This window comes from Catellatospora sp. NPDC049133, assembly GCF_040648455.1.
In the GTDB taxonomy this organism is placed as follows: domain Bacteria; phylum Actinomycetota; class Actinomycetes; order Mycobacteriales; family Micromonosporaceae; genus Catellatospora; species Catellatospora aurea.
The window spans coordinates 56,266-111,409 of record NZ_JBEZDT010000025.1 but is presented as its reverse complement, the minus strand read 5'-3'; the positions used below and the strand labels follow the sequence as shown (position 1 = coordinate 111,409).

Below are 55,144 nucleotides of genomic sequence, written 5' to 3'. Positions count from 1 at the left end.
CACGGTGATCGGCGACTGCGCGGTGGTCTTGCCCGCCGCCCAGGCCGGGATGGCGTTGTTGAACGAGACCACCCGCGCGGCGCACTCGGCGCAGCTCGACGGGTTCATCGGAATGATCTTCGCCACCAGGATCTTCATCGCCGGATTGCTGGCCCGCATCTGGTCGACCAGCTTGCCGAAGGCGGTGAGGATCTGCGTGCTGGGCAGGTTGGACCACACGTCGTTGGTGCCGAGGTGCATCAGCACGACGTCCGGCAGGGTGGCCGACAGCCAGCCGACCAGCTGGTTCTGGTTGGCGATGTTGGTGGCCAGGAAGCCGCCGTGGCCCTCGTTGTCGCCGTCGTGGGCGACCCCGCAGCCCTGCGCCGGCAGCGTGCCGACCATGTCGATGTTGGTGTAGCCGGTGCTCTGCAGCCGGTTCCACAGCGTCGCCCGCCAGCAGCCGGGCGAGCCGGTGATCGAGTCGCCGAGCGCCATGATGCGGGTCGGGGCGGCGGCGGCGCTGCCGGTGGGAGCGGCCACGACGACGGCCGTCGCGGCCACGAGTGTGCCCAGCAGCGCCGTCAGCGCTGCCCTCACGGTGGGCCTGGACATGAGCGAATCCCCTCACTGGGACGCGCGAAGCCGCCCGCTGCCCACGCGGAGGACCCCACGCTGGTACGAGACAGGACGCCGACGCGGCACGGCGCGGTCGGCGAGATCAGGGTGCGGCCCGGCTCCCGGGGGCCGTCAGAGCCCGCCGTCGATATTAGAGGGTGCGCGGCTACGGCGAAACCGAGCTGACCAGCAGCATGAACAGCAGCGCCACCGCGACGATGCCGACACATGCCGCCACCAGCACCAACGTGTGCTGAGGCAGCCGCCGCGCGACCGGCTCGGCCCCTCGGCGGCCGGCGGCCCGCTCCGGCTCGGCCGGCTGCGCGGGCGGTTCCGTGAGGTACGGCGGCAGGTACACGGTCGCGCTGAACGCCGGTGCGGCCAGCACCGACGGAGGCTCGTACCCGGCCGGGGTCAGATGGTCCCACACCGCGGCCCGCTCCTCCTGCGGCGGCGCCCATCGGGCGGTCTCGTCCGGCGCGACGGGCGGCACGTCGCCCGCCCATGCCGCGGGCTGCTCGACGTCGCGCAGCCGGTGCGCCCAGGAGTCCTCCGGAGCCGGGTCGGGCTGTGGCGCGGCAGCCGGCGGCGGGTCCGCGGGCCGGGCCGGGCGCTGCTGCCCGGCGAGTTCCACCGGGGAGATCGGGGTGTCCGGGATCAGACCGACCCCGCACCGGTGGCGCGGGTCGGCGACGGCCCGGGCGGCCGCGGTGATCATCGTGTGCACCGGGTCGGCGGGGCCGAGCCCCGCGGCGTGCTCGCGGGCCTCGGTCAGCAGCTCGTGCGCGTCGTTGAAGCCGCCGCAGTCGCGCCACATGGCAGCCAGCCGCAGCTGCATCCGGATGCCGACCGGATGCGCCGCGCCGTGCCGCCGCCGGTGCTCGTCGATCACCGTGGCCAGACGCAGCCGCGCCGTCACGCAGTGGCCCTGGGCGTGCTCGACGGTGGCCAGGTCGCCGCGCGCGGCCAGCACCCGGTCCGAGTCCGGCCCGTCGAGGTCGGCGTACGCGGCGATGAGGTCGAGGTAGCGCTGCACCGCGCGGGCGTGCACCCCCACCCTGGCCAGCACCGCGGCCAGCAACCCGAGCGCGTGCAGGGTGCGCCGGTCGCGCTCGCCGTACAGCGCCCGCGACGCCGCGAAACCGTACGCGGCCCAGCCCCGGGCGGCGTACGGCTCCCCCAGCCCGAGCAGCACTCCGGTCTGCAGCACCACCGCCTCGGCGACGACCGGGGTGGCCTGGGCCGGGTCGGTGGGCACCGTGCCCAGTGCCGCGGACAGCAGATCGTGTGCGGCCGACAGCGTCCCGGCCGCGACGTGCTCGCGTGCCCGTGCCACCACGTGCTCTCCGACCGGCATCGCCGCCCGCACCCCCTCGTCACCCGATCGCGGACCGCCACCATGCCGCGTGGAGGCCCTCGGGCGCCAGCCCCGGGAGGGTTACGTCACCAACCTGACCCGCCACCGCCGACCGGCGAACGGTCGGCGGTGGCGGCGGGGCGCCTCGCTCAGACCACCGGCAGCGGTGAGCTGACATCCAGGATGATCTTCCATTTGCCGCGCTCGCGGACGAAGGTGAGCGCGTTGTAGAAGTGCTGCTTGAAGCCCACCGACGGGATGGCCAGCGTGAAGTCGACCACCAGCGTCGCGCCACGGCAGCCGTCGATGTGCTTGCTCACCTCGGGAAACGTGGCCGTGAAGTCATAGGCGAACAGCCCGGTGAAGTTGGCCTGGATGGCGGCCTTGTCCTTGCGGTACGCCCCGTTGGAGCCGATCTGCACGGCGTCGTCGTGGTAGTACGCCATGACCTTGGGCAGGTCCTTGGCCAGGAAGACCGCGTCGAAGTCCGCCACCGCGGCGTCGAAGTGCCGCTCGCAGCCGCGCGCCGTGTCACCCGCACCCGCGCCCGCGGCGCCGGGCACCGCCAGCAGCACCGCCAGGCCCAGCGCCGCCATTGCCGCCGCATACCACTTGCGCACGTTTCCTCCAGCAGTCCAGGTGAGACAGTCGCTCACATCGACCACGATCATAAGAAGTTGATCGATACGAACACCTTGGACGATCAGCCCGACAACGCGGCCCGGTCGGCGGTCACGTCCGCGCGAAATCCGGACCCGGGACGGCCCGCTGCCGGTGTAGGTCCGACCGCGTGGGCCGCCGCCCGCGCTCGAACCGACCTAGGATCGGGCCATGACCCGCCCGGAGACGGCGCACCCCTGGCCGAGATTCCCCGACCGCCACCAGGCCGACCCCGACCGGCTGGCGATCATCCTGCCCGGCGGCGGCTACACGCCTGCCCGGCCGCTGCTGCACCTGGCCCGCAACGTGCTCGCCCATCACGGCTGGAGCGTGCGGGAGCTGTGGTGGACCCCGCCCGCCACCATCGACATGGACGAGCGCGCCGCCTGGGTCGTCGCACAGGCCGTCGCCGCCGTCGAGGCCGAGTCCGCGAAGCGGATCATGCTGGTCGGCAAGTCGCTGGGCACGTTCGCCGCGCCCGTCGCCGCCGAGCGCCGCCTGCCCGCGATCTGGCTGACGCCGCTGCTGTTCCACCCCTCGGTGGTCGACGCACTCGGGGCGACCGAGGCGCCCACCCAGCTCATCGGCGGCACCGGCGACCACTCCTGGGACCCTCGGATGGCCGACGACCTCGGCCTGGCCTGCCTGGAACTGCCCGGCGCGGACCACGCGCTGGAGCACCCGGACGACCCGGTCCGCAGCGCGGAGAACCTGGTCCGCGTCACCCGCTGCGTGCACGGGTTCGTGGCCCGGCTGTGAACGACACCCTCGGTCCGCCACCGGCTCGCGGCAGCGGGGCGCGACGCCGCGCGCCGGGTCCGGCACGCGGGGGCGCACACCTGCCGAGCCCGCGCGGATGAAGGCGTCGCGGCTGGTGTCGCTGCTGCTCACGGTGCAGCAGCGGCATTCGGTGCGGGCCGCCGAGCTGGCGTCGCTGTTCGAGGTGTCGGTGCGCACCGTGTACCGCGACGTCGCCGCGCTGCAGGCCGCCGGGGTGCCGCTGTGGACCGAGCCCGGCCGTGCCGGGGGCATCCGGCTGCTGGAGGGCTGGCGCACCCGCCTGGACGGGCTCACCGGCGCCGAGGCGGCCGCGCTGTTCGCCGGTGCGGCCCCGGAGGCGCTCGCCGAGCTGGGCCTCGGTTCGGTGCTGCTGGCCGCGCAAGCCAAGGTGCTCGCCACGCTGCCCGAACCACTGCGCGACCGGGCCCGCACCATCGCCCAGCGATTCCACCTGGACGCGCCCGGCTGGTTCCACCGCGGCGAGGAGCTGCCGCACCTGATGACCGTCGCCGAGGCGGTGTGGGAGCAGCGCCGCATCACCGTGCGCTACCGGCGCGCCGACAGCTCGGTACGCCGCGAGCTGGAGCCGTACGGCCTGGTCCTCAAGGCCGGTGTCTGGTACCTCGTGGCCCGGGTGCCGGCCGACGACGCCGTGCGCACCTACCGGCTGGCCCGGGTCATCGCCGTCGAGGCGGCAGGCGAGGTGTTCGAGCGGCCCGAGCAGTTCCGGCTCGCGCAGTGGTGGGCGGAGTCGGCCGCCTCGTTCGACCGTTCGCTGCTGCGCGACCTGGTCCGGCTCCGGGTGAGCCCGCGCGGCCTGCGCCTGCTGCCGCTGGTCACCGACCCCGCGGCCCGCGGCGAGGCCGTCCGGCACACCGGCCCGCCCGATGCGCAGGGCTGGTGCGAGGTGGAACTGGCCGTCGAGTCACCGGCCGTCGCCCTCGGCCAGCTGCTTCCGCTGGGCGCCGAGGTCGAGATCCTGGCCCCCGCACGGCTGCGGGCCGAGTTCGCAGCCGTGGGCGCGGCGATCGCCGCCCGCCACGCCTGAGCCGCGCAGGTATTCCTCCGCGCGCGGCCACATCATTTTCGCTGTATGTACATCAAAGAAGATGTGGCCGCGTCACGTCATGTCCGCCGCCACCCGCTCACGGAGGGTGCTCGACCACCGGCTAGCGGTAGCCGGCAGGGTCGATCGGGCCGTTCTCGGCCGTGCCGTGCTCGGCGAAGTAGCTCCAGATGTCGGGGACCGAGCCGTCCACGTCGGTGAGCCCGTACGCCCGCGCGAGCGACGTGCTGGACAGCGAGCTGCCCGTCCACCGGGCGCGGTCGGGATCGGCGGCCAGCGCCGCCACGCCCCGGCCCAGGTAGGCGGGGGTCTCCGACAGAATGAAGTGCGGCTCCTTGGCCGCCCCGTCGCGCCAGTTCTGCTCGGTGACGCCGAAGTGGTCGAGCATCGCCTCCGAGCGCAGGAAACCCGGCGTGACCACGACCGCGGTCCCGCCGTACGGCTTGAGCTCGGCGGACTGGGCCAGGGCGATCCGCGACACCGAGGTCTTGGTCAGGTCGTAGAAGAAGGAGTCGCGGTACTTGCGGTTGAACTCGTCGGTGCCGTCGGTGACCTCGACGACCAGCCCGCCCGGGTTACGGACCAGCAGCGGCAGCGCGGCGTGGCTGGTGATGATGTGGGTGTGCAGGCCGAGTTCGAGCATGCGCAGGCCGCCGTCGAGCGACTGCTCCCACAGCGGCTTGCCCCACTCGGCGTAGGCGTCGCCGCCCCATACGTCGTTGACCAGGATGTCGAGCCGCCCGTGCGCGGCGTCGACCCGCGCCACCAGCGCCCTGACCTCGTCGGGCACGAGGTGGTCGACACGCACCGCGATACCCTCGCCGCCGGCCGCGGTGACCAGGTCTGCGGTGTCCTCGATGGTCTCCGGCCGGTCCATCTCGGACCGCTGCGCGCGGGTGCTGCGACCGGTGACGTAGACGGTCGCGCCCGCCCGGCCGAGTTCGACCGCGATCGCCCGCCCGCACCCCCGGGTCGCGCCCGCCACCAGGGCGATCTTTCCGTGAAGGTTCTCCTGCATGGGTCCATCGTCGCGGCATATCCTGACACTTCCCGTCAGGTTTGCCCCGGCGTTTCAGCACCCCGGCTCGGCGTGCCGGGTCGCGCGAACTCGCCGTGCGGCACGGCGCCGTGATGCACGCCATCGAAGTGGTGTGCGGCGATGAGGCCGAGCACCGCCGCCGGGTGCGGGCCCGGGTTCCCGAGCACGACCAGGCGTTCCAGCCCAGCTGGGACGAGGCGCGGGCGCGGGAGTTCGTCCCGTGGCGGCAGCCGCGCCTGCTCGTGGACACGTGCGTGGGCGACACGCCCACACACGTGCGTCTCATATTGGGGGCCATTCGCGGGCACGCCGCGCCCGCGTGAGCTAGCGTCGGGCCCATGCCTATTCGCACCGCAACAGCCCGCTGGCAGGGAACGCTCACCGAGGGGTCCGGCACCATCGCGACCGGCAAGGGTGGCCTGCAGGGCAACTATTCGTTCAAGTCCCGTTTCGAGGAAGGTGAGGGCACCAACCCCGAGGAGCTCATCGCCGCCGCGCACTCCGGCTGCTTCTCCATGGCGTTCTCCAAGCAGCTGTCGGACGCGGGTTTCCCGCCCAACGCCGTGGTGACCAACGCCAACGTCCACCTGGACAAGACCGACGCAGGCATGACGGTGACCCGGATCGACCTGGTCACCACCGGCGACGTGCCCGGCATCGACGAGGCGCAGTTCCAGAAGCTCGCCGAGGCCGCCAAGGCCGGCTGCCCGATCTCCCGCCTGCTGTCGCCCGGCGCCGAGATCACGCTCAGCGCCACGCTCCAGGCGTGACCGGAGCCCGGCGCGGCCGCTGAACAGCGCTCGCGCCGGGACTTCACCGCAGACCTGCCACCGGGTCGGGACCAGCGGCCAGCCCGCCGGCCCCGACCCGGACGTGTGTCCACCCCCGTCAGGCCGGGCGGCGGGCGACCGTGAGCAGGTGCGAGCCCGCGCCCCACAGCTCGCGTACGCCTTCGAGCTCGCGCATCACCGCCAGCGCCTGCGCGGTCCGCTGCTCGTCGGCGAGGATCTCCGGCAGCCGCGCCATCATCCACAGCGGACCCTCGATCGCGGCGATCCGCTCCAGTTCCAGCCCGGCCTCGGCCACCTCGACCGGCAGTTCGTCCGGCCGGTGAAAGTACGCGGTGGTGAACCAGTTCGGCACCGCGTCAGGGTTGCGGTGCACACCGGTGGCGAGGGCGCCTTCCACCATCCCGGCGAACACCGGGTCGTCGAGGTGGCCCTTGGCGAAACCGTCGAGCAGCGAGGCGTACCGGCTGATCGTCGCCGCGAGCACCAGCCCGCCGGGGCGCACCACGCGGCCGGCCTCGCGCCAGGCCGCGATCCGGTCGGCCCGGTCGATCAGGTGGTACAGCGGACCGAACAGCAGCACCACGTCCCGGCTCGCGTCGGGCTCGTCGAGCCGGCGGGCGTCGCCCACGGCCGCGGTCACCCCGGGCAGCGCCGACGCCGCCGCCACGTGCTCGGGCAACGGATCGACGACGTGCACGGCGTGTCCGGCCGCGGCCAGCGGGCCCGCGTACACGCCGGTGGCCCCGCCGACGTCGAGCACGGCCAGCGGGCCGGGCGGCAGCAGCCTTGCGAGCAGGTCCCAGGTGCGCAGGAACTCCCAGCGCCCGGACCCCGCGTCGAGGCGGCGGGTCTCGCCGCCGCGCTGGTAGTACCGGGTTACCTCAGTCAGCATGCCAGTGATCCTGCGCGGTCGCGCCGGACCCGGCAAACGGGTTTCGGCCGGTGAGCGCCGCGGTCAGCAGCTCGATGTCGGCGCGGTCCTTGTCGCGGCGGGGCAGGCCGGGCACCCATACCGGCATCATCTTCTTGATCTCGATCTGTGCCTGCGGGGTAACGATGGGGCAGGTCAGGCCGTCGAGGTGACCGGGCGGGCCGTCGAGCATGCCCGACGGCCAGCGCGCGCCCGCGTGCGGACCCGCCGGCACCACCGCCTGCCCCTCGGCGTCCCGGCCGAGCAGGGCCACGCCGAGGTCGACATCGCCGCGCAGGAAGTCGCGCTGCAGCCGCCGGTCGTGCTCGCCGTATTCCTCGAAACCCAGCTCCACCAGCACAACCGTCAGCCGGTCGGCGTCGGCGGCCCAGCAGAACCAGTCGACGTCGGCATGCGGGCGGGTGATCCGGCCGAGCTGGAAGTCCATCGCCCAGCCGCCGCGCAGCCATACCGCGATGCCTTGCCGGTCGAGGCGGGCAGTGATCTCCGCGATCGCCGCGAGCTGCAACTCTGTCCGAACGTCCACCTCGCGATGGTAGGCGGCGCCGGTAGTCTCACCGCGTGACGGAGCCGGAACTGCTGGTGCCCCCGACCCTGGGCGTCGTCGCGTCGATCGGCGACCTGGCCGAGGGCCGGGCCTGGTTGGACGCGCTGCCGGAACTCATCGGCGAGCTGCGCGACGGCTGGGCGCTGCGGCTGGGCGCGCCGTGGACCGGCGGCTCGTGCTCGTGGGTCGCGCCCGTGGAGCTGCCCGACGGCCGCGCGGCCGTGTTGAAAATCAGCTGGCCGCATCCGGAGATGATGGGCGAGGCCGCCGCGCTGCGGGTGTGGCAGGGGCACGGCGTGGTCACCCTGCACGCGCACGACGCCGTACGGCACGCGATGCTGCTGGAACGGGTGGACCCCGGCACGACGCTCGGTGACCGCGACTGGCTGCCCGCCGAGGAGCGGCTGCTCGTCGCGGCGCGGCTGCTGGCCCGGCTGTGGTCGGCGCCGGTCGGCGACGCGAGCGGGTTCGACCTGCTGAGCCACGTGACCGCGCGCTGGGCCGGGCTGGTCGAGCAGCGCATGGAGCGGCTGCGGCCCGGCTTCGATCCCGGGCTGGTGGCGCACGGCATCCGGCTGCTGCGCGAGCTGCCCACCACGGCGCTGCGGCGGGTGCTGGTGCACGGCGACATCAATCCCGGCAACATCCTGGCCGGGCAGCGCGAGCCGTGGCTGGTCATCGACCCCAAGCCGATGTACGGCGACCCGGGCTACGACCCATGGAAGCTCGTCGAGCAGATCGACGACCCGTTCCGGCACCCGGACCCCGCCGCCGTGCTGCGGCGACGGTTCGCGATCTTCGGCGAGGTCACCGGCGAAGACCCGGCGCGGCTGGCGGCCTGGGCCACGGCCCGGCGGGTCGAGGACTCGCTGTGGTGGGTGTCCCGCGGCAACCAGCCCAGCCACCGCGCCATGGCCGAAGCAGCCGTCCTGGCCTCCGTCGCCGGCCTGTAATTCTCACTGGTCGAGCTTCGACAACCGCTCGAAGTCGAATCCGCCCTCCTCGGCGATCGTCTGCAAATCGGCCAGCGCTCGTCCGCGGCGCGCACGGCTCTGCCCGACGACAAGCAAGCTATGCGGCCTCGAGGAAGGCGCCGGCGGCGCGGGCGGCGCGGTCGGGGTCGGCGGCGCGGATGGCCTCGACGAGGTCGTCGTGGGCGACGTACTTGTCGGGGGTGAGGGTCTCGCCGATCTGCTGGCTGAGGCTGGCCCGCAGCGCGCCGCCGAAGGAGGCGTAGAGCTCGGCGAGCATGGCGTTGTGAGCGGCCGCGACGATCGCGACGTGCAGGTCGGCGTCGGTGGCCACGAACGCCGCCGCGTCGCCGTCGCGCCACAGCTGCTCGCGCCGGGCCAGCAGCGTGTCCATCTTCTCCAGGTCGGCGGGCGTACGCCGGACCGCGGCGAGCCGCGCCGCCTCCACCTCGAAGGCACGGCGGACCTCGACGGCCTCGGCGACCTCGGCGGCGGCCAGCCTGCGGGCGACCACGCCGGTGAGCTCGTGGGCGGCGGTGACGTAGGTGCCGGAGCCCTGACGGCACTCCAGGACCCCGGCGTGCACCAGGGCGCGCACCGCCTCGCGGACCGTGTTGCGGCCCACGCCCAGCGCCGCGACCAGGTCGGGTTCGGTGGGGATGCGGCTGCCGACGGGCCACTCGCCGGTCGCGACCTGCGTACGCAGCTGCTCGATCACCTGGGGCACCAGGGTCTGGCGGGAGGGGGTGCGCAGTGTCATTGCTTACATCTCCGGTCCGAAATTCATCCCATGATTCTACGATCGGAGGTATGCCACCGCCAGTCACCGCCGTCGAAACGCCGCCGATCGTGTCGCCGATGATCGCACCTGCTGTGACCCGGCCGACACCGGCCGTACCGGCACCGCGCTCCGCGGCGCTGATCCTGGTCGGCATCCTGCTCGTCGCGCTCAACCTGCGCGCCGCCATCACCAGCCTCGGCGCACTGCTCGACGAGGTGACCACGGGCCTGCACCTGTCCGGCACGGTCGCCGGTGTCATCACCACGCTGCCCGCCCTGGCCTTCGCGGCCTTCGGCGCGTTCACGCCGTGGCTGGCCCGGCGGATGTCCCCGGCCCGCATCCTGGTCGGCGCGATGGGCCTGCTGGCCGTGGGCCAGCTGCTGCGGGCGGTCAGCGGCTCGCCGTGGACGTTCGTGCTCACCAGCGCGATCGCGCTGGCCGGCATCGCCATCGCCAACGTGCTGCTGCCCGTGCTGGTCAAGGAGCACTTCCCGCACCGGGCGGGGCTGATGACCGGCGTCTACTCGATGACGCTGATCCTCGGCACCACCACCGCGTCGGCGGCCTCCGTGCCGATCGCGCACGCCGCCGGCGACTGGCGCGCCGGGCTCGGCGTCTGGGCGCTGCTGGCCGCCGTGGCGGTCCTGCCCTGGCTGGGCCCCGCCCTGCGGCGTACGCCCGGGTCGGCTGGCACGGCACAGGCGACCCGGACCCGGGTCCGGCCCGCACAGACCCGGTTGGGCTGGGCGATGGCGATCTACTTCGGCGCGCAGTCGCTGTCCGGGTACGCCACCATGGGCTGGCTGGCGAAGATGTTCCGCGACGCGGCGTTCACGCCCACCGACGCAGGGCTGCTGCTGGCCGGCGTGACCGCGATCGGGGTGCCGTTCGCGCTGCTCATGCCGACGCTGGCCGGCCGGCTGCGGGACCTGCGGCCGCTGGTGCTGCTGATGTCCGCCGCGATGATCGCCTCCTACCTCGGCCTGGCACTGGCCCCGCACGCGGGCGCGATCGCCTGGGTGGCCCTGCTCGCGCTCGGCCAGGCCGCGTTCCCCCTCGCTCTGGCGATGATCGGGATGCGGGCGCGCACCGGCGAGGGCGTGGTGGCGCTGTCGGCGTTCGCGCAGAGCACCGGTTACCTGATCGCCGCACTCGGCCCACTGCTGGTCGGTGTGCTGCACGAGCTGACCGGCGGCTGGCAGCTGCCGCTCGGCTTCCTCGTCGCCGCCGCGGTCGTACAGGCGTTCGCGGGCCTGGCCGCGGCCCGACCCCGTTACCTGGAGGACGAAGCCGGGCTGGTGAACGGCGAGCGGGCCGTCGCGGCAACCGCGTCATGATCGCGGTCACAAAGCTCCCGGCACTGCGGCCCGGGATGGTTGGGTAAGGACCGTGACCCCCGCACCGGCCCGGCGACGCACCCTGATCCTGGTCCTCGGCAGCATGTCCGCCTTCGGCGCGCTGTCGTTCGACATGTACCTGCCCGCCTTCCCCACCATCGCCGCCGACCTGCGCGTGTCCCCCGCCGCCGTGCAGCTCACGCTCACCGTGGCGCTGATCGGCATCGCGCTGGGCCAGTTCGTCATGGGGCCGCTGTCGGACCGCTGGGGCCGGCGCAGGCCGATCATCGCGGGCACCGTGCTGTTCTTCGTGTCCTCCCTGCTGATCACCCTCGCCCCGACCATCGAGGTGATGACCGCGCTGCGGCTGGTCCAGGGCTTCGCGGGCGGCATCGGCATCGCGATCTCCCGCGCGGTCGTGCGCGACCTGTACTCCGGCGCCGAGGCGTCGCGCTTCTTCTCCCGGCTCACCCTGGTCTTCGGCGTCGCACCGGTGATCGCGCCCACCATCGGCGCGGCCGTGCTGGAGTTCACCAGCTGGCGCGGCGTGTTCGCGCTGCTCGCCCTGTACGGGCTGGTGATGGTGGTGGTCGGGTGGCGGTTCCTGCCCGAGACGCTGCCCGCCGAGCGCCGCCGGACCGGTGGACTGGCCGAGGTCGGCAGCGGCTTCAAGGTGCTGGCCGCCGACCGCCGGTTCTGGGGGTACACCGCCGCGCAGGGGCTGACCTTCGCCGGGATGTTCGCCTACCTGTCCAGCGGCTCGTTCGTGCTGCAGGAGGTGTACGGCGTCTCCGCGCAGGCGTACGGGCTGATCTTCGGGCTGAACGCGCTCGGCCTGGTCGCGGTCGGGCAGCTCAACGCCCGCCTCGTCGGCCGGCGCACGCCGCGGGCGCTGCTGTTCGCGGCGCTGGCCGGGGCGGTCGCCGCCGGGATCCTCATGATCGGCGGCGCGGGCCTGCACAGCCTGACCATCGTGGTCGCCATGCTGTTCGTCTACATCGCCAGCCTGGGCATGGTCGCCCCGAACAGCACCGCGCTCGCGCTGGACGGCCACGCGCAGATGGCGGGCACCGCCGCCGCGCTGATGGGCGCGGTGCAGTCGGTGATCGGTGCGATCGCGGGCCCGATCGTGGCCGCGCTCGGCGCGTCCAGCGGCATGCCGATGGCGGCGGCCATGTTCGGCTTCGCGGCCCTGTCCGTGCTCACCGCCACCGTGCTGACCCGCCCCGGCCAGCCGAAACTCGCCTGATCACCACGGCCGCGAGCCGATCCGGGCCTTGACGGCTCCGTGTGCGTACGCCATGATGGGAGCGCTTCCATCTTTTGATGTCTATGCGATAGGCATCACCCCTCCGGTGTGGACCGGGGCCCGGCGCCGCAATCCGCCGGGCCCCGAGGGCTTCGCCCGTCCCGCCCACACCGGATGATCCACCGGCGGTAGCCTGCGAGCATGGCCGACGCGACCCGCAGCCCGCTGTACCGACCGCTGACCTCGCGCTCGCCCGACGAGCCGCACCGGGCCGCCACCCCGCTGGAGTTGTTCTTCGACCTGTGTTTCGTGGTCGCCGTCGCCCAGGCCGCCAACGAGCTGCACCACGCGGTCGCCGAGAACCACCTCGGGCAGGGCGTGCTCGGCTTCCTGCTGGTGTTCTTCGCGATCTGGTGGGCCTGGGTCAACTTCAGCTGGTTCGCCTCCGCGTACGACAACGACGACGTCGCCTACCGGCTGACCACCCTGGTGCAGATCGCGGGCGCGCTGATCCTGGCCGCGGGTGTGCCCCGCGCCTTCGAGCACGGCGACTGGAAGCTGATCACCCTCGGCTACGTGGTGATGCGCCTGGCCATGGTCACCCAGTGGCTGCGGGTGCGGCGCGACGACCCGCCCCGCCGCGCGACCGCGACGCGGTTCGCCGTCGGCATCCTGCTCGTCCAGGCCGGCTGGGTGCTGCGGCTGCTGCTGCCGCCCGAGTGGGGCCTGATCTCGTTCTTCGTGCTGGTGGTGTGCGAGCTGCTGGTGCCGCTGTGGGCCGAGCGCGGCAGACCGACCCGGTGGCACCCGCACCACATCGCCGAGCGCTACAGCCTGTTCACGCTGATCGTGCTCGGCGAGTCCGTGCTGGCCGCGACGGTGGCCATCGAGTCCGCGTCCGGCACCGGCTACACCACCGCGCTGATCTGGCTGGCCGCGGCCGGGCTGGTCATCGTGTTCGCGATGTGGTGGCTCTACTTCGACCGCCCGGCGCACGACCTGCTGACCTCGTTCAAGCGGGCCTTCCAGTGGGGATACGGCCACTACTTCATCCTGGCCTCGGCCGCCGCTGTCGGCGCGGGGCTGGCCGTCGCGGCCGACTACGACACCCACACCGCGCACGTGTCGGGAGTGGTCGCGGCCTATGCCGTCGCCGTTCCGGTCGCGGTGTATCTGGTCAGCCTGTGGCTGCTGCAGATCTGCCCGCACCACCGCGGCCTGGTGGTGTACGCATTTCCCGGCACCGTCGTGCTCGTGCTCCTGGCCCCGTTCACTCCCGCGCCGATCCAGGTGATCGCCGTACTGATGGCCGCGCTGGTCGCCATCGTGGTGCTCGCCGGGCGCGGCCGCACGCACTCCCCGGCCACCGCCGGGCGCTGAGGCCTCAAGATCCGTCGACTTGCCAGGCACCTGGGCGTATTCGGACTCAAGATACGCACAGGTGCCTGGCAAGTCGGACGACCATGGGCGGGGTCAGTGCGGGGACCAGCGGAAGTCGGGGCGGCGGCGCTCCACGAACGCGGTGATGCCCTCGGCGGCCTCGCCCGACTCGGCCATCTGGCGGTGCCAGTAGGACACCCGGGTGTCGTCATGGTGGCCGTCACCGGCCATCGTCACGATCTCCTTCGCCGCGACCTGGGTCAGCAACGACCGGGACGCCAGCGTCGCGGCGAACGCCGCGACCCGCTCGGCGAGCCGGTCGGCGGGGTGCAGCTCGTCCACCAGGCCCACCCGCAGCGCACGCTCGGCGTCGATCAGCTCGGCGGAGTAGAGCAGGTGCTTGGCCGCCGACGGGCCGATCAGCGCCACCAGCCGCCGGGTCGTCGGCGCGGGATACACGATGCCCAGCCGGGCCGGGGTGACCCCGAAGCGGCTGCCCTCGGCGGCGAAGCGCAGGTCGCAGGCCACCGCGAGCTGGCAGCCGCCGCCCACGCAGTCACCCACGATCGCGGCCAGCGTCGGTTTCGGAAACCGGGCCAGCCGCTCCTCGGCCAGCACCGCCAGGCTGCGGTCCCCGTCGGCGATCAGCCGGTCCACCTCGGTGATGTCGGCCCCGGCGCAGAACGTGCCGCCCGCGCCGGTCAGCACGAGCACGCGGACGTCAGGGTCGCCGGCGAGTTCGTCGAGCAGCTCGGGCAGCCGGGCCCACATGTCGTTGGTCATGGCGTTGCGCCGCGCCGGGTTGACGAACCGGATCGTCGCGACGTGCCCGGACAGCTCCAGGTCCAGGTGGGGAGGCGCGGCGGCGGTCTGCTCGGTCACCTGGCGGCCTTTCTGCGGGTACGGCGGGCGGGTGCATCGTGCCACAATGCCGGTCGTGGACGAGCGGAGATCGCCGAAGGTGCTGTCGCTGGCGTGGGGCGAGATCGAGATCGAGGGCGTGGGCGAGGTCAAGGACGCCATGCTGTACCCGGGCGGCGGCGGCGAGTGGGACTGGCGGGTCACCGGCACCCGGCACTCGCCCGGCATCCAGCCCGCCGACGTCGAGCCGCTGCTCGCTGCGGGCGCGACCTCGGTGGTGCTGTCGCAGGGCCAGCAGCTGATGCTGGAGGTGATGCCGGAGACCGAGGACTACCTGGCCGAACACGGCGTCGACGTGCACATCGCCGAGACCCGGGAGGCGGTGCGCGTCTACAACCTGCTGGCCGACGCGGGCGTACGGGTGGGCGCGCTGCTGCACTCCACCTGCTGACCTCGGTCAGCCCATGGAGACGCGGTCCAGCCAGCCTTCGAGCAGCGCGCGGTCGCCGTGCACGTGGACCTGCGCGAAGTCGAGCGGCAGCCGCCGGTAGAGGATCAGCAGCAGCTCGGTCAGCGGCGCCTGCAGCGCCACGTCGGCCTTGGCGTGGCCGTGCCGCCAGGTCACACCGTCGGGGCCGAGCTCGATCAGCCACTCCGCGTCGAGTCCCTCGACGGTGTCGGTGGCGTGCAGGTGGATCGAGCGTGCCGGACCGAACAGCTCGGGCAGCTTCTTGAACACCCTCGTGCCCAGTTGCGGGTCGACGGCCAGCTCCAGCAGCTCGTCGAGAGCGTCGGCGGCCAGGTCCGGCGCGATGGTGTAGCCCGCGCCCGTGGTCAGCGCCGCGTCCGCGCGGTGCACGAGAATGTCGCAGGCCGCCCGGCGGGCCCAGAACGTCAGCGTCCGCGGCATGCCGAAGATCTCGGCCACCTCCTGCGCGTCGCGTTCGCGAAGCGTCCGGGCGTACGCGTCCGCCCCGTCCTGCATCCAGGCGGTCAGCGTGTCCGGGTCGTCGGTGGCGGGCACCCCCGCCCGGGTGGGGTCGCCGATCGCGGGTCGCGGACCCGGCTCGCCGCGCACCGCGGCGTCGGTCATGTGCACGTTGCCGCCGACGTGGCGGACCAGGTCGGCCAGCGACCACTGCGGGCAGGTCGGCACCTTCGCGCTCAGGTCGTCGCCCGGCAGCACCTCGCGCAGCAGCGCGGTCTGGGCGGACACCTCGTCGCAGTACCGGTCATAGGTCAGCCGTGCCATGCCACCAACCTAACCGCAGGCCGGCGACGACAGTCGCGGGTACGCGGTGCGCGTGTTCCGCTCACCGCGTACCCGCCGTTATCTCAGAGCTTGCGGATGTTGGCCGCCTGCGGGCCCTTCTGGCCCTGGGTGATCTCGAACTCGACCCGCTGGTTCTCGTCGAGGCTCCGGTAGCCGTTGGACTGGATCGCGGAGAAGTGCGCGAACACGTCCGCTCCGCCGCCGTCCGGGGTGATGAAGCCGAAGCCCTTTTCCGCGTTGAACCACTTCACGGTGCCGACAGCCATGTCAGATACTCCTTGGTGAGACTGCGAGTCCACTTCGTGTGGACTCTTCGCCTCCCGCACCGCACCAATGCGGACAGCGCCCGGGTCGTTTCTCGGGCGCTTCGGATATACGGGAGGACGAGGTTATAACTCGGGGAATGTAACACGCATGCGCACCCGAACTGCGCCGATGAACATCGTGTCGCCGCGTGTCCGATCAGGGGGTCAGGCCGGGCGCAGCGCGCGTTTCTCGCGGTACAGCTCCTCGTCGGCGGCCCGTACCACGGCGTCGAGGTCGCCGCCCGCGGGTAGCGCCGCCCAGCCCATGCTCATGCCCACCGGGGTCCCGGGCACCAGCGCCTCCCAGTCCTCGCCCACCACCGCGGCGATGATGCGCCCGCCGACCTCGCGAGCCTCGGCGAGCCCCGTCTCCGGCAGGATGACCATGAACTCGTCCCCGCCGAACCGGGCGGGCAGATCCTGGCCGCGTACGCTCTGCGCGAGCAGCCCGGCGATGCGCTGCAGCACCAGGTCGCCCGAGTTGTGCCCGTGCGTGTCGTTGACGGCCTTGAACCCGTCCAGGTCGATCAGGCCCACCGCCGCGTCCGCGCCGCGCCCGGCCAGTTCGGCGGCGAACGCCTTGATGCGCCGCCGGTTGGGCAGGCCGGTCAGCGGGTCGCTCATCGCCGCGTCGGCGTGCTCCTGGGCGATCTGCCGCAACCGGTCCTGGTCGAGGCGGGCGTTGACGCTGTCGATGTACCGGTCGCGCAGCGTGCCGTCGTCGCGGGTGATGATCCGCACCATGGCCCGTTCGGCCTCCACCGCGCCCGCGTGGTCGCCGATGCGCGACAGCGCGATCGAGCGCAGCCGGTGCGGCTCGGCCTCGCCGAGCCAGGTGCCGCTCGCCGCGGGCTCCCCGAGCAGGCGCAGCGCCTCGTCGGGCCGGTCGGCCGCGATCGCCTCGCACACCGCGGTCAGGTACACGACCTGCGAGAACGACCGGTCGGGGCTGTCCGGCGTGGTCCCGCCGGGCACGGGCTCACCGGCGGGGCGGTGGCCGAACACGGCGAGCCGGGCCGCGGCGTACCGCAGATAGGTCCGGTCGGACACGGTCAGGTCCGGCTCGGCCGCCCGGCCGAAGGTCACCACTTCCCACAGCTCGCGTACGCAGTCGTCGGACATGCCCTGGTGGTCGCGCGCCACCGCCGAGCGCACCAGCGTCTCCAGGCAGGCGCAGTCGGCCTCGGCGATGCCCGCGGCCACGCACACGCGCCGCCCTGCCCGCATCGCCTCGACCGCCTTGGCGTGGAAGCCCATCGCCGAGTACGTCACCGACATGTCGTGCCAGGTGCTCACCGCGGCCTGGTTGGCCTCGGTCATGCCGCGCAGCATCCGCTCGGCCTGCACCAGGTTGCTGACCGCGGTGCTCATCGACCCGTCGGCGAACGCCGCGTACGCGGCGAGCACGTGGTATTCGCCGCTGAGCCGCGGATGGTGGCCCGCCTGCCGCAGCAGCTCGCCGATCCGGTCCAGCAGCGGTGCGGGACGCGCGGCGCCGCCCTGGTTGAGCAGGCCCGCGACCTTCTCGATGAGGGCCTGGGCGACCCGCAGCGGATCGCCCGACTCGGCGGCGATGCGGTCGGCGAGCGCGATGGCCTCAGCCGACCGGCCCGCCACGAGCAGGTCGCGGAACGTCACCCACTCCGCGGCCAGCTCCTCGCCGTACGCGCGGGTGGGCGGGTCGTCTCGCCTAGCCACGCCTCATTCCACCTTCTTCAGCCACCGCCCGACGGTGATTCCCCGTGCGGCGTCCGGCCAGGTCCGGGCCGCGCGGCAACCCTCCGGCCACCGCGCGGCCCGGCGCTCAGTCCAGCACCGCTACCGGGGCGTCGGCGGTCGCGACCCCGGCGGGGAGATCCACAGTACGCCGGGGTCCGGTGAACCACTTCCGTGCGGACACGATCCACCACACCCCGATCAGCAGCATCACCGTACCGACTGCGATCGGCGCGTAGTTCACCGCGGACCAGTCGAACTCGTCGCTGAACGGCACCCCGGCCGGAACGGTCGGCAGAATGAAGTACACCGAGATCACGATGATCTCGATGGACGCGATCCAGCCCAGCACCTTGTAACGCTTGCCGAGGGTCCACGGGCCCGGCTCGAAGTTGTCGCCGGCCTTCAGCCGGAGCATGATCGGGATGAGGAAGGCCAGGTAGAGGCCGATCACGGCGACGGAGACGACCGCGTAGAAGGCGATCGGCGCGCCGTTCTTCTGGTACAGCGCGGGCAGGGTGAGCAGCCCGCCCGCGACGCAGCCGGCGACGACGGCCCAGATCGGGGTGCCGTTGCGGTCCAGCCGGGTCCACAGCCGCCAGCCGGGCACCGCGCCGTCCCGGCTGAACGCGTACATCATCCGGGACATGCTCGTCACGCAGCTCATGCCGCAGAAGAACTGGCCGACCACGGAGATGATGATCACGACCTTGAAGAAGCCCGACGACAGCGCGCCCTGCAGCAGCACCCCGACGAAGCCGTAGCCCTCGGTGACCGCGCCCGCGTCGTTGACCGCGAACAGGAGAGCCAGCAGCAGGATCCAGCCGCCGATCGCGGAGTAGAAGATGGACCGCCACAGTGCCTTGGCCGCGTTGAGCGCCGCCCCGCGAGTCTCCTCGGCCACGTGCGCGCAGGCGTCGAACCCGGTGATCGTGTACTGCGTGAGCAGCCCGCCCAGGGGCAGCACGTACAGCCAGAAGCCCAGGCCCGAGGTGCTGCCGCCGTTGAAGCCGTTGCCGTTGATCGTCTCGGTGAAGACGAACGACGGGCTCTGGTGGCTGGTCGGCACCACGATCAGGATCGCCACGATGACGGCCGCGCCGAACACGTGCCACCAGACCGAGATGTCCTGCAGCCGGTTGATGATCCGGGCGCCGAAGACATTGATCAGAGCGTGCAGCACGAGGATGCCCAGGAACAGGTAGAACGCCTGGGTGAAGGTGCCCGCCCAGCCCGGCACGGTGTTGGCCAGCACCAGGTTGAGGAAGGTCGCGCAGCCGTAGTCGACCGACGCGGTCACCGCGACCAGGCCGATCAGGTTGAACCAGCCGGTGAACCAACCGTGCACCGGCCGGCCCAGCTTCGCGGCCCACCAGTAGATGCCGCCCGCGGTCGGATACGCAGAGACCAGCTCCGACAGGCACAGGCCGATGATCAGGATGAACGCGGAGATGATCGGCCAGCCCCAGGAGATGGCGATCGGGCCGCCGTTCATCCAGGCCTGGCCGAACGTGGTGAAGCAGCCGGCCAGGATCGAGATGATCGAGAACGAGATGGCGAAGTTGGAGAAGCCGCTCCACCCACGGTGCAGTTCCTGCTTGTAGCCGAGTTCGGCGAGTCGTGCGGAGTCGCTGTCTGTTGCCTGCGCGGGATCACTCATGGCTGCCCCTTCTGGCGCTCGACGATGCACGAGTGTCCAGCGCCATAGAGACATATGGCAATACTCCGTTGAGCCGATCGCCCGCGGCCGGGGCTACACCTTTCCGGCCATGATGAGGTTGTAGTACTCAATGATCTTGTAGCCGAGGAAGAACGCGATCGCGACGGCGAACAGCCACGCCAGGACGGCGTACGTCCGTGGGAAGCGCCGCGACAGCCGGGGCCGGTCGCGCACCGCCCGCCACGCGCCGCCGAACCAGGGACTGCGGCTGAACCACTGGGTGACGCGCCAGTACAGGGTGGTGCGCACGGGTTCGGCGTCCTTGCGCATCCACTCCGGCAGTGATGAGCCTTCTCTGGTCATGGGCGGCCATTCTTCCGGACGGCGTCACTCTCCGCTGACCCCTCGGCCGCCACCTGCGCTTTCGTCCACCGCCGCAGCCCCGAGCCCGTCGGCCTTCGGGGCAATCGCTGAGAATATGCTGGTTTATCCGGCACGTCGGGGCACACCGGCGCAGTTCGCCTGGTTACCTGGAGTACCGGCTCAACAGGCTCGCAGGAGGTGCCGCATGTCGCGCATGATCCGTGCCGCGCTGGTCCAGACGACCTGGACGGGTGACAAGGAATCCATGATCAAGGCGCATGAGGAGTATGCGCGGCAGGCCGCCGCGCAGGGCGCGAAGGTGATCTGTTTCCAGGAGCTGTTCTACGGCCCTTATTTCTGCCAGGTCCAGGACGCGCAGTACTACTCGTATGCGGAGTCGATTCCGGGTCCGACGACGGAGCGGTTCCAGGCTCTGGCTCGTGAGTTGGGCTTGGTGATGGTGCTGCCGATGTACGAGCAGGAGCAGCCGGGGGTGCTGTACAACACGGCTGCGGTGGTCGACGCGGACGGCAGTTATCTGGGCAAGTACCGCAAGACTCACATCCCGCAGGTCAAAGGCTTCTGGGAGAAGTTCTACTTCCGGCCCGGCAACCTCGGCTACCCCGTCTTCGACACCGCGGTCGGCAAGGTCGGCGTGTACATCTGCTACGACCGGCACTTCCCGGAGGGTTGGCGGGCGCTGGGTCTCAACGGGGCGCAGATCGTGTTCAACCCGTCGGCGACCAGCCGTGGGCTGTCGTCGTATCTGTGGCAGCTGGAGCAGCCCGCCTCGGCGGTGGCCAACGAGTACTTCATCGGGGCGATCAACCGGGTCGGTATCGAGGATCTGGGCGACGACGACTTCTACGGCACGTCCTACTTCGTCGACCCCGAGGGCGCGTTCGTCGGCGACACGGCCGACGCGCACCAGCCTGAGCTGGTCGTCCGGGACCTGGACCTGGAGCTGCTGGACACGGTGCGCGACCGGTGGCAGTTCTACCGGGACCGCCGGCCGGACGCCTACGGCCCGCTGACCCAGGCCTGAGGAGGCACGGCGTGTACCTGCTGATCAAGGGCGGCACGGTCGTCACCGCGACCGGCGCGCACCCCGCGGACGTGCTGGTCGAGGGCGAGAGGATCGCCGGGCTGTTCTCGCCGGACAGCACCCCGCCCGTCGAGGGCGCGCAGGTGGTGGACGCGAGCGGCAAGTACGTCATCCCCGGCGCGGTCGACGTGCACACCCACATGCAGCTGCCGTTTGGCGGGACGTCCGCCTCGGACACGTTCGAGACCGGCACCCGCGCGGCGGCGTTCGGCGGCACGACCACGATCGTCGACTTCGCCGTGCAGCGCACCGGCGAACGGATCCCCGACGGGCTGGCCGCCTGGCACGCCAAGGCCGACGGCAACTGCCACATCGACTACGGCTTCCACATGATCATCGGTGGGGTCGACGAAGAGTCGTTGAAGGCCATGGACTCCCTCGTCGACGCCGAGGGCATCAGCAGCTTCAAACTGTTCATGGCATACCCCGGCGTGTTCTACAGCGACGACGGCCAGATCCTGCGCGCCATGCAGAAAGCCCGCGACAACGGCTCCATGATCATGATGCACGCCGAGAACGGCATCGCCATCGACGTGCTCATCGGCCAAGCCCTGGCCCGCGGCGAAACCGACCCCATCAACCACGGCCTGACCCGCCCCGCCGAACTCGAAGCCGAAGCCACCCGCCGCGCCATCTCCCTGGCCCAGGTAGCCGGCGACACCCCCCTCTACATCGTGCACCTGTCCGCCTCCCAAGCCCTCGAAGCAGTAGCCGCAGCCCGCGACACCGGCCGCAACGTCTTCGCCGAAACCTGCCCCCAATACCTCTACCTCACCCTCGAAGACCAACTCGGCGCACCGGGATTCGAAGGCGCCAAGTGGGTCTGCTCCACTCCCCTGCGCTCCAAGCACGAGCCGCACCAACGCGACCTGTGGCGCGGCCTGCGCACCAACGACCTCGCCGTGGTCTCCACCGACCACTGCCCCTTCTGCTTCCGGGAGCAGAAGGAACTGGGCCTCGGCGACTTCTCGAAGATCCCCAACGGCATCGGCGGCGTCGAACACCGCGTCGACCTGCTCTACCAGGGCGTCGTCGACGGCAAACTCTCCCTGGCCCGCTGGGTCGAAACCCTGGCCACGACCCCGGCCCGCATGTTCGGCCTCTATCCGCGCAAAGGCGTCCTCGCCCCCGGCTCCGACGCCGACATCGTCGTGTACGACCCGAACGGCCGCACCCGCATCAGCGTCGACACCCACCACATGAACATGGACCACTCCGCCTACGAGGGCTACGAGATCGCCGGCAAGGTCGACGCCGTCATCTCCCGCGGCACCGTCCTCGTCGCGAACAACACCTTCCACGGCCACAAAGGCCACGGCCGCTACCTCCCCCGCGGCCTCTCCACCTACCTGCTCTGAGAAAGGAAGGGCACCTTCTTATCGCTCCGCGTATAAGAAGGTGCCCTTCCAAACCCACCACCCCCGGCCAGCAGCCAAGACGTCAGCTCGAAAGGAACGCACAGTGGACATCGGGGTCGTGTTCCAGCTGGACCCGCCCGCACGGCGGGTCGTGGAGCTGTCGCAGCGTGCCGAGGCCGCCGGGTTCAGCCACGTATGGTCGTTCGACTCACACCTGCTCTGGCAGGAGCCCTACGTCATCTACAGCGCGATCCTCGCCGCCACCGAGAAGGTCATCGTCGGGCCGATGGTCACCAACCCGGGCACCCGCGACGTCACCGTCACCGCCAGCACCTTCGCCACCCTCAACGAGATGTACGGCAACCGCACCGTCTGCGGCATCGGCCGCGGCGACTCCGCCCGGCGCACCCTCGGCCTGCCCCCGGTCGACATCGCGCACCTGCGCGAAGCCGTCGGCGTGATCCGCGCCCTGGCCAACGGGCGCGAGGCGACGCACCGCGGCATCGAGATGCGCCTGCCCTGGGTCAAGGAGTCGGCGCTGGAGGTGTGGGTCGCCGCGTACGGCCCCAAGGCCATCAAGGTGACCGGCGAGGTCGGCGACGGCTTCATCCTGCAGCTGGCCGACCTCGACATCACCGAGTGGATGATCAAGCACGTGCGCCGGGCCGCCGAGCAGGCCGGGCGCGACCCGTCCACGGTCAAGATCTGCGTCGCCGCGCCCGCGTACGTCGGCGACGACCTGGTCCACCAGCGCGACCAGGTGCGCTGGTTCGGTGGCATGGTCGGCAACCACATCGCCGACATCGTCGCCCGGTACGGCGACCACGGCGCGGTCCCGCACGCGCTCGCCGAGTACATCAAGGGCCGGCAGGGCTACGACTACGCCGAGCACGGCCGCGCCGACAACGCGCACACCGCGTTCGTCACCGACGACATCGTGGACCGGTTCTGCGTGCTCGGCCCCGCGCAGGCCCACATCGACAAGCTCACCCGGCTCAAGAAGCTGGGCGTGGACCAGTTCGCCGTCTACCTCCAGCACGACGACATGGACCACACCCTGGCCGCGTACGGCGAAACGGTCATCCCGGCGATCAGGGCTCTCGGCTGAGTCGCGTCGAAAGCGTGAGGGTCAGACCTGGCCGGTAGCGTCGCCTGGTGCAACGGCCGGTCCGCCAGGCATACCTCAACATGATCAAGTCGCAGCTTGGTCCGCTGCTGCGTGCGCATGGGTTCGCCCGCTCGTCGGGCACGTTCCGCAGGTTCGACGCCGAGGGCGACGCGACGCTGCTGGACGTGCAGGGATCAACCATGGACTTTCCCCGAAACTGCATACGCGTCGGAGGCCGCGAAGCAGATTGCCACGAGGGGTTGTTGTCGGTGACGAGCGCGACCTTCCGCGGTTGCGAGCCATGGGCGACGCGCTCGCCACCCCACCTGCCGCGACGGACAGGAGCTATGGGAGGTATATGGGGACCCGAGAACGACGTCCCTTACTCGTACCGACCTGCCATACGCAGTTCCGCCCGAGCCTGCCGCGCACCGAGGCAGTTCGGTTGCCGACAGATACGGCACAGCCCGGAACGATCCGCGTCGCGATGGCGGTGGAGTTCACGACGGAGAAACTCCGCACGCTCGTCGCTGATCGGTTCGATGTAGGACCACACGGAGTCCTCCTCGTTCGTCGATGGCCATCCAGCCAACCTCCTGGTCAGAAGTGTGCTCGAGGTGGGCGGGCCAGGGTGCGAGCCGACCCGCCCACGCACGTCCAAGTGCCAACCCGGACGCAATGCCTACTCCACCTAATGGAGTAGGTCCATCATCTGGTGGTGGTGGAGTAGGTGATCGTGATCCAATCGGGGTGCCAACCCGAGAGTGTCGCCATGCCGTTGCCCATGAGCTATCTGAAGATCGCGGAAGACCTCGCTGCTCGCATCAAGTCCGGCGAGTACCAGCCAGGCCAGCAACTGCCGTCCTACAACGAACTGGCGACGCTGTACTCAGTCCACTTCTCCACCATCACGCGCGCCATCGGCGTGCTGCGGCTGCAGGGGCTGGTCATCGGAGTGCCGGGCCGGGGTGTGTTCGTGCCCGAGGACTAGGAGGCGCCGGCCACCCGCAGGATCAGGGCACGGTACGCGTCCTTCATGGGCAGCTCGCGCTCCACGTGGACCCGGCGGCGGGTGGCGGTGACGTCGACGCCGCGGACGGGGTCGTGTCCGGCCCGCTCGAACGCCTCCCACCACAGCCCGATCCCCCGGCGCTGCCAGGCGGGCAGTTCGTTGAAGTTGATCCCGTGCTGGTACAGCAGCTCGTTCTTGCCCGAGGTCGTCGCGCCGTCGAGGGCGCGTGTGGCCTGCGAGCGGCTCAGCCCGGTCTTGCGCAAGGTCCAGTAGCACCAGCCGTTGAGCGCGCACCGGGACGCGTCGGACTGCCGCCACGAGAAATAGTCGGCCACGTCGGCGACCGAGACGCCGAGCCAGACCCGCGAGTCGAAATGCGCCGGCACGCCCGCGGCGTGCGTGAACGTCGCGCTGGCGATACCCGCCGAGATCGAGACGAGCTTCTCCACCCCGCGCCCGAACAGGTCGAAGCCGGGTGGCAGCAGCAGGGAGATCTCGTCGCTCTCGGTGTACGCGTACCGCGCCCCCAGTTCGGTCAGCAGCGCGGTCGCCGTGGTCACCATGTGCTCGCCGAAGCGCTCGTCGAACGGCTTGTCGAAGTGCCGTTCGGTGAATCGCGAGAAGCCCCGGCCGTCCAGCCGCAGCACCGTCCACGCGCCGGGCAGCAGGGTCAGCCCGTGGAAGTACTCCCGCGCCCGCTGCGCGGCCTCGAACTCGTCCGCGTCCACGGTCACCGCTCCTCTTCCAGCACCTCGACACGGAACCCGCCCGCCCCGTCGAAACCCACCGTGTACAGCCGGTCGAACCCGTCCGCGCGGCTCGGCCGCCGGAGCTCGCGGAGCACGGCGCGCAACCCGGCAGCCGGCACCCGCGTGCGGTCGTCGCGGACGGCGTTGCGGGCCGCGGACCCCGCCGGATCAGGCGGGAACCAGTAGCCGGCGACGCTCGCACCGTGCTCCCGGGCGGCCTCGATCAGCGGTTGCCACTGCTCCGGGGACGGATTGGTGTTGTCGACGACGACGCTGCGCCCGGCGACCAGCGCCTCGCCGACCAGCCGCAGCTGGCGTCGCTGCCGGTTGCGGGCGTTGCGGAAGTCGTCCTTGCTCACCACCGCACGCCCGTCGGCGAGCACCGTCCGGCAGAACGTGCTCTTGCCCGACGCCTGCAACCCGATCAGCACGGCCACCTCGACCTGCATCTCAGCGCTCCGCATCCGGTTCGAGCACGGACCGCACACAACGGCGTCCATCCGCGTAAGCCCAGGCAGGGGTGGGGTTCACCCGCGAGAGTGTGCCTGACCCCCCACCCACCCCACCACCCGGTATCCCCGTTCCCGCCACCCGTGGCCCGCCGAGCCTCGCTGATCGCGCCGACCACCCCGATCGCCGCCGACACCAGGAAGATGTGGCCGGTGGCGTCGCCGTACGCCTCGCGGACGACGCCTGGGCCGCGGGCGGCAGGGCCTTGAGGTTGAGCGAACCGCCGCCCGCCCCGGCGGGCAGACCCGCGGCCGCGAGCGGGGACAGAATGGTCGACTTGACCCGCTCGGCGAGGACCGCGCCGAGCACGGACACGCCGACGGCGCCACCGAGGGAGCGGAAGAAGGTGACCGCTGCGGTCGCCGCGCCCAGGTCCTTCAGCGCGGCGGTGTTCTGCACCGCGAGCAGACCTGGAAGTACTGGCCGAGGAAGACCGCGCCGCCGAACATCGCCATGCCCACGGCGACTACGTGCAACTTTGCCATGACGGCACGAATTCCTTCGACGTCTCGCGGTCACCCCGCCGGCGGCGCGACCAGCGGATACCGGGCGCGCAGCCGGGCCAGCGCCGGCGGGTGCACGTTCGCGGCGCTCAGATCCTGGTCGTAGTGGGCGAGCACGCGCCGGTCCATGACGTGCCGCCACAGCGGCGGCAGCAGCGCCGCCACGATCATCGTCGCGTACCCGGCGGGCAGCTGCGGTGAGCTGTCGAAGGTGCGCAGCACCTGGTAGCGGCGCAGCGGGTTGGCGTGGTGGTCGCTGTGCCGCTGCAACTGGAACAGGAAGACGTTGGTGACGATGCGGTCGCTGTTCCAGCTGTGCCGCGGATCGACCTTGTCGTAGCGGCCGGTGGCGAGCTGCTGCCGGGCCAGTCCGTAGTGCTCCAGGTAGTTCACCACCTCCAGCAGCGCGAACCCGACCACCGCCTGCGCGGCCAGCAGCGGCAGCACGACCGGCCCGAACCAGGCGGTCAGCGCGGCGAACAGCGCCACCGTCATGACCCACGCGTTGAGCACGTCGTTGCGCCAGGTCCACGGGGAACGCCCGCGCAGCCGGAAGCGCGCGGTCTCCAGCCGCCAGGCCGAACGCAGGCTGCCCAGCACCGTACGCGGCAGGAAGGCCCAGAAGCCCTCCCCCAGCCGGGCGCTGGCCGGGTCCTCCGGGGTGGCCACCCGCACGTGGTGGCCCCGGTTGTGCTCGACGTAGAAGTGCCCGTACCCGGTCGGCGCCAGCGCGATCTTCGACAGCCATCGCTCCAGGCGCTCGCGCTTGTGGCCGAGCTCGTGCGCGGTGTTGATGGCGATGCCGTTCACGATCCCGATGCTGAGCACCACCCCGACCGCGGCGAACGGGCTCAGCCCGCCGCGCGCCCACACCGCGCAGCAGGCGACCAGCGCCGCGTACTGCAGGGGCAGGTAGAGGTAGGTGAGCACGCGGTAGTAGCGCGAGCGCTGCAACGCGGCCGTGGCCTCCTCGGGCGGGTTCGCGCGGTCGTCGCCGACGAGCAGGTCGACCAGCGGGATCAGTCCGAACACGACGGCGGGGGTGAGCCACCAGGCCCAGGCGTGGCCGCCGCTGGCGAGGGCCAGGCCCTGGAAGGGCAGTGTGGGCACGAGCAGGGCCGCCGGCCACAGCAGGCGGCGGGGGTCGCGCCAGGTCGGATCGCTCATGGTCGCCTCCGCGATGAGGGGTGTACGCCGAGAGTCCCATGCTCATCGACTGTCGACAATCACGAGTATTTTGTAAAGTCATGGGATGATGCTCCCGATCGTGCGGCCCGACCGTGCCGCCACCCGGGCCGCGATCGTCGCCGCGGCCCGCGAGCTGACCATCACCCGGGGCTGGGCCGAGGTGCGCATGGCGGGCGTCGCCGAGCTTGCCGGGGTGAGCCGGCAGACCGTCTACAACGAGTACGGCGGCCGGGCCGGGCTCGCCGACGCCATGGCCGATGCCGAGATCGAGCAGTTCATCGCCGGTGTGCGCGCGATCCTGTTCGCGCACGGGTCGCACGTGCGGGCCGGGGTCGCCGCGGCGGTGCGCTTCGCACTCGACGAGGCCGCGGAGAACCCGCTGGTCCGCGTCATTCTGACCAGCTCCCGCGGCGGCGCGGACCCGTTGCTGCCATACCTGACGACACGGTCCGACGTGGTCATGGCGGCCGCGGCGGTGCCGCTGCTGGAGTGGGCCGCGGCGTTCGCGCCCGACGTCGAGCCCGAGGAGCTGGCGTTCGCCGCCGAGACCGTGATCCGCCTCGTGGTGAGCCACATCGTGCTGCCGCTGCGCCCGGCCGCGCACACCGCGGACGCGCTGGCCGGGCTCGTCGTGCTGCTGCTCGACGCGACGCGGCGCGGTGCCGAGCGCTGACCGGCACACCTCGGCGGCCGAGTCGGGTACACGCCTTGGCGTTTTGTCCATGTTAGGGATACGTCGCCGGTAAACTGAGCCCGACAGCTGTGCCCCGGACGGGCTACGCCCCGAACAGGACGGGGGAACGGGTGTGAAGACCTGGCACATGGTGGCGGCGCTGGCCGTCGCGGCCGTGCTGACCCTGACCATCGGGCTGTTCCCGGCCCGCGCGGCGGCCCCGGACGGGTGCCCGCAGGCCGCCTTCGGCTTCTCCGGCGACGAACGCGACCGGATGCACGCCGCCGTCGCCAAGACCCTCGCCGACGCGAAGGCGCCCGGCATCACCGCCGGGGTGTTCGTGCCCGGCCGCGGCACCTGGATCTGCGTGGTCGGTGTGTCCGATCAGGAGACCGGCCGGGTGATGAACGCCGCCGACCGGTTCCGGGTCGGCAGCATCACCAAGACGTTCACCGGCACCGCCGTGCTGCGCCTGGTCGACCAGGGGCTGATCGGCCTGGACGAGCCGCTGAGCCGGTACGTGGACTGGCCCGACGGCAACGCGATCACGATCCGCCAGCTGCTGAACATGACCTCGGGCGTGTACAACTACACCGAGGACCCGGAGTTCCAGAAGCGGTACGAGGCCGACCCGGCCGGCTCCTTCGGGCCGCGCGACGCGCTCGACATCGCCCGCAACCACGAGCCCTACTTCCCGCCGGGCGGCGGCTTCCACTACTCCGACACCAACTACATCCTGCTGGAGTCGGTCGTCGAGCGGGTCACCGGACGGGCCGTCGGCGACCTGATCGAAGACGAGATCGTCGACAAGCTCGGGCTGACCTCGACGAGCTACCCGGCCACGTCCGCCCTGGAGCCGCCGTACGCGCGCGGCTACGACGAGACGCCCGACCCGGGCGACGGCGCGGCGATGCGCGACGTCACCGAGTCCAACCCCGGCTACGCCGGAGCCGCCGGGGCGATGGTGTCCAACCTGCACGACCTGCGGATCTGGGCCGCCGAACTGGCCAACGGCGCGCTGATCAGCGAACGCCTGCAGCGCGAGCGGCTGCGGACGGTGCCGCTGGCCCAGGGCGCGCAGGTGTCGTACGGGCTGGGCATCGCCGACTGGGGTGGCTGGCTGGGCCACAACGGCACGATCATCGGTTACAACACCGCGATGTTCTACCTGCCCGACACCGGGGCGGTCATCGTGGTCGAGGTGAACCGGTCGTCCCTGGACACCGACCACGCGACCCCGCTGTTCGGCGAACTCGCGAAGATCCTCTACCCGGACCGGTGACCCGGTGTCCCAGGCGCCCACCGCGTGGCAGGCCATCGCGCTCGACGAGCGCATCGCCTGGGCGCGCCGCAACATGACACTGACCGCGCGCGTCGCGGCGCAGCTGCCGCCGATGCACGGCGTACGGCTGGCCTGCACCGCGCACCTGGATCTGAAGATGCTGCTGGCGATCGAGGCGTTCGCCCGCGCGGGAGCGCAGGTGGCGGTCGTGCCGGCCAACCCGCACACCACGCAGTGGGACGTCGTCGGCTGGCTGCACGCCGAGGGCGTGGAGACGGCGTTCACCCGGTTCGCGGACGAGACGCGGGCGGCGGTGGCGTGCGTGGAGTGGGCTCCGACGCACGCGCTGGAGATGGGCGCGGTGGTGATGACGGCGGCCGCCCGGGCCGGCTATCCCGGGCTGCGGGCCGGTGTCGAGGTCACCCGCACCGGCATCGACCGGCTGTTCCGGGTCGAGGTGCGCCATCCGGTGTTCGACCTGGACGCGGTGCCGCTCAAGACGGTCCTGCACAACCGCTTCGCCGTCGGCACCAGCACCTGGGCCACCCTGGCCGCCCGCACCAGCCTCACACTGCACGCCAAGTCGGTCCTGGTGGTCGGCTACGGCGAGGTCGGCGCGGGCCTGGCCCGTGCGGCCCGCGCCTACGGCGCCCAGATCCTCGTCGCCGAACCCGACCCCTCCCGGCGCGCCGTCGCCTCCTACGAGGGCTACCGCGTCGGCACGGCCGAAGAGCTGATCGCCGACGCGGACGTCGTCGTCACCGCGACCGGCCGCCCCGACTCGGTCCCCGGCCCACTACTCGGCCAGGCCAAAGACGGCTGCATCCTGCTCAACGCGGGCCACACCGACAACGAGATCGACGTCACCGCCCTGGGCCCCGGCCGTTCCGTCATCCCCCACCTCACCGCCCACCGCTACGGCGACCGCGAACTCTTCCTCTTCGCCGCCGGCCGCATCGCCAACCTCGTCGCCGGCGACGGCGACAGCCTCAACGTCTTCGACACCACCGCCGCCCTGATGATCGCCTCCCTCGGCTGGACCACCGCCGAAGGCTCCACCTACCCACCCGGCCTCCACCCCCTCCCCACCACCGCCTGGCGCCCCGCCACCCCCTGACCCCGACGACCTCGCCCCGCCCGCGGCGGCGATCTTGCGTGGACTGTGGGGATGACACACTCGAAAGCCGCATAAGGGCAACAGTTCGCGCGAGATCGTCGCGATCTTGGTGGGGTGATCTCAGAGCGTGGTCATGAGGCGTCGCGGGGGGTGGAGGCGGCGCATACTGACGGCCGTGTCGGAGACCTCACTGCCGTCCGTGATCGCGCTGTCGCCGGTGGAGCAGCCGCCGGACACCACCGTGCAGCTGCCGGGCTCCAAGAGCATCACCAACCGGGCGCTGCTGTGCGCGGCGCTCGCCGAGGGGACGAGCACGCTGACGGGCGTGCTGTTCGCCGATGACACGCGGGCCATGCTCGGGGCGATCGCCGCGCTGGGCGCGCAGGTGACGGTCGACGAGGCCGGCGCCACGGTGACGGTGCGCGGCACCGACCCGCGCACGGCGACCGGCCCGGTGTCGGTGTTCGCCAACCAGTCCGGCACCACCGCCCGCTTCCTGCTGCCCGCGCTGGCGCTGCGCCCGGCGCGCGGCGTGCTCGACGGCGACGCCCAGCTGCGCGCCCGCCCGTTCGGCCCGCAGGTCGAGGCGCTGCGCACGCTCGGCGCGCGGGTCGAGGAGCCGGCCGAGGCGGGCCGCCTGCCGCTGGCCGTGACCGGGCCGGTGCACGGCGGCCGGGTTCCGCTGCCGGGGCACCTGTCCAGCCAGTTCCTGTCCGGGCTGCTGATGGCCGGGCCGCTGATGCGCGACGGGCTGGCCGTGGAGCTGACCTCGGCGCTGGTGTCGGTGCCGTACGTGACGATGACCGCCGCGGTGATGGCCGCGTTCGGCGTGCCGGCCGACGGGCTCGGCGTCGCCCCGGGCCGCTACCGCGCGACCGAGTACGCGATCGAGCCCGACGCGAGCGCGGCGTCGTACTTCCTGGCCGCGGCGGCGATCACCGGCGGGCGCATCACCGTGGCCGGGCTGGGCACGGGCAGCCTGCAGGGCGACGTACGCTTCGCCGACGTGCTGGAGCGCATGGGCGCGCGGGTGTCGCGCGGCGCCGACGGCATCACCGTGACCGGCGGCGGCCCGCTGCGCGGCGTCGACGTCGACATGGCAGACATCTCCGACACCGCGCAGACCCTGGCCGCGGTCGCGGTGCACGCCGACGGCCCGACCCGGGTGCGCGGCATCGGCTTCATCCGCAAGAAGGAGACCGACCGGCTGGCCGCGGTCGTCACCGAACTGCGCCGGGCGGGCATCGACGCCGAGGAGCACGAGGACGGCTTCACGATCCGGCCGGGGCGGCCCGCGCCGACGCGCTTCGACACGTACGGCGACCACCGCATGGCGATGAGCCTGTCGCTGCTCAGCCTGCGCTCGCCCGGCATCGAGATCGACAACCCGCGGTGCGTCGCGAAGACCTACCCGGATTTCTTCGCCGACCTGTCGCGAGCCACCGCCCGAGCGTGAAGGATCAAGCCCTATGGAGTACGTGAAACTGGGCCGCACCGGCCTCGACGTGTCGCGGCTGAGCCTGGGCTGCATGAGCTACGGCGAGCCGAGCCTGGGCAGCCACACCTGGACACTGCCCGAGGACGAGTCCCGGCCCTTCATCAAGCGGGCGCTGGAGCTCGGGGTCAACTTCTTCGACACCGCCAACGTGTACTCGCTGGGCAGCAGCGAGGAGATCGTGGGCCGGGCGCTGCGCGACTTCGCCGACCGTGACGAGGTCGTCATCGCCACCAAGGTGTGGGGCGTGATGCGCGAGGGCCCCAACGGCCGCGGCCTGTCCCGCAAGGCGATCATGACCGAGATCGACAACAGCCTGCGCCGGCTCGGCACGGACTACGTGGACCTGTACCAGATCCACCGGTTCGACCCGTACACGCCGCTGGAGGAGACCCTGGAGGCGCTGCACGACGTGGTCAAGGCCGGCAAGGCCCGCTACCTCGGCGCGTCCTCGATGTACGCGTGGCAGTTCGCCAAGGCGCTGCACATGGCCGACGCGCACGGCTGGACGCGGTTCGTCACCATGCAGAACCACTACAACCTGATCTACCGCGAGGAGGAGCGGGAGATGCTGCCGCTCTGCCTCGACGAGGGCGTCGGCGTCATCCCGTGGAGCCCGCTGGCCCGCGGCCGGCTCACCCGCGAGCCCGACACGGTGACCGCCCGCACCAAGGACGACGCCTTCGGCGAGGGCCTGTACGCCTCGACAGAGGCGGCCGACCAGGCGGTCATCGCCGAGGTGGGCCGGATCGCCCGCGAGCGCGGGGTGCCCCGGGCGCAGGTCGCGCTGGCCTGGGTGGCGAGCCGGCCGGGCGTGGTCGCGCCGATCGTCGGGGCGACGAAACCGCAGCATCTGGAGGACGCGGTGGCCGCGCTGGAGCTCACCCTGAGCGCGGACGAGGTCGCCGCGCTGGAGAAACCGTACGAGCCGCACCGGATCGCCGGGCAGTGACCCGCGCGGACCGGCGCGGGAACCGGTAGCGTGTGCCCAGCCGTGGCAGGTGCCACAAAATGTGATGACGGTCGGCGGAGATTCGAGGACTCGTGAGCGGACAGGTGAAGGACCGGGCGGAGACCCGGCGGGCGACCAAGGCGGAGCGGCGTGATGCCCGCATCGCGGCGGCGAAGGCGGCCAAGCGCAGGAAGATCCTGTACGGCACGCTCGGCACGTTCGTCGGCACGGCCTTGATGATCGTTTTTGCCTTCGTGGTCTTCAAGAACGGCGGGGGCGAGGACACGGGCGCGCAGCCCAACGCGTCGGCCAGCGTCGACCCGAACTCGGCGGCCGACCCGAACGCCGCGGACCCGAACGCTCCCAAGCCCGACGCGAAGTTCCCGCCGCTGCCCGCGGGCGCCGACCCGGCGCTGGGCACCAAGCCGGTCGTCACCAAGGACAACGCGTCGCTCAAGCAGCTGAAGGTCACCCCGCTGATCGCGGGCAAGGGCCCGGCGGTCAAGGCCGGCGACACCATCACCGTGAACTACGTGGGCGTGAGCCTCACGACCGGTGAGGAGTTCGACACCTCCTGGAAGCGCGGGCAGGCGTTCACCACGCCGATCGGCGTCGGCCAGGTCATCCCGGGCTGGGACCAGGGCATGGTCGGGGTCAAGGTGGGCAGCCGGGTGCAGATCGACATCCCGTCGGAGCTGGCGTACGGCGACAACGGGCAGGTGCCCGGCCCGCTGCGCTTCGTGGTCGACGTGCTCGCGGCCACCCCCGCCTCCTGATCCACTCCTGCACGAAGCCGCCCCCGCCTGCCAGGCAGACGGGGGCGGCTTCGTCCCGGCCGCCGGACGTGCCGACCGAATGGGCAAAACGCCTCATATCCTCTCCGATCGGGCTATGGTCGAGCAGCGGACCTGGCCGGTCCACGTCCGCGGGCGGCACGAAGGAGAGGGCGATGGCAACGAGCAAGATCAGCTGGATCACCGCCGGGGTGGTGTCCGCGGCGGCCGCGGGGGTGGGCGCCGTGATGGCGTACCGGCGCCGCCGCATGCAGGCGACCGAGGACAGCTACACGGCACTGGCCGGCTTGAGCACGCACCAGGACGGCAAGCACAAGAAGGAGCGCGTGCCGCGCAAGCTCAAGAAGAGCCGCGCGCACGCCGAGGCACTCGCCTCCGGCCACGGGGGCCAGCACTGGTGACTCAGCGGGGAGTCCGCTCCCCCGCCTCCACCGCGACCGCCAGCAGGTTCTCCGGCGGCGGCAGCGGGCACGTGCCGTAGTCGGTGAACGCGCACGGCATGTTGACCGCGCGGTTGAAGTCGACGATCGCCGTGCCGTCCACGCCGGGTTCGGCGACCGTCAGTGAACGCGCCCCGCCGTGCGTGGTCACACCGCTGGTCGCGTCGCGGAACAGCACGGACAGGCTGCCGTCGGCCACGTCCATGGCGGTCAGCGCCTGCGCGATGCCGCCGATCTCGAAGCGCAGCACCCCGCGGGCGATCTGATCGTGGGTCAGCCCGGGGATGACCGCGCCGACGGTGACCGGCCGGGGCGTGTCGTAGGGCTCGAACACCGCGTCCAGCACCCAGCGCGCGTCGAGATCGAACGTCGGCACGCCGGTGAAGCCGGTCCGGGTGGGCGCTTGCGGGTCGCGCACGCGCAGCGCGTACGCCCCTCCGCGCTGGATGAGTTCGACGAGCCGGTCGCCGTGGTCGAGCGTGATCCCGATGCCGCCCTCGGCCGGACTGAGCATGAGTTCGCCCTCGACGGATTCACCCGCATGGCTGAACCCGTCGCCCGCGTCGGCCAGCAGCCGTACGCCGTCGGCGTGAACGTGCCACCGGCCCGGCACGTCGGGCAGCGTGACCTCGTCAGCGGGCAGCCAGTGCAGCGCGGTGAGGCTCAGCCACCCGTGGGGGGCACGCAGCTCCTGCTCGCGGGCGGCACGCCAGGCGTCCCACTCCTCGACCAGCGTCCGGGGGTCGACGGCCATGGCGTGCCCTCCTCCTCGTCGACGGGGCTCCCGGCAGCCTGCCACGACCGCAGCGCCGTTGCAAGATCAGCAACGGTGTCGGGGCGATGGCTGTCGGTGACCGGACCCGGCAGCGCAGTCAGGCGGTGACCGGGAGACCCGCGGCCTGCCAGGCGGCGAAACCGCCCGCGAGGTCGGTGGCCCGGTGCAGGCCGAGGTCCTGCAGCGCGGCGGCGGCCAGCGAGGACGTGTAGCCCTCCTGGCAGAAGACCACCACCGGCAGGTCGTACCGGCCGGCCTGCGGCAGCCTGGCGTCACTGCGCGGGTCGAAGCGCCACTCCAGGACGTTGCGTTCGACGATAAGCGCGCCGGGGATGCCGCCGTGCGCGGCCCGCTGAGCGGCCGGCCGGATGTCCACCAGCAGCGCCCCGCCCCGCTGGGCGGCGGCGGCCTCGGTCGCGTCGAGGCGGGTCAGGCGGGCGCGCGCCTCGGCGAGGATCTGGTCGATCCCGCGCGAGCCGGCGGGGGCGGCGGGGGCGGTGTGCACGCTCACCACTGTGCTCCCGCCCGGTCGACCGCGGCCACCAGCAGCCGTCCACCCTGGAGCCGGTAGCGGGTCATGGTCGTCAGCTCGGGGCCGTACACGTGCACGCTCACGGCGGGTCCGGGGCCCTCGTTGGCGATCTGGTGCAGGTGGTGCTCGCCGAACTGGCGAGCCGCCCCTGCGGCCAGCACCCGGCCGGTCAGTCGCGCGGAGCCGTCCGCGCCGGTCACCGTGCGCTCGGTCAGCGCGCCGGAGACGACCACGAACGCCCCCGCACTGCCGCCGTGGTCGTGCAGGTCGGTCTCCTGGCCGGGCAGCCAGGTGAGCAGCCACGCCTCCACCCCGGGCTCGCCGAGCAGGCGGTGGTACCAGCGCCGCACCGGGTCGAATCGGGGCGTGACGGGCCAGTCCCCGGGGTTGTCGGCCAGGCGACGGGCGGTATTCAGATGGTCGGCCCGGACCCCGGTGGTGACGATCATTCAGATCACCTGCTTTTCCTAGCGGCTTTGTAGGAATTACATCACCAGGTCCGCCAGGGCACAACAGGAAACGCCGATCCGGATCGTGGCGCGTGCCACGGGTCCGGACCGGCGTACGACGGAAGGGGTCAGTCCTTGGCCAGCGACCGGGCGATCACCATGCGCTGGATCTGGTTGGTGCCCTCGACGATCTGCAACACCTTGGCCTCGCGGAAGTAGCGCTCGACCGGGTGGTCGGCGACGTAGCCCGCCCCGCCGAGCACCTGCACCGCGTCCGTGGCGACCTGCATGGCCATGTCCGTGGCGAACAGCTTGGTCTTGGCCGCCTCGATCGAGTACGGCAGCCCCGCGTCGCGCAGCCGGGCCGCGTGCAGCATCAGCGCCCGCGCCGCGGTGATCTGTGTCGACGCGTCGGCCAGCATGAAGCCCAGCCCCTGCAGGTCGATGATCGGCTTGCCGAACTGCACCCGCTCCCGGGCGTAGTTCACGGCGTAGTCCAATGCGCCCTGGGCCAGGCCGATCGCGCAGGCCGCGATGCCGAGCCGGCCCGAGTCCAGCGCGCCCATCGCGATCCGGAAGCCCTCGCCCTCGCCGCCGATCAGCCGCTCGGCGGGCACGACCGCGTCGTCGAGCGCGATCTGGGCGACCGGCGAGGAGCGCAGGCCCATGGTCTTCTCCCGCGCCTGCGGGTTCAGGCCGGGGGTGTCCGCCGGGGCCAGCAGGCAGGAGATGCCCTTCGGGCCGGGGCCGCCGGTGCGGCAGAAGACGTTGTAGAAGTCGGCCACGCCCGCGTGGGTGATCCACGCCTTGGTGCCGCTGACGCGATACGTGTCGCCGTCGCGGGTGGCCTTCGTGGCCAGGTTCGCCGCGTCGGAGCCGCCGGCGGGCTCGGACAGGCAGTACGCGCCGAGCAGGTCGCCGCCGATCATGTCGGGCAGCCAGCGCTCGCGCTGCTCCGCGGTGCCGTGGTGGGCGAGCGGGTAGCAGGCCAGGGTGTGCACGCTGACCGTCTCGGCGATGGCGACCCAGCGGCTGGCCAGGATCTCCAGCACCTGCAGGTAGACCTCGTACGGCTGCTCCGCGCCGCCGTACTCGGCGGAGTAGGGCAGGCCGAGCAGGCCGGAGCGGCCCAGGGTGCGGATCAGCTCGCGGGGGAACTCCCCGCGCGCCTCGAAGTCGTCGGCGTGCGGCGCGAGCTCCTTGTCCGCGATCTCGCGGGTGAGTTCGAGCAGGTCATGTGCTTCGGGGGTGGGAAGCAGTCGGGTAACGCTGGGCATGACGCCAGCTTAACGTTCATTAAGTGGTCGCGCCTGGCCGGTGGGGTGGGCAAGATCGCCGCTTGAGGGCGAAATGTGTGGCCTGACCCCAGGTTCTGACCCGAAACGGCGATCTTGCCCACCCCACCGACCGCCAGTTTCACCCCAGAACGGGGCGGGAAAGGACATAGTGGAAGTGAGCTGAGCAGGGAGGCGGGCCATGAGCGTCGGGCTGACCGGGCCGGTGGTGGTGGGCGTGGACGGCTCGCCGGCCGCCACGACGGCGCTGCGCTGGGCGGCCGACGAGGCCGCGCTGCGCGAACTGCCCCTGCGGATCGTCCACGTGAGCGAGGACCCGGGGCCGCGGCTCGGCGACGGCGACGCGGAGGCGGCGATCTCGTCGGCGGGGCACACGGTGACCGAGCACGCGATGGCCGAGGTCCGGGCGATGCGGCCGGACATCACGCTCACCAGCGAGGTGCTGCGCGACGACCCCGCGCACGGCCTGATCCGGGAGTCGGAGTCGGCGGCCCTGGTCGTCGTCGGCAGCCGGGGCCACGGCGGCTTCCACGACCTGATGCTCGGCTCGACGAGCCTGCAGGTGTCGATGCACGCCAAGTGCGCCGTCGCGGTGGTGCGTCCGCCCGCGGCCCCGGACCGGGCGGGCGTGGGCGCGGTGGGCCGGATCGTGGTCGGCGTGGACGGCTCGCCGCAGTCGGGCGACGCGCTGGCGTTCGCCTTCGACGAGGCCGACCGGCGCGGCTGCGGCATCACCGCCGTGCACGCCTGGCTGGGGCCGATCACCACCGGCGCGGCGGGCATGCCGTTCGTGTACGACATCGACACGCTGCGCGCCCAGGAGGAGTCGGTGCTGGAGACGGCCGTGGCGGGCTGGCACGACCGCTACCCGCACCTCGACCTGCAGCGGATCACCATGGAGTCGTCCGCGGCGGCCGCGCTGACCGAGCAGTCCATGGGCGCGCTGCTGGTGGTCGTCGGCTGCCGGGGCCTGGGCGGATTCACCGGCCTGCTGCTGGGCTCGGTCAGCCAGGCGCTGATCCACCACGCCGGGTGTCCGGTGGTCGTCGCGCACCGGCGCGGCGAGGCCAAGAAATAATCTGGCCAAGGATTGACATGCCGGATATGCCGGTCTAACGTGAGAAGTGAAGCCCGACCGATCTCATGAATGAGATAAGCCGGGCTTCCCGTATGTCCGGGGTCGGGTCGGTCAGTCGCCCGGTTGCGACGGCTTGGTGGCCAGCGGCAGCACGTACCAGAGCAGGATGTAGACCAGGGCCATGCCGCCGCCCAGGAAACCCGCCCAGCGCACCCCCGCCACCACGTCGACGACCAGGTAGATGGACAGGACGATCGCGGCCATCTCGAAGAACAGGCCGAACTGCGCGAGCACGTGCGCGGTGCGCACGATCTGCGGCTTGCGCCCCTCCCGGAACGACAGCCGGTGGTAGCTGACCGGGGCGATGAGCAGCGCCGCCGCAACCGCGCTACAGATGAACGTGACGACGTAGAGCACCCGCTCGGTGCCGGTGATCTTGCCGAAGCCGACCGAGAACGGCAGCGTCAGCAGGAACGCGAAGAGGATCTGCACGCCGGTCTGCGCCACCCGCAGCTCCTGCAGCAGCTCCGAGTAGTTGCGATTCCACCGCTCATCCGGGTCCTCCGCCGACTCCTGCCGCCGGTCGCCGTCGATGTCAGTCACTGTCAGCCTCCGCATCCCCAGGGTATGCCCGGCGATACGCAGATCATGCCGACTCGGGCGGGCTCAGGTGGCGTTCTCCGCCAGGGCGTCCACCAGCCGGCGGCACGGGCTCGCCAGGTTCCACTGCTCGGCCAGGTCGAACAGTCGCTCCGGATCGCGCGGCACCCTGGGCAGGGTCAGGTCGTGCTCGGGCAGCTTGAGGTCGGTGGCCACCCGCACCACCTTCGGCGCGACGGCCAGGTAGACCGAAGCCGCCTCCAGCTTGGCACGCAGGCCGGGCGCGAAGTCCGACGCCGGGTCGGTTACCGCCGCGACGATCGCGTCCAGGCTGCCGTAGCGCTCGATCAGCCGGGCGGCGGTCTTCTCCCCCACGCCCGCCACACCGGGCAGGCCGTCGCTCGGGTCGCCGCGCAGCGCCGCGAAGTCGGCGTAGCCGCCCGCCGGGACGCCGTACTTGGCCAGCACCGCCGCCTCGTCGCAGTCCTCCAGCTTGGCCACGCCGCGGCCGACGTAGAGCAGCCGCACCCCGCGCGCGTCGTCGACCAGCTGGAACAGGTCACGGTCGCCGGAGACCACCTCGACCGGTGCGGCCTGGGTCGCCGCGAGCGTGCCGAGCACGTCGTCGGCTTCGTTGCCGTCCACCCCGTACGCCACGATGCCGAACGCGTCGAGCACCTCCAGCAGCAGGTCGACCTGCGGCACCAGCTCGTCGGGCACCTCCTCGCCGCCCGCGGGGGCCACCCGGTGCGCCTTGTACGTGCCGATCAGCGCCACCCGCCACGCCGGCCGCCAGTCGTAGTCCAGCGCGCACACCAGCCGGCCCGGCCGGCGGCCCTTCACCAGCGTGGTGACCATGTCCAGGAAGCCGCGCACCGCGTTGACGGGGGTGCCGTCCGGGGCCATCGCCGCCTTGGCGGGCACACCGTGGAAGGCGCGGAAGTACAGGCTCGGCGCGTCGATGGCGAGCAGGGGTGCGGTCATGCCTGACAGCCTGCCACAGGCCTGGGACACCTGCCCCGAGACGCGTCCGCCCGTGCCACCGGAGCGGCACGGGCGGACGAGGCGATCAGGGGCGGCGGGTCACTTGCCGCGCGGGGTGAACGCGCTCGGACGGCGCACCGTGCCGCGCTGCTGGGCGATGGCGGCCTCCTCGCGGGCGGCCTGCACCTTGTCGAGGTACGCGCGGGCCTCCAGGTCCTCCTTGGTGGGGGCCGCGCCGATCGCGAAGACCAGACCGCCGATCACCAGCAGCACCAGCACGCCGATCGGCACCAGCAGGTTCGCCGCGGACGCGCCGGCCGTCGCCCCGCCGAGCGTCGGCGTGGTCAGCTGCACCGACATCGCGGCCATGCCGGTGTAGTGCATGCCGCACACCGCGACGCCCATCAGCAGCGCCGCGCCGCCGATGGCCAGCGGCTTGGTCAGCACGACGGTGAACCACAGCGCCACGGTCGCGGCCACCACCGCGATGATCACCGAGGCGGCGACCAGGCCCGAGTCGTACGACACGGTGCCGTTCAGCCGCATCGCGAACATGCCGATGTAGTGCATGCCGGCCACACCGACACCGGTGAAGATGCCGCCGACGACGATGCGGCCGATGTTGGGCCGGCCGAAGCCGACGATCCACAGCCCCAGGCTGACGACGACGATCGCGACCAGCGCGCTCACCGCCGTGCGCGGGATGTCGTAGCGGATCTGCGCCCCGGTCACGCTGAAGCCCAGCATCGCCATGAAGTGCATGGCCCAGATCGCCGTGCCGCCCAGCGCCCAGGCGGCCAGCACGATCCACCAGAAACGCTGCTTGCCCGTGGTGGCGGTCCGCATGCGTGCCGTGCAGAGCAGGCCCAGCAAGGAGCCCAGGATGGACAGCCCGTACGCCACGCCGGGCGTGACTAGGCCGTGAGTGAAATGGTGCACGTCGGCCATGCGGTCGACCCTTTCGGCTCATACAGCGAGCGATGTTCGCTTTTTTGGCATGATCCCGGAAGAGTGTTTCCGCTGGCAACTCGGTCAGACTGCCGCAGTGTACGCAAGTACCCCTCTATTGACCGCGTCCATCGCGGTCCGCGCGGTCTCACGCAGCGACGATGGTGCACCGGTGGCGTCGGCGATCTGTCCGAGGAGATCGATGACCTGTCTCGCCCATCGGACAAAGTCGCCGGCCGGCATGTCGCCCTCCAGGCTGTGCCCGCTCGCGAGCACCTTCGCGAGCGGCTCGCCCTTGGCCCAGCGGTACATAGGCCACACGAAGCCGAGGTCTGGCTCCTTGGTCTGGGCCAGGCCGAGCCGGCGCTCGTCCACGCCCAGCTGGTAGAAGGTGCGCACCGTCGCGTCGACGGCCGCGGCGACCGGGCCACGCGGCACCGACGCCTGCTCGTCGGCGTCCCGGCGGGCCTCGTACAGCACCACGGAGACGGCCGCGGCCAGCTCGTGCGGCTGCAGCCCCTCCCACACCCCGGTGCGCAGGCACTCGGCGACCAGCAGGTCCGCCTCGGTCCAGATCCGGGCCAGCATCCGGCCGGGCGCGGTCACCTCGCCGTCGGGGCCCAGGTAGCCGCGCTCGGTGAGCAGCTCGCAGATCCGGTCGAAGGTGCGCGCCAGCGAGCCGGTGCGGTTGTTCACCTTGTCGCGCAGGTGCTCGGTGTCCTTGAACAGCCGCTGCCGCCGCTCGGCCCAGCGGGCGTGGTCCTCGCGCTCCGGGCACGCGTGGCACGGGTGCGCCCGCATCGCCTTGCGCAGCGCCAGCAGCTCCCGGTCCTCGTGGCTGCCGTTGCCGCCGCGGCGGCGGCGTCCGGCGCCGCGGGCCACGTCCAGGTTGCGCAGCGACGCGGCCAGGTCACGGCGCTCGGCGGGCGCGCGGTGGTTGAAGTGGCGCGGCACCCGCACCCGGCCCACCACGTCCACGGTCCCGGCGAACTCGCCGGCCGAGATGCGCCCGGCCCAGCGGTCCTCGGTCAGCACCACCGGGCGCGGCTCGCCGAAGCCGCCCACGCCCGGGTCGAGCACGATGGCCAGGCCCGAGTGCTTGCCCGACGGGATGCGGATCACGTCGCCGACCTTGAGCTGCTCCAGCGACTCGACCGCGGCCGCCCTGCGCTCCTGCTGGCTGTTGCGGGTGAGCTGCTTCTCCCGGTCGGCGATGGCCACCCGCAGCGCGAAGTACTCGGCGAAGTCGCCGTGCTCGCAAGCCAGCTCGGTGTCGTACACCGCCAGCACCTCGTTGTTGCGCTGCACCTGGCGGGCCAGGCCGACCACCGAGCGGTCCGCCTGGAACTGCGCGAACGACGACTCCAGCAGGTCGTGGGCGCGTGCCGCGCCGACCGAGCCGACCAGGTTCACCGCCATGTTGTACGACGGCCGGAAGCTCGACCGCAGCGGGTACGTCCGGGTGGAGGCCAGACCGGCCACGTGGCGCGGATCGACCTCCGGCCCCCAGACCACGACCGCGTGGCCCTCCACGTCGATGCCGCGCCGCCCGGCCCGGCCGGTGAGCTGCGTGTACTCCCCCGGCGTCAGGTCCACGTGGGCCTCGCCGTTGTACTTGACCAGCCGCTCCAGCACCACGCACCGGGCCGGCATGTTGATGCCCAGCGCCAGCGTCTCCGTGGCGAACACGGCCTTGACCAGGCCGCGGACGAACAGCTCCTCGACGACCTCCTTGAACGCCGGCAGCATGCCCGCGTGGTGGGCGGCCAGGCCGCGCTCCAGGCCGTCCAGCCAGTCCCAGTAGCCCAGGGCGGCCAGGTCCTCGCCGGGAATGTTGGCGATGCGCCGCTCCACCACCGCACGGATCTCGGCGCGCTCCTCGGGCGAGGTCAGCCGCATGCCCGACTGCAGGCACTGCTGCACGGCGGCGTCGCAGCCGGCCCGGCTGAACACGAACAGGATCGCCGGCAGCAGCCCCTCGCCGTCGAGCTTGTCGACGATCTCGGGCCGGTTCGGGCCCGGCCCGCGCCGCCCCCGGCCGCCGCGCCCGCGGCGCAGGTCGACGGCGTCCATCCGGCGGGCGATCTCCCGGGTGTGCCGCAGCAGCTCCGGGTGCACCTCGTGGGCGCGGGCCGCCTCGGAGTCGTGGAACAGGTCGAACATGCGCCGGCCGACGAGCATGTGCTGCCACAGCGGCACCGGCCGGTGCTCGCTGACCACGACCTCGGTCTTGCCGCGTACGGTGACCAGCCAGTCGGCGAACTCCTCGGCATTGGACACGGTCGCCGACAGCGACACCAGGGTGACCGAGGCGGGCAGGTGGATGATGACCTCCTCCCACACCGCGCCGCGGAACCGGTCGGCCAGGTAGTGCACCTCGTCCATGACCACGTACGACAGTCCGGCCAGCGCGGACGAGCCGACGTAGAGCATGTTGCGCAGCACCTCGGTGGTCATCACGACCACCGGCGCGTCGCCGTTGATGGAGTTGTCGCCGGTCAGCAGGCCGACCTTGTCCGCGCCGTAACGCTGCACCAGGTCGTGGAACTTCTGGTTCGACAGCGCCTTGATCGGCGTCGTGTAGAAGCACTTGCGGCCCTGCTGCAGCGCCAGGTGGACGGCGAACTCGCCGACCACCGTCTTGCCCGCGCCGGTGGGCGCGCACACCAGCACGCCGCTGCCGCGCTCCAGGGCCGCGCAGGCGGTCCGCTGGAAGGGGTCGAGGGCGAAGCTGAGCCCGGCGGCGAACTCGTCGACCAGTGGCGAGGCTACGGGGGTCTTACGGCCTTCGGTGGTCATCGAGGGTCGGGCAGGTCGGGCGTCCGACCCGACGGAGCTGTCGACTGAACCGGGTCGACGCTCGGCGGGGCTCGTCATACCGCAAAGGCTAGGCGAAAGAGGCCAGTCGGCGCAGGTCGGTATCCTGCTGACGTGCCCGAGTCCCCGCCGCAGCCGTACGCTCATCCGGCACGGATCGACGGTCACCGCGCCCTCGATGCCGTGCTCTTCGATTTCCACGGCACGCTCGCCATGACCGTGGACCCCGTCGCGTGGGTCAGCGCGGCGGCCGCCGACTGCGGCGTCACGCTGGACCGGGGCAAGGCCACGGTGCTCGCCGACCGCCTGGCCACGGCCGGTGCGCTCCCGGGCGTGTCGCCCCCGGTGCGGGTGCCTCCGCAACTGGCCATGGCCTGGGCCGACCGCGACCTCTACGAGCATGCCCACCGCGAGGTGTACACCGGGCTCGCCGCGACCGTGCCCAACGACGTCCCCGGGCTGGCCGACGCCCTCTACGCCCGGGTGCTGACGCCCGCCGGCTGGGCGCTGTACCCCGACGTGACGAACACGCTCACCACGCTGCGGGCCGCGGGGGTGCGCACCGCGCTGGTCAGCAACATCGGCTTCGACCTGCGCCCGCTGCTGGACGCGTGGGGGCTGACCGCGCTGTTCGACGCGCTCGTGCTGTCGTACGAGGTGGGCTGCATCAAACCCGATCCCAAGATCTTCCTGCGAGCCTGCGGCCTGCTGTCGGTCGACCCCGAGCGCACCCTCATGATCGGCGACACCCCCGCCGACGCGGGCGCGGTCAACGCCGGCTGCGCCGCCCTGGTCGTGCCCGCCGCCTCGCCCGGCCGCCCGAACGGCCTCCACCGAGCCCTCTCCCTCGCCCTGCCCCACCACTGAACGACACCGCCCACCCGACCGCCAGCCCCACCCCTGCCGGGGATCTCGTGGCGGGGAGTTGGCGGATTTGGGCCGATTCGGGGTGGCATGGCGCGAAGAATGGGCCCATGCGTGTGGTGGTGGATCTGACCAAGTGTCAGGGGTATGCGCAGTGCGCGTTTCTGGCTCCGGAGGCGTTCCGGATGGTCGGCGACGAGGCGCTCATGTTCGATCCCGCTCCGTCGGACGACCAACGGGTGAAGGTGCTGCGGGCGGCGGCCGCGTGCCCCGTGCAGGCGCTGCAGGTGGACGTGGCCGACCTGCCGCATCCGCCGCCCGAGGAGAAGGTCGTGGCGGCCAAGGGCGACCGGCTGCGCCGCGACGGGCGCATCGTGATCGTCGGGGCGTCGCTGGCCGGGCTGAAGGCCGCCGAGCAGCTGCGGGCTGAGGGCTTCACCGGCTCGCTGACCGTGATCGGCGACGAGCCGGAGGAGCCGTACGACCGGCCGCCGCTGTCGAAGCAGGTGCAGACCGGTTTCGTCGCCTCGGCCGACACCACGCTGCCACGGCGGCGCGACATCGACGCCGAGTGGAAGCTGGGGGTCGCCGCGACCGGCCTGGACCTGGAGCGCAAGCGCGTGATGCTGGCCGACGGGCAGGAGGTCGAGTTCGACCGGATTCTCGTCGCGACCGGGGTGCGCGCCCGGCCGTGGCCGGTGCCGGAGGAGGCCGCGCTGGACGGCGTGTTCACCATCCGCACCCGAGGGGACGCGGCGGGGCTGCGCGAGCGCCTGCTGGCGAAGCCCAGGCGGGTGCTGGTCATCGGCTCCGGGTTCACCGGCTCGGAGATGGCCTCGGTCTGCGTCGAGCTGGGCATCCCGGTCACCGTCGCCGAGGCCGGCACCGCGCCGCTGGCAGGTGCGCTGGGCGGGGTGATCGGCCGGATCTCGGCGGGCATCATGCGCGAACACGGCGTCGACCTGCGTACCCACACGAAGGTCAACTCGCTGCAGGGCGAGGACGGCGAGGTGCGCCGGGCGATCCTGTCCGACGGCACCACCCTCGAGGTGGACGTGGTCGTGGTGGCCCTGGGCGGCGTCCGCAACGTCGAGTGGCTGGAGAGCGCCGGCCTGGCCGTGGGTGTATGGGGTCTGGCCTGCGACGCGGGCTGCCGCGCGTTCACCGCCGCGGGGCTGGTCACCGACGACGTCTTCGTCGCCGGGGACGTGGCCCGCCAGCCGCAGCCGATGTTCGGCTACCAGTTCCTGGCGATGGAGCACTGGGGCAACGCCGTCACCCAGGCCGAGGTCGCCGCGCACAACATGATCAGCGGCGAGACCGACCGCTGGCCGCACCTGGAGATGCCCGCGTTCTGGTCGCTGCAGTTCGGCCACAACATCAAGTCGGTGGGCGTGCCGCCGATCGCCGACCAGATCGCGATCACGCAGGGGTCCGTGGAGAGCCGGCAGTTCGTCGCCGCGTACGGCTACAAGGGCCGCGTCGTCGGCGCGGTGAGCTGGAACCAGGGCAAGTGGCTGGACTTCTACCAGCAGCTGATCGAGCAGGCGGCGCCGTTCCCGCTGCCGTACGACATGACCAACCCGCCGGCCGACCGCACGCCGGTGCCGGCGGAGTTCCCGGAGCGGGTGTTCCCCGCCCACGACGCGACCGTCGTGGTCACCGGCCACGACCCCAGCGAGCGCCGCGCCGTGCTGGTCCGCTCGTCCCGGCGGCGCTGACGCATGAGCGAGCGCAGCGAGCGAATCATGAGCACCGTTCCCGACGGTGACGAGCGAAGCGAGGAGCCGTCATGACCGAGCCCAGCCTGTTCCAGGAGATCACCGAGTTCGACAACCGGGCCAATCCGTGGCCGCTCTACGAGAAGCTGCGCAGCCAGCCGGTCTGGCAGGAGGCCGACGGCTCGTTCGTGGTCAGCACGTTCCGCGAGATCTACTCGCTGCTGCACGACCCGCGGATCAGCTCCGACCCGGCCAACCTGCTCCCGGAGTACGCCGACAAGGCCGGACCGCTGGCCCAGGCCGGCAGCAACCTGCCGCCGAGCTTCATCCGCACCGACCCGCCCCGCCACGACACGCTGCGCCGCATCGCGATGCGCCAGTTCGGGCCGCCGCACCGGCCCGACCGCATCGAGAAGCTGACGCCACTGCTGGAGGAGGTCGTCACGAAGCTCATCGACGGCCTCGCCGACCGCCAGCAGTGCGACCTCGTCGACGACGTCGCGTACCCGTTCCCCGTCGCGGCGATCACGGGGCTGCTCGGGGTGCCGCCCGAGGACGAGCCGCGGTTCAGCCAGTGGGTCGGGCCGATCGTCGACTCCACCGGCAAGGACTCCCCCGAACTCACCCAGCAGCGCACCGACGCGTTCCAGCAGCTCGGCATGTACATGTTCCAGCTGGCGCAGAGCAAGCGGGACAACCCGGGCGACGACATGCTGTCCGGCTTCGTCACCGACGACGGCCCGGACGGGCGGCTGGAGGGCGGCGACCTGTTCTCGGCGCTGATCCTGCTGCTCATCGCCGGTCACGAGACCACGGTGAACCTGATCGCCAACGGCTGGCTGACCCTGCTGCGCCACCCCGAGGCGCTGCAGCGGCTGCGCACCGAGCCGGACTACGCGATCCGCATGGTCGAGGAGCTGCTGCGGTACGAGGGCTCGGTGCACTTCCTGCCCAACCGGACCGCGGTCGCCGACATCGAGATCGCCGGCACGACGATCCGCAAGGGCCACCCGATCGTGCTGGTGCTCGCGTCGGGCAACCGGGACACCGACTGCATCCCGCACGCGGACCGGTTCGACCCGGACCGGCCGGACAACGTGCACCTGGGCTTCGGCAACGGCGTGCACTACTGCTTCGGCGCGCCACTGGCCCGGCTGGAGGCTCAGCTCGCGCTGACCCAGCTCGCCAAGCGTCTGCAGAACCCGCGCCTGGTGGCCGACCCGCCGCCGTACCGGCCCAGCCCGGTGCTGCGCGGCCCGATCCACCTCCCGATCGCCTACGACGCCGTCCTGCCCGCCTGACCGGCCCGGAGGAAGGAAGGGCGCCTTCTTATCGCTACGCGATGCAGAAGGTGCCCTTCCTATCGTCTTACCGGCGTATTGCCAGGTCAGGCAAGCAGGTGGACGGCTGCGGGAACCGCAGTGACGGTGACGGGCAGCGGGCCGATGCGCTCGCCGTCGGCGTAGCAGACGATGCCCTCGGCGGCGAGGGTGATCTCGCGGACGCGCAGCGAGCGCACCTTCGGGTGGGTGATGTGGGTGCCCTGGTAGACGCGGGGTTTGATGCGGACCAGGGTGGCCCGGGAGACCGGTTCGGCCCAGACCATGTCGAGCAGGCCGTCGGTGGCGTCGGCGTCGGGGCAGATGCGCATGCCGCCGCCGTACGCCGCGGTGTTGCCGACGGCCAGCAGCACCGCGTCCAGCACGCTGGTCTGCCCGTCGACGGTGACGGTGTAGCGGCGGGGGCGCAGCCGGACCAGTTCCAGGAACACGGCGAGGTCGTAGCGCAGCGGGCCGCGGGGCCAGCGCATGCGGTTGCCGCGCTCGTTGACGATGGCGTCGAAGCCTGCCGCGAGCACCGCGCCGTACCAGCGCACGGACCCGTCGAGGCAGGTGATGCGGGCCAGGTCCAGCGCCCGGGTGCGGCCCTCGCGCAGCGCGGCGGCGATGGCGTCCGCGGCCGCGTACAGGTCGGCGGGCAGCCCGGCGCTGGTGGCGAAGTCGTTGCCGGTGCCGGCGGGGATCACGCCCAGCGGCACGGCGGTCCCGGCGACGGCCTGCTGGGCCACGTGCACGGTGCCGTCACCGCCCATCGCGACCAGCGCGCCCGCGCCCGCGGCGACGGCGTCGCGGCATGCCTGCTCGGCCTCGGCGGCGGACGCCGCGTCCAGCACGCGCACCGGCCGCCCGGCCGCCCCGAGTCGTTCCAGCACACCAGGCAAGGAACCCCGGTGCCGGCCTCTGCCGGCGCCGGGGTTCCGCAGCACCACGATCTCGCCCGCGCGCTCGCTCATGCCCGCACTCCTCGCCGCGGGACGAGCTGCCGCGATCAGGTCATGTCGTCGTAGCGTCGCTCGATCGGCTCCGCGGAGGCGACCGGCGCGACCGCTTCGATGCGCTCGCCGGGCGTGATGCTATCGGTGTCGTAGTCGTCGAGTGAAGACGTCTCGTCGTCGCCCAGGTTCGCGTACTGCGACTTGCCGCGGTTGCGCCGTTTGTCGTTGAGCATGGCCACGCCGACGACGATGAAGTACAGCACGGCCATGGCCAGCGCGAGCGCGCTCATGCCGAACGGGTCCGGCGTCGGCGTCACGATGGCGGCGAACAGGAACATCAGGAAGATGGCCACCCGCCACCAGCCCAGCATCCGTCTGCCGGTCACCAGACCGGCGACGTTGAGCATGAGCAGCACCAGCGGGAACTCGAACCCGAACCCGAACAGCAGCATCACACCGGTGACGAAGTCGAAGTACCCCGTCAGGTCGATGTTGATCTCGTAGTTGTCGGACAGCCCGATGAAGAAGACCAGGCTCTTGGTCACCACGAAGAAGGCGAGGAAGGCGCCCGCCGCGAACAGCGGCACCGCGATCGCGGTGAACAGGTAGCTGTAGCGCTTCTCGTGCCTGTGCAGACCCGGCGCGATGAACGCCCACAGCTGGTACAGCCAGATCGGCGAGGAGACGATCAGACCGGCGTACAGGCCGATCTTGAGCTGCAGCAGGAAGGGGTCGACCGGCGACACCGAGTTGAACGAGCACTTCGCCGAACCGATCGCCGTGCCCTTGAAGTTGCAGTAGGGCGCGTTGATGAAGTTCTGGATCTGCTCGGCGAAGTAGATGCCGACCGCCATGCCCAAGACGATGCCCAGGCAGGCCTTGAACAGCCGGCTGCGCAGCTCCCGGATGTGCTCGATGAGAGTCATCGAGCCGTCCGCAGCGCGTTCACGCTGGGACGGCCCGCGACGTGCCAGGGGGTTCTTCACGTCTTCAGCCCGGGGGAAGGGTTCAGGACTGCTGGCGCTGGACCGGGTCCACGACCGGCTTGGCGGAGGCCTGGCCGTCGAGCGGCTGCTGCGCGGTCACCTGGGCGTCGGCCTTCTCGGCGGTCGCGTCCTTGCCGTCCTTGCCGTCCTCGGACAGCGCCTTGGTCTCGGCCTTGAAGATGCGCATGGAGCGGCCGAGCGAACGGGCCGCGTCCGGCAGCTTCTTCGAGCCGAAGAGGATCACCAGCACCGCGACCACGAGGATGAGGTGCCATGGCTTAAGGGCGCCCATGATTGCTCCAGTCAGAGATGAGGGGGTTGAACCAACGTGTTCCGGACTAATGGTACGCGGCCCGGCGGGGTGCGCCCGCAGGTGAAGTGTCGACCATCACCGGAAGCAGCGTCAACGCGATGCGGGAGGTGCTGCAGATTTCTGCAGCAACCGGTGTGACCAGCAATCGACCACCCGGTGAACGGCGATCAGGCCTTCTTGATCTTCAGGGAGTCCTTGCTCGCCTTGATCAGCTCGATCCGCTCCTGGGCCAGCTCAGCTCGGACCTTCAGCGAGTCGCCGTGGGCCTGCAGCCCTTCGGCGAGCTTCGCCAGCTCCTGCGCCCGCGCCGCCACCAGCTGCAGCTCCGCCGCAGCCTCCTTGAGCCCCGCCAGGCGCCACAGCACCACGCGCAGCACGAGCCCCAGGAACACCAGGCTCAGCAACACCACCGCGAGCACGATCCACGCCACCACGCCAGCAGCCTAACCCCTGCCCCGCCCACCGCGCCCCGCCGTGCCGCCCAGTCGCGCGCCACGCGGCTCAGGGCGGGCGGATCGCGCACCAAGGTCTACCGACTTGCCAGGCAGGTGGGCGATTGGCGACTCAAGATATGCCCAAGTGCCAGGCAAGTCGGACGATCAAGGCCGGCCCGGCGCGGGTACGGCAGCGAGTACCCGCTACGCGTACGCCGCGAGCGCCTGCAGGGCGCTGTCGCGGATCGAGTCGGCCAGTTCGGCGGGGGCGACCACGACGACCTGCGGGCCGAGGCCGAGCACCAGTCGGCGGGCCCAGTCCATGTCGTTGACGCGCAGCGAGACCAGCCATTCCTCCGGCGTCACCTCGACCACGGACTCGCACGGGTAGTACTCGGTGATCCAGCGCCCGCCCCGGCCCACCCGCAGTGTCACCGTCGGCGCATCCGGGTCGGGCTGGAACACGCCCTCGGCGACGTCGCCGGACTGCGCCTCGGCCGGCGGCGCGGCCGGGGAGTCCAGCTCGGTCAGCGCGTCGATGCGGTCCACCCGGAACATGCGCACCGCGCCCGCCGAACGGCACCAGGCCTCCAGGTACGAGCGCCCGGACACCGACAGCAGCCGCATCGGGTCCACGACGCGCTCGCTGGACACGTCCCGCGCCGCCGAGTAGTAGCTCAGCCGCAGCGCGTTGCCGCGCTCCAGGGCCGCGCGCAGGTCGGCCAGGCGGTCGTCGTTGCCGGGCAGGCGCACCGCCACCGGCGCGTCGATCTCGCCGGCGGCCTGCTCGATCTTCGTCAGCGCACGGTGGATCGCGTCCCGGTCGGCCACGCCCGGCGTCTCGGCCAGCATGCGCAGCGCCACCACCAGCGCGGTGGCCTCGTCAGGGGTCAGCCGCAGCGGCCGGTCGATGCCCGCGTCGTAGGTGATGGTGACCCGGTCCCCGTCGAAGGACATGTCGATCAGGTCGCCGGGACCGTACCCCGGCAGGCCGCACACCCACAGCAGTTCCAGGTCCTCGCGCAGCTGACGCTCGGACACGCCCAGGTCGGCGGCGGCCTCGACCAGTTCGATACCTGGCCGCGCCAGCAGGTACGGCACCAGGTTCAGCAGCCGGGCGAGCCGGTCCGCGGACGTCTTAGCGCTGCTCATGCCTTCTCCTCCGCCGGCCGCTCGCCCGCGAACGGGGCGATCCGCTCGCTCCTGCCGTCACACGCCGACGGACCGACGCCGTGCCCTCGCATCAGGCCACCTCCGCCAGCTCGGCGGTGGCGGTCACGCCCGCGATCTCGCGCAGCCGGGAGATGGTCGCCTCGCGCACCTCGGCCGGTTCCAGCACCGTCACATCCGCGCCGTAGCCGACGAGCCAGGCGGCGAAGGCGTCCGCGTCGGCGTAGCGCAGCTCCAGCACGTCGCCCTCGGGCGTGGACGTGCAGCCGGCCGCCCAGCGGCGGACGCCCGCGGCACGGCCCGGACGCACCAGCACCCGGGTGGTGCGGTTGCGCTCCACGGGCCCGGACCAGCGGGCCACGTAGCTGATGAGGTCGAGGTCTGCCGGCGGCTCGAACGCGCGGTCCTCGCCGACCTGGCGCACCGGGCCGACGATGCGCGACAGCCGGAAGCAGCGCGGCGCGTCGCGGACCGTGTCGTGGCCGACCACGTACCAGCGGCCGCGCCAGCAGACGACACCCCACGGCTGCAGGTGCCGGGTGGTGGGCGCGTCGTCCTCGGGCACCCGGTACGGGAAGGACACCTCGCGGCGGGCCCGCGCCGCGCCGGTGAGCGGCTCGAACGCGGCGTCCACCGCGACGACGGGCTCGACGCCCAGGGTCGCGTGCGGGTCCACGTCGACGCCGCCCGCGCGCAGCTTGGCCAGGCCCGAGGTGGCGGCGGCGGCCAGGCCGGCGTGACGCCACAGCCGGGCGGCGACGCCGACCGCGGCGGCCTCGTCGGGCGCGAGCGGGATCGCCGGCAGCGCGTAGTCGCGCCGGGCGATGCGGTAACCGGGCTCGGTGTCGAAGACACTGGCGGTGCCGGTCTCCAGCGGCACGCCGAGCGCGCGCAGCTCGGCCTTGTCCCGCTCGAACTTGCGCTGGAACGCCTCGTGTTCACGGGCGTCATCGGCATTGTGCTCGTATCCGGGCACGGTGGCGGCGATCTGCGCGGCGGTCAGGAAGCGCCGCGTGGACAGCAGGCAGATCACAAGGTTGACCAGGCGTTCGGTTCGACTGCGCGACACGACCGCCACGCTAGCAGCGCGAGCGCTCGAAACGGTAACCGGTAAGCGCTGGTTCCCCCACTCGCGCACCCGCAGTCCGACACCTGCTCACGCCCTGTCCCCCAGCCCACCACACCCGGTCACGGGACGGTGGCTGGGGCGTCGTGGGCGGGCACCGGCGAGCGGGCCGATAGGGTCGGGGCGTGATTCGGTGGCGTACAGGCACGGTGGAGCGGCTCGGCCGCAGTTGGCACGGCGCGCAGGAACTCACCGTCGCCCTCGTCGCCCGCACCCCCGACGACCCCGCGACGGTACGCGCCCTCGCCTACCCCGACCTGGTCGGGCAGCCCGAGGTCGGCGACGAGGTGCTGCTGAACACCAACGCCCTCGCCCTCGGCCTGGGCACCGGCGGCTACGCCATGGTCGTCGCGCTGCCGGGACGGCTGCCCGAGGACACACCCGTGCCCGGACACATCGTCAAAGCCCGCTACAGCCCCCTGCAGACCATCCGCGTGGCCGCCGACGAGGAGGCCTCCCCACACCGCGCGGCGCTGGCCGCCGCGCAGGACCTCGGCGGCATGCCCGTCGTCGTCGCCGACCTGCACTCGGCGCTGCCCGCGATCCTGGCCGGCATCCACGCCGACGCGCCCGCGGCCCGGGTGGCGTACCTGCTCACCGACGGCGGCGCGCTGGCCGCCGGTTTCTCCCGCACCCTCGACGCGCTGCGCGACCGCCTGGCCGGCACCGTGTCCACCGGTCAGGCCTGGGGCGGCGACCTCGAAGCCGTCAACGTCCATACCGGGCTGCTCGCCGCCCGGCACGTGCTACGGGCCGACATCACCATCCTCAGCCAGGGCCCCGGCAACCTCGGCACCGGCACGACCTGGGGCTTCTCCGGCGTCGCGGCCGGCGAGGCGGTCAACGCCGCGGCCGTGCTCGGCGGCCGCCCCGTCGGCGCGCTGCGCATCTCCGACGCCGACCCCCGCGCCCGCCACCGCGGCGTGTCCCACCACAGCCTGACCTCGTTCGGCCGCGTCGCGCTCGCCCCCGCCGACCTCGTCGTCCCCGCCGACCTGCCCGAACCCCTCGCCACCGACGTGGCCCGAGCCCTGGCGCCGCTGGCCGCCCGCCACCGGATCGTGACCGTCCCCACCACCGGCCTCGACGAGGCGCTGCGCGCGTCCCCGGTCAAACTCTCGACCATGGGCCGCGACCTCGACGGCGACCACGCCTACTTCCTCGCCTGCGCCGCCGCCGGCCGGCACGCCACGACCCTCTGAGACGAAGGAAGGGCACCTTCTGCATCGCGCAGCGATAAGAAAGTGCCCTTCCCAACATTCGAGGCAGCCGGGCTGCACGTTCGGCGAAGCAGGCGATGCGGCGGGCAGCCGCCCAGGCCGAGCGGGTGGCCGCAGCCGGGCTCAGTGGCTGCAGCCGAACTCACTTGAAGACGATCAGCGCGATCCAGCCGGCGACGAACAGCCCGAGGAGCGCGGCCAGGACCCAGGTCGGCACGGTGTACTCGCCGCGCCGGTTGGCCGAGATCTCGTTGTAGATCTTGTCGCGGCGACGCTGGACCCAGTTGCTCCGTACCTCATCGCCGGTGCGCTCGACCGGTTCGGCCTGCCGCTCGTGGTGCTCGCTCATAGTGCAGCGAGCTTAGCCAGCCCGGCCCCGCCCCGACCACCGCCTGCCATCGCACCATCGGACCGGCCAGGGCCGGGAGCCGCCGGCCCATGATCGTTCGACTTGCCAGGCACCTGTGCGTATCTTGACGGCCTATTCGCCCACTTGCCCGGCAAGTCGAACGATCATGGTGTGTCGGCCGCCCGGGTCGAGACGGGCCCGGTTCAGACGGGGCGCAGAAAGGGCGCCTTGCCATAGAAGCGATGGCAAGGCGCCCTTTTGCCACTCACATGCTGGCGATGAGGCGTTCCACGCGCTCGTCGTGGGCCCGGAACGGGTCCTTGCACAGGACCGTGCGCTGGGCCTGGTCGTTCAGCTTCAGGTGCACCCAGTCGACCGTGAAGTCGCGGCGCTTCTCCTGGGCGTGCCGGATGAACTCGCCCCGCAACCGCGCCCTGGTCGTCTGCGGCGGCGTCTCCTTCGCCTCGAACGTGCGCAGGTCGGTCACCACCCGGTCGACCTTGCCCCGCTTCTCCAGCAGCGGATACAGCCCTCGGCCGCGGCGCAGGTCGTGGTACGCCAGATCCATCTGCGCCACCCGCGGGCTCGACAGCGGCAGATCATGCTTGCGCTGGTACGCCTCGATCACCCGCAGCTTGGTCACCCAGTCGATCTCCCGGCCCACGTCGCCGAGGTTGCCCGACTCCACCGCGTCGAGCACCCGGCCCCACAGCTCGATCACCCGCTGCGCCGACGGATCACCAGAGCGGCGCGCCACGAACTCCGTCGCCTTCTCGTGGTAGATCCGCTGGATCTCCAGCGCGCTGGCCTCCTTGCCGCTGGCCAGCCGCACCTTGCGCCGCCCGGTGATGTCGTGCGACACCTCCCGGATCGCCCGGATCGGGTTCTCCAGCGCCAGGTCCGGCATCGCCACACCCGTCTCGATCATCCGGAGGACCAGGTCCGCGCTGCCCACCTTCAGCAGCGTGGTGACCTCGTTCATGTTCGAGTCGCCGACGATCACGTGCAGCCGCCGGTAGCGCTCGGCGTCGGCGTGCGGCTCGTCGCGGGTGTTGATGATCGGCCGGGACCGGGTCGTCGCCGAGGAGACGCCCTCCCAGATGTGCTCGGCCCGCTGCGACAGGCAGTAGACCGCGCCTCGCGGCGTCTGCAGCACCTTGCCCGCCCCGCAGATCAGCTGCCGCGTCACCAGGAACGGGATCAGCACGTCCGCCAGCCGGCCGAACTCCCCGTGCCGCGACACCAGGTAGTTCTCGTG

57 protein-coding genes (2 of these 57 running past the window's edge) are annotated in these 55,144 nt (G+C 72.0%); 25 read left to right on the top strand and 32 right to left on the bottom strand.

The annotated features are described in order from the left end of the window. From AB0B35_RS26845 to AB0B35_RS26835, 3 genes are all read right to left on the bottom strand, one after another. Nucleotides 1-594, bottom strand: partial view of a cellulose binding domain-containing protein gene (locus tag AB0B35_RS26845; protein ID WP_361050015.1) — the 5' portion only. The gene continues 555 nt to the left of window position 1, outside the view; 594 of the gene's 1,149 nt are visible here — the first part of the coding sequence; its start codon is at nucleotides 592-594; its stop codon lies off the left edge, out of view. Between the two features lie 169 nt (nucleotides 595-763). Beyond that, nucleotides 764-1,936: a hypothetical protein gene (locus AB0B35_RS26840; protein WP_361050013.1), complete on the bottom strand. Its 1,173-nt coding sequence runs from the start codon at nucleotides 1,934-1,936 to the stop codon at nucleotides 764-766. 167 nt (nucleotides 1,937-2,103) lie between these two features. Continuing rightward, on the bottom strand, nucleotides 2,104-2,574 hold the full coding sequence (locus AB0B35_RS26835; protein WP_361050010.1) for a nuclear transport factor 2 family protein: 471 nt from the start codon (nucleotides 2,572-2,574) through the stop codon (nucleotides 2,104-2,106). Between the two features lie 211 nt (nucleotides 2,575-2,785). On the opposite strand from AB0B35_RS26835, the gene AB0B35_RS26830 reads away from it, so the two are divergent. Beyond that, entirely contained in the window at nucleotides 2,786-3,373 is a 588-nt protein-coding gene (locus tag AB0B35_RS26830; protein WP_361050007.1) for an alpha/beta hydrolase, read from the top strand. Between the two features lie 97 nt (nucleotides 3,374-3,470). Further along, on the top strand, nucleotides 3,471-4,442 hold the full coding sequence (locus tag AB0B35_RS26825) for a WYL domain-containing protein (protein ID WP_361050004.1): 972 nt from the start codon (nucleotides 3,471-3,473) through the stop codon (nucleotides 4,440-4,442). 121 nt (nucleotides 4,443-4,563) lie between these two features. Here the strand turns inward: AB0B35_RS26825 and AB0B35_RS26820 are convergent, their stop codons facing one another. Beyond that, nucleotides 4,564-5,478, bottom strand: coding sequence for an SDR family oxidoreductase (locus AB0B35_RS26820; RefSeq protein WP_361050002.1), 915 nt, complete (start codon nucleotides 5,476-5,478; stop codon nucleotides 4,564-4,566). 113 nt (nucleotides 5,479-5,591) lie between these two features. Here AB0B35_RS26820 and AB0B35_RS26815 point away from each other — a divergent pair, with 113 nt between their 5' ends. Then, nucleotides 5,592-5,822, top strand: a complete 231-nt coding sequence (locus AB0B35_RS26815; RefSeq protein ID WP_361049999.1) for a hypothetical protein — start codon at nucleotides 5,592-5,594, stop codon at nucleotides 5,820-5,822. Between the two features lie 15 nt (nucleotides 5,823-5,837). Further along, nucleotides 5,838-6,269 carry an OsmC family protein gene (locus tag AB0B35_RS26810; protein ID WP_203698443.1) on the top strand — a complete coding sequence of 144 codons (432 nt, stop codon included), beginning with the start codon at nucleotides 5,838-5,840 and terminating at the stop codon, nucleotides 6,267-6,269. 118 nt (nucleotides 6,270-6,387) lie between these two features. On the opposite strand, the gene AB0B35_RS26805 is transcribed toward AB0B35_RS26810, so the two are convergent. Continuing rightward, nucleotides 6,388-7,182, bottom strand: coding sequence for a methyltransferase domain-containing protein (locus AB0B35_RS26805; RefSeq protein WP_360536799.1), 795 nt, complete (start codon nucleotides 7,180-7,182; stop codon nucleotides 6,388-6,390). Continuing rightward, on the bottom strand, nucleotides 7,172-7,747 hold the full coding sequence (locus tag AB0B35_RS26800; protein WP_361049996.1) for an aminoglycoside adenylyltransferase: 576 nt from the start codon (nucleotides 7,745-7,747) through the stop codon (nucleotides 7,172-7,174). Before AB0B35_RS26800 ends, AB0B35_RS26805 begins: the two co-directional genes overlap by 11 nt. 35 nt (nucleotides 7,748-7,782) lie before the next feature. Between AB0B35_RS26800 and AB0B35_RS26795 the strand changes: the two genes are divergently transcribed. After that, nucleotides 7,783-8,721, top strand: coding sequence for an aminoglycoside phosphotransferase family protein (locus tag AB0B35_RS26795; protein WP_361049994.1), 939 nt, complete (start codon nucleotides 7,783-7,785; stop codon nucleotides 8,719-8,721). A 118-nt stretch (nucleotides 8,722-8,839) separates the two neighbouring features. Here AB0B35_RS26795 and AB0B35_RS26790 read toward each other — a convergent pair whose 3' ends face one another. Beyond that, on the bottom strand, nucleotides 8,840-9,499 hold the full coding sequence (locus AB0B35_RS26790) for an FCD domain-containing protein (protein WP_361049991.1): 660 nt from the start codon (nucleotides 9,497-9,499) through the stop codon (nucleotides 8,840-8,842). A 98-nt stretch (nucleotides 9,500-9,597) separates the two neighbouring features. On the opposite strand from AB0B35_RS26790, the gene AB0B35_RS26785 reads away from it, so the two are divergent. The 3 genes from AB0B35_RS26785 to AB0B35_RS26775 all read left to right on the top strand — a co-directional run bounded on the left by AB0B35_RS26785 (nucleotide 9,598) and on the right by AB0B35_RS26775 (nucleotide 13,486). After that, nucleotides 9,598-10,857 carry an MFS transporter gene (locus AB0B35_RS26785; protein WP_361050109.1) on the top strand — a complete coding sequence of 420 codons (1,260 nt, stop codon included), beginning with the start codon at nucleotides 9,598-9,600 and terminating at the stop codon, nucleotides 10,855-10,857. 52 nt (nucleotides 10,858-10,909) lie between these two features. Beyond that, the gene (locus tag AB0B35_RS26780) at nucleotides 10,910-12,106 is read left to right on the top strand and encodes a multidrug effflux MFS transporter (protein WP_361049988.1); all 1,197 of its coding nucleotides are present in this window, start codon (nucleotides 10,910-10,912) and stop codon (nucleotides 12,104-12,106) included. A 201-nt stretch (nucleotides 12,107-12,307) separates the two neighbouring features. Then, on the top strand, nucleotides 12,308-13,486 hold the full coding sequence (locus tag AB0B35_RS26775; protein ID WP_361049985.1) for a low temperature requirement protein A: 1,179 nt from the start codon (nucleotides 12,308-12,310) through the stop codon (nucleotides 13,484-13,486). Nucleotides 13,487-13,579: 93 nt separating this feature from the next. On the opposite strand, the gene AB0B35_RS26770 is transcribed toward AB0B35_RS26775, so the two are convergent. Further along, a complete protein-coding gene (locus AB0B35_RS26770) occupies nucleotides 13,580-14,368 on the bottom strand; it encodes an enoyl-CoA hydratase/isomerase family protein (protein ID WP_361049983.1) in 789 nt (262 codons plus the stop codon). Between the two features lie 55 nt (nucleotides 14,369-14,423). Here AB0B35_RS26770 and AB0B35_RS26765 point away from each other — a divergent pair, with 55 nt between their 5' ends. Further along, nucleotides 14,424-14,798 (top strand): MTH938/NDUFAF3 family protein, encoded by a 375-nt coding sequence (locus tag AB0B35_RS26765; protein ID WP_361049980.1) that lies wholly within the window; start codon nucleotides 14,424-14,426, stop codon nucleotides 14,796-14,798. 6 nt (nucleotides 14,799-14,804) lie between these two features. Here the strand turns inward: AB0B35_RS26765 and AB0B35_RS26760 are convergent, their stop codons facing one another. The 5 genes from AB0B35_RS26760 to AB0B35_RS26740 form a co-directional block, all read right to left on the bottom strand. Then, nucleotides 14,805-15,599 (bottom strand): maleylpyruvate isomerase family mycothiol-dependent enzyme, encoded by a 795-nt coding sequence (locus AB0B35_RS26760; RefSeq protein ID WP_361049977.1) that lies wholly within the window; start codon nucleotides 15,597-15,599, stop codon nucleotides 14,805-14,807. Nucleotides 15,600-15,682: 83 nt separating this feature from the next. Continuing rightward, nucleotides 15,683-15,886 (bottom strand): cold-shock protein, encoded by a 204-nt coding sequence (locus AB0B35_RS26755; RefSeq protein WP_360536781.1) that lies wholly within the window; start codon nucleotides 15,884-15,886, stop codon nucleotides 15,683-15,685. Nucleotides 15,887-16,090: 204 nt separating this feature from the next. Continuing rightward, entirely contained in the window at nucleotides 16,091-17,623 is a 1,533-nt protein-coding gene (locus AB0B35_RS26750) for a GGDEF domain-containing protein (RefSeq protein ID WP_361049975.1), read from the bottom strand. 106 nt (nucleotides 17,624-17,729) lie between these two features. After that, nucleotides 17,730-19,301, bottom strand: a complete 1,572-nt coding sequence (locus AB0B35_RS26745; protein WP_361049973.1) for an amino acid permease — start codon at nucleotides 19,299-19,301, stop codon at nucleotides 17,730-17,732. Between the two features lie 93 nt (nucleotides 19,302-19,394). After that, complete coding sequence (locus AB0B35_RS26740; protein WP_360536773.1) at nucleotides 19,395-19,664, bottom strand: hypothetical protein; 270 nt, start codon at nucleotides 19,662-19,664, stop codon at nucleotides 19,395-19,397. A gap of 205 nt (nucleotides 19,665-19,869) precedes the next feature. Between AB0B35_RS26740 and AB0B35_RS26735 the strand changes: the two genes are divergently transcribed. From AB0B35_RS26735 to AB0B35_RS26720, 4 genes are all read left to right on the top strand, one after another. Further along, nucleotides 19,870-20,709 (top strand): nitrilase-related carbon-nitrogen hydrolase, encoded by an 840-nt coding sequence (locus AB0B35_RS26735; RefSeq protein WP_361049970.1) that lies wholly within the window; start codon nucleotides 19,870-19,872, stop codon nucleotides 20,707-20,709. Between the two features lie 11 nt (nucleotides 20,710-20,720). After that, complete coding sequence (hydA, locus tag AB0B35_RS26730; protein ID WP_361049967.1) at nucleotides 20,721-22,127, top strand: dihydropyrimidinase; 1,407 nt, start codon at nucleotides 20,721-20,723, stop codon at nucleotides 22,125-22,127. A gap of 103 nt (nucleotides 22,128-22,230) precedes the next feature. Beyond that, nucleotides 22,231-23,235 carry a TIGR03842 family LLM class F420-dependent oxidoreductase gene (locus AB0B35_RS26725; RefSeq protein ID WP_361049964.1) on the top strand — a complete coding sequence of 335 codons (1,005 nt, stop codon included), beginning with the start codon at nucleotides 22,231-22,233 and terminating at the stop codon, nucleotides 23,233-23,235. A gap of 772 nt (nucleotides 23,236-24,007) precedes the next feature. Then, complete coding sequence (locus tag AB0B35_RS26720; protein ID WP_361049962.1) at nucleotides 24,008-24,226, top strand: winged helix-turn-helix domain-containing protein; 219 nt, start codon at nucleotides 24,008-24,010, stop codon at nucleotides 24,224-24,226. On the opposite strand, the gene AB0B35_RS26715 is transcribed toward AB0B35_RS26720, so the two are convergent. The 3 genes from AB0B35_RS26715 to AB0B35_RS26705 form a co-directional block, all read right to left on the bottom strand. After that, nucleotides 24,223-24,981 carry a tRNA(His) guanylyltransferase Thg1 family protein gene (locus AB0B35_RS26715; RefSeq protein WP_361049960.1) on the bottom strand — a complete coding sequence of 253 codons (759 nt, stop codon included), beginning with the start codon at nucleotides 24,979-24,981 and terminating at the stop codon, nucleotides 24,223-24,225. The genes AB0B35_RS26720 and AB0B35_RS26715 overlap by 4 nt on opposite strands. Further along, a complete protein-coding gene (locus AB0B35_RS26710) occupies nucleotides 24,978-25,445 on the bottom strand; it encodes an ATP-binding protein (RefSeq protein ID WP_361049958.1) in 468 nt (155 codons plus the stop codon). Before AB0B35_RS26710 ends, AB0B35_RS26715 begins: the two co-directional genes overlap by 4 nt. Before the next feature lie 576 nt (nucleotides 25,446-26,021). Then, nucleotides 26,022-27,176: an alkane 1-monooxygenase gene (locus AB0B35_RS26705; protein WP_361049956.1), complete on the bottom strand. Its 1,155-nt coding sequence runs from the start codon at nucleotides 27,174-27,176 to the stop codon at nucleotides 26,022-26,024. Between the two features lie 85 nt (nucleotides 27,177-27,261). On the opposite strand from AB0B35_RS26705, the gene AB0B35_RS26700 reads away from it, so the two are divergent. The 7 genes from AB0B35_RS26700 (at nucleotide 27,262) to AB0B35_RS26670 (ending at nucleotide 33,911) form a co-directional block, all read left to right on the top strand. Continuing rightward, nucleotides 27,262-27,870, top strand: a complete 609-nt coding sequence (locus AB0B35_RS26700) for a TetR family transcriptional regulator (protein WP_361049954.1) — start codon at nucleotides 27,262-27,264, stop codon at nucleotides 27,868-27,870. 133 nt (nucleotides 27,871-28,003) lie between these two features. Further along, a complete protein-coding gene (locus AB0B35_RS26695; protein WP_361049952.1) occupies nucleotides 28,004-29,152 on the top strand; it encodes a serine hydrolase domain-containing protein in 1,149 nt (382 codons plus the stop codon). A gap of 4 nt (nucleotides 29,153-29,156) precedes the next feature. Next, complete coding sequence (locus AB0B35_RS26690; protein ID WP_361049950.1) at nucleotides 29,157-30,269, top strand: NAD(P)-dependent oxidoreductase; 1,113 nt, start codon at nucleotides 29,157-29,159, stop codon at nucleotides 30,267-30,269. Between the two features lie 175 nt (nucleotides 30,270-30,444). After that, entirely contained in the window at nucleotides 30,445-31,725 is a 1,281-nt protein-coding gene (aroA, locus tag AB0B35_RS26685) for a 3-phosphoshikimate 1-carboxyvinyltransferase (protein WP_361049948.1), read from the top strand. 13 nt (nucleotides 31,726-31,738) lie between these two features. After that, a complete protein-coding gene (locus AB0B35_RS26680; protein ID WP_360536745.1) occupies nucleotides 31,739-32,716 on the top strand; it encodes an aldo/keto reductase in 978 nt (325 codons plus the stop codon). A 92-nt stretch (nucleotides 32,717-32,808) separates the two neighbouring features. Then, nucleotides 32,809-33,492, top strand: a complete 684-nt coding sequence (locus tag AB0B35_RS26675; protein WP_361049946.1) for an FKBP-type peptidyl-prolyl cis-trans isomerase — start codon at nucleotides 32,809-32,811, stop codon at nucleotides 33,490-33,492. Between the two features lie 173 nt (nucleotides 33,493-33,665). Continuing rightward, nucleotides 33,666-33,911, top strand: coding sequence for a hypothetical protein (locus AB0B35_RS26670; RefSeq protein WP_360536741.1), 246 nt, complete (start codon nucleotides 33,666-33,668; stop codon nucleotides 33,909-33,911). A 1-nt stretch (nucleotide 33,912) separates the two neighbouring features. Here AB0B35_RS26670 and AB0B35_RS26665 read toward each other — a convergent pair whose 3' ends face one another. The 4 genes from AB0B35_RS26665 to AB0B35_RS26650 all read right to left on the bottom strand — a co-directional run bounded on the left by AB0B35_RS26665 (nucleotide 33,913) and on the right by AB0B35_RS26650 (nucleotide 36,983). Beyond that, nucleotides 33,913-34,704, bottom strand: coding sequence for a DUF1684 domain-containing protein (locus tag AB0B35_RS26665; protein WP_361049944.1), 792 nt, complete (start codon nucleotides 34,702-34,704; stop codon nucleotides 33,913-33,915). A gap of 118 nt (nucleotides 34,705-34,822) precedes the next feature. After that, a complete protein-coding gene (locus AB0B35_RS26660; protein WP_361049942.1) occupies nucleotides 34,823-35,236 on the bottom strand; it encodes a rhodanese-like domain-containing protein in 414 nt (137 codons plus the stop codon). Next, complete coding sequence (locus AB0B35_RS26655; RefSeq protein WP_361049940.1) at nucleotides 35,233-35,706, bottom strand: cysteine dioxygenase family protein; 474 nt, start codon at nucleotides 35,704-35,706, stop codon at nucleotides 35,233-35,235. Before AB0B35_RS26655 ends, AB0B35_RS26660 begins: the two co-directional genes overlap by 4 nt. Before the next feature lie 128 nt (nucleotides 35,707-35,834). After that, on the bottom strand, nucleotides 35,835-36,983 hold the full coding sequence (locus tag AB0B35_RS26650) for an acyl-CoA dehydrogenase family protein (RefSeq protein WP_360536735.1): 1,149 nt from the start codon (nucleotides 36,981-36,983) through the stop codon (nucleotides 35,835-35,837). Between the two features lie 199 nt (nucleotides 36,984-37,182). On the opposite strand from AB0B35_RS26650, the gene AB0B35_RS26645 reads away from it, so the two are divergent. Then, nucleotides 37,183-38,079 carry a universal stress protein gene (locus tag AB0B35_RS26645; RefSeq protein WP_361049938.1) on the top strand — a complete coding sequence of 299 codons (897 nt, stop codon included), beginning with the start codon at nucleotides 37,183-37,185 and terminating at the stop codon, nucleotides 38,077-38,079. 111 nt (nucleotides 38,080-38,190) lie between these two features. Here the strand turns inward: AB0B35_RS26645 and AB0B35_RS26640 are convergent, their stop codons facing one another. The 4 genes from AB0B35_RS26640 to AB0B35_RS26625 form a co-directional block, all read right to left on the bottom strand. Beyond that, nucleotides 38,191-38,682, bottom strand: a complete 492-nt coding sequence (locus AB0B35_RS26640) for a DUF6328 family protein (RefSeq protein ID WP_361049936.1) — start codon at nucleotides 38,680-38,682, stop codon at nucleotides 38,191-38,193. 63 nt (nucleotides 38,683-38,745) lie between these two features. Then, on the bottom strand, nucleotides 38,746-39,663 hold the full coding sequence (locus tag AB0B35_RS26635; RefSeq protein WP_361049934.1) for a 5'-3' exonuclease: 918 nt from the start codon (nucleotides 39,661-39,663) through the stop codon (nucleotides 38,746-38,748). A 99-nt stretch (nucleotides 39,664-39,762) separates the two neighbouring features. Continuing rightward, nucleotides 39,763-40,611: an MHYT domain-containing protein gene (locus AB0B35_RS26630; protein ID WP_361049932.1), complete on the bottom strand. Its 849-nt coding sequence runs from the start codon at nucleotides 40,609-40,611 to the stop codon at nucleotides 39,763-39,765. A gap of 84 nt (nucleotides 40,612-40,695) precedes the next feature. Then, entirely contained in the window at nucleotides 40,696-43,410 is a 2,715-nt protein-coding gene (locus tag AB0B35_RS26625; RefSeq protein WP_361049930.1) for a DEAD/DEAH box helicase, read from the bottom strand. 132 nt (nucleotides 43,411-43,542) lie between these two features. Between AB0B35_RS26625 and AB0B35_RS26620 the strand changes: the two genes are divergently transcribed. The 3 genes from AB0B35_RS26620 (at nucleotide 43,543) to AB0B35_RS26610 (ending at nucleotide 47,314) form a co-directional block, all read left to right on the top strand. Next, nucleotides 43,543-44,295: an HAD-IA family hydrolase gene (locus tag AB0B35_RS26620; protein WP_361049928.1), complete on the top strand. Its 753-nt coding sequence runs from the start codon at nucleotides 43,543-43,545 to the stop codon at nucleotides 44,293-44,295. Nucleotides 44,296-44,402: 107 nt separating this feature from the next. Then, entirely contained in the window at nucleotides 44,403-46,013 is a 1,611-nt protein-coding gene (locus tag AB0B35_RS26615; protein WP_361049926.1) for an FAD-dependent oxidoreductase, read from the top strand. A 71-nt stretch (nucleotides 46,014-46,084) separates the two neighbouring features. Continuing rightward, nucleotides 46,085-47,314 (top strand): cytochrome P450, encoded by a 1,230-nt coding sequence (locus AB0B35_RS26610; RefSeq protein WP_361049924.1) that lies wholly within the window; start codon nucleotides 46,085-46,087, stop codon nucleotides 47,312-47,314. Between the two features lie 86 nt (nucleotides 47,315-47,400). On the opposite strand, the gene AB0B35_RS26605 is transcribed toward AB0B35_RS26610, so the two are convergent. From AB0B35_RS26605 to AB0B35_RS26580, 6 genes are all read right to left on the bottom strand, one after another. After that, nucleotides 47,401-48,306 (bottom strand): diacylglycerol kinase family protein, encoded by a 906-nt coding sequence (locus tag AB0B35_RS26605; RefSeq protein ID WP_361049922.1) that lies wholly within the window; start codon nucleotides 48,304-48,306, stop codon nucleotides 47,401-47,403. A 35-nt stretch (nucleotides 48,307-48,341) separates the two neighbouring features. Next, the gene (gene tatC / locus AB0B35_RS26600) at nucleotides 48,342-49,274 is read right to left on the bottom strand and encodes a twin-arginine translocase subunit TatC (protein WP_361049920.1); all 933 of its coding nucleotides are present in this window, start codon (nucleotides 49,272-49,274) and stop codon (nucleotides 48,342-48,344) included. 22 nt (nucleotides 49,275-49,296) lie between these two features. Beyond that, nucleotides 49,297-49,566, bottom strand: a complete 270-nt coding sequence (gene tatA, locus AB0B35_RS26595) for a Sec-independent protein translocase subunit TatA (RefSeq protein WP_203697203.1) — start codon at nucleotides 49,564-49,566, stop codon at nucleotides 49,297-49,299. A 188-nt stretch (nucleotides 49,567-49,754) separates the two neighbouring features. Further along, the gene (locus AB0B35_RS26590; RefSeq protein ID WP_360536712.1) at nucleotides 49,755-50,021 is read right to left on the bottom strand and encodes a hypothetical protein; all 267 of its coding nucleotides are present in this window, start codon (nucleotides 50,019-50,021) and stop codon (nucleotides 49,755-49,757) included. Nucleotides 50,022-50,225: 204 nt separating this feature from the next. After that, complete coding sequence (locus AB0B35_RS26585) at nucleotides 50,226-51,173, bottom strand: YafY family protein (RefSeq protein WP_360536710.1); 948 nt, start codon at nucleotides 51,171-51,173, stop codon at nucleotides 50,226-50,228. A 91-nt stretch (nucleotides 51,174-51,264) separates the two neighbouring features. Next, a complete protein-coding gene (locus AB0B35_RS26580; protein ID WP_361049917.1) occupies nucleotides 51,265-52,260 on the bottom strand; it encodes a WYL domain-containing protein in 996 nt (331 codons plus the stop codon). A 182-nt stretch (nucleotides 52,261-52,442) separates the two neighbouring features. On the opposite strand from AB0B35_RS26580, the gene AB0B35_RS26575 reads away from it, so the two are divergent. Continuing rightward, a complete protein-coding gene (locus AB0B35_RS26575; protein WP_361049915.1) occupies nucleotides 52,443-53,519 on the top strand; it encodes a DUF3866 family protein in 1,077 nt (358 codons plus the stop codon). 160 nt (nucleotides 53,520-53,679) lie between these two features. On the opposite strand, the gene AB0B35_RS26570 is transcribed toward AB0B35_RS26575, so the two are convergent. Together AB0B35_RS26570 and pafA are read right to left on the bottom strand one after the other, a co-directional pair. Next, nucleotides 53,680-53,886 (bottom strand): hypothetical protein, encoded by a 207-nt coding sequence (locus AB0B35_RS26570; protein WP_361049913.1) that lies wholly within the window; start codon nucleotides 53,884-53,886, stop codon nucleotides 53,680-53,682. Between the two features lie 265 nt (nucleotides 53,887-54,151). Beyond that, nucleotides 54,152-55,144: the 3' portion of a Pup--protein ligase gene (gene pafA / locus AB0B35_RS26565; protein WP_360540880.1), read on the bottom strand. 366 nt of this gene lie beyond the right edge of the window; 993 of the gene's 1,359 nt are visible here — the last part of the coding sequence; its start codon lies beyond the right edge, outside the window; it ends in the stop codon at nucleotides 54,152-54,154.

What these genes read in the sequence shown, in the direction of transcription:
- AB0B35_RS26830 (WP_361050007.1), top strand. Translation starts at nt 2,786, where the DNA reads ATGACCCGCCCGGAGACGGCGCACCCCTGGCCGAGATTCCCCGACCGC.
- AB0B35_RS26825 (WP_361050004.1), top strand. Translation starts at nt 3,471, where the DNA reads ATGAAGGCGTCGCGGCTGGTGTCGCTGCTGCTCACGGTGCAGCAGCGG.
- AB0B35_RS26820 (WP_361050002.1), bottom strand. Translation starts at nt 5,478, where the DNA reads ATGCAGGAGAACCTTCACGGAAAGATCGCCCTGGTGGCGGGCGCGACC.
- AB0B35_RS26815 (WP_361049999.1), top strand. Translation starts at nt 5,592, where the DNA reads ATGCACGCCATCGAAGTGGTGTGCGGCGATGAGGCCGAGCACCGCCGC.
- AB0B35_RS26810 (WP_203698443.1), top strand. Translation starts at nt 5,838, where the DNA reads ATGCCTATTCGCACCGCAACAGCCCGCTGGCAGGGAACGCTCACCGAG.
- AB0B35_RS26805 (WP_360536799.1), bottom strand. Translation starts at nt 7,182, where the DNA reads ATGCTGACTGAGGTAACCCGGTACTACCAGCGCGGCGGCGAGACCCGC.
- AB0B35_RS26790 (WP_361049991.1), bottom strand. Translation starts at nt 9,499, where the DNA reads ATGACACTGCGCACCCCCTCCCGCCAGACCCTGGTGCCCCAGGTGATC.
- AB0B35_RS26785 (WP_361050109.1), top strand. Translation starts at nt 9,598, where the DNA reads ATGATCGCACCTGCTGTGACCCGGCCGACACCGGCCGTACCGGCACCG.
- AB0B35_RS26775 (WP_361049985.1), top strand. Translation starts at nt 12,308, where the DNA reads ATGGCCGACGCGACCCGCAGCCCGCTGTACCGACCGCTGACCTCGCGC.
- AB0B35_RS26760 (WP_361049977.1), bottom strand. Translation starts at nt 15,599, where the DNA reads ATGGCACGGCTGACCTATGACCGGTACTGCGACGAGGTGTCCGCCCAG.
- AB0B35_RS26755 (WP_360536781.1), bottom strand. Translation starts at nt 15,886, where the DNA reads ATGGCTGTCGGCACCGTGAAGTGGTTCAACGCGGAAAAGGGCTTCGGC.
- AB0B35_RS26745 (WP_361049973.1), bottom strand. Translation starts at nt 19,301, where the DNA reads ATGAGTGATCCCGCGCAGGCAACAGACAGCGACTCCGCACGACTCGCC.
- AB0B35_RS26740 (WP_360536773.1), bottom strand. Translation starts at nt 19,664, where the DNA reads ATGACCAGAGAAGGCTCATCACTGCCGGAGTGGATGCGCAAGGACGCC.
- AB0B35_RS26735 (WP_361049970.1), top strand. Translation starts at nt 19,870, where the DNA reads ATGTCGCGCATGATCCGTGCCGCGCTGGTCCAGACGACCTGGACGGGT.
- AB0B35_RS26720 (WP_361049962.1), top strand. Translation starts at nt 24,008, where the DNA reads ATGCCGTTGCCCATGAGCTATCTGAAGATCGCGGAAGACCTCGCTGCT.
- AB0B35_RS26710 (WP_361049958.1), bottom strand. Translation starts at nt 25,445, where the DNA reads ATGCAGGTCGAGGTGGCCGTGCTGATCGGGTTGCAGGCGTCGGGCAAG.
- AB0B35_RS26705 (WP_361049956.1), bottom strand. Translation starts at nt 27,176, where the DNA reads ATGAGCGATCCGACCTGGCGCGACCCCCGCCGCCTGCTGTGGCCGGCG.
- AB0B35_RS26700 (WP_361049954.1), top strand. Translation starts at nt 27,262, where the DNA reads ATGATGCTCCCGATCGTGCGGCCCGACCGTGCCGCCACCCGGGCCGCG.
- AB0B35_RS26680 (WP_360536745.1), top strand. Translation starts at nt 31,739, where the DNA reads ATGGAGTACGTGAAACTGGGCCGCACCGGCCTCGACGTGTCGCGGCTG.
- AB0B35_RS26670 (WP_360536741.1), top strand. Translation starts at nt 33,666, where the DNA reads ATGGCAACGAGCAAGATCAGCTGGATCACCGCCGGGGTGGTGTCCGCG.
- AB0B35_RS26665 (WP_361049944.1), bottom strand. Translation starts at nt 34,704, where the DNA reads ATGGCCGTCGACCCCCGGACGCTGGTCGAGGAGTGGGACGCCTGGCGT.
- AB0B35_RS26655 (WP_361049940.1), bottom strand. Translation starts at nt 35,706, where the DNA reads ATGATCGTCACCACCGGGGTCCGGGCCGACCATCTGAATACCGCCCGT.
- AB0B35_RS26650 (WP_360536735.1), bottom strand. Translation starts at nt 36,983, where the DNA reads ATGCCCAGCGTTACCCGACTGCTTCCCACCCCCGAAGCACATGACCTG.
- AB0B35_RS26645 (WP_361049938.1), top strand. Translation starts at nt 37,183, where the DNA reads ATGAGCGTCGGGCTGACCGGGCCGGTGGTGGTGGGCGTGGACGGCTCG.
- AB0B35_RS26635 (WP_361049934.1), bottom strand. Translation starts at nt 39,663, where the DNA reads ATGACCGCACCCCTGCTCGCCATCGACGCGCCGAGCCTGTACTTCCGC.
- AB0B35_RS26630 (WP_361049932.1), bottom strand. Translation starts at nt 40,611, where the DNA reads ATGGCCGACGTGCACCATTTCACTCACGGCCTAGTCACGCCCGGCGTG.
- AB0B35_RS26625 (WP_361049930.1), bottom strand. Translation starts at nt 43,410, where the DNA reads ATGACCACCGAAGGCCGTAAGACCCCCGTAGCCTCGCCACTGGTCGAC.
- AB0B35_RS26615 (WP_361049926.1), top strand. Translation starts at nt 44,403, where the DNA reads ATGCGTGTGGTGGTGGATCTGACCAAGTGTCAGGGGTATGCGCAGTGC.
- AB0B35_RS26610 (WP_361049924.1), top strand. Translation starts at nt 46,085, where the DNA reads ATGACCGAGCCCAGCCTGTTCCAGGAGATCACCGAGTTCGACAACCGG.
- AB0B35_RS26605 (WP_361049922.1), bottom strand. Translation starts at nt 48,306, where the DNA reads ATGAGCGAGCGCGCGGGCGAGATCGTGGTGCTGCGGAACCCCGGCGCC.
- tatA (WP_203697203.1), bottom strand. Translation starts at nt 49,566, where the DNA reads ATGGGCGCCCTTAAGCCATGGCACCTCATCCTCGTGGTCGCGGTGCTG.
- AB0B35_RS26585 (WP_360536710.1), bottom strand. Translation starts at nt 51,173, where the DNA reads ATGAGCAGCGCTAAGACGTCCGCGGACCGGCTCGCCCGGCTGCTGAAC.
- AB0B35_RS26570 (WP_361049913.1), bottom strand. Translation starts at nt 53,886, where the DNA reads ATGAGCGAGCACCACGAGCGGCAGGCCGAACCGGTCGAGCGCACCGGC.